The 57,671-nt window shown below is 42.6% G+C and carries 43 protein-coding genes (2 of these 43 running past the window's edge); 34 read left to right on the top strand and 9 right to left on the bottom strand.

Features of this window, described 5'->3' with window-relative positions; all coding sequences use genetic code 11:
* A protein-coding gene (locus tag RM556_RS02490) for an efflux RND transporter permease subunit (protein WP_311373752.1) crosses the window boundary here: on the top strand, window positions 1–2,260 show its 3' portion. Its footprint begins 917 nt before the window's first position; the window shows 2,260 of its 3,177 coding nt (coding positions 918–3,177); its start codon lies beyond the left edge, outside the window; the stop codon is at window positions 2,258–2,260.
* Window positions 2,261–2,373: 113 nt separating this feature from the next.
* Here RM556_RS02490 and RM556_RS02485 read toward each other — a convergent pair whose 3' ends face one another.
* Complete coding sequence (locus RM556_RS02485) at window positions 2,374–4,635, bottom strand: TonB-dependent receptor domain-containing protein (RefSeq protein WP_311360398.1); 2,262 nt, start codon at window positions 4,633–4,635, stop codon at window positions 2,374–2,376.
* A 361-nt stretch (window positions 4,636–4,996) separates the two neighbouring features.
* Here RM556_RS02485 and RM556_RS02480 point away from each other — a divergent pair, with 361 nt between their 5' ends.
* The 5 genes from RM556_RS02480 to RM556_RS02460 all read left to right on the top strand — a co-directional run bounded on the left by RM556_RS02480 (window position 4,997) and on the right by RM556_RS02460 (window position 9,867).
* Window positions 4,997–6,799, top strand: a complete 1,803-nt coding sequence (locus tag RM556_RS02480) for an acyl-CoA dehydrogenase (RefSeq protein ID WP_311373751.1) — start codon at window positions 4,997–4,999, stop codon at window positions 6,797–6,799.
* Window positions 6,800–6,815: 16 nt separating this feature from the next.
* Window positions 6,816–7,823: an NADP-dependent oxidoreductase gene (locus RM556_RS02475; RefSeq protein WP_311360720.1), complete on the top strand. Its 1,008-nt coding sequence runs from the start codon at window positions 6,816–6,818 to the stop codon at window positions 7,821–7,823.
* Window positions 7,820–8,587 (top strand): SDR family NAD(P)-dependent oxidoreductase, encoded by a 768-nt coding sequence (locus RM556_RS02470; RefSeq protein ID WP_311360396.1) that lies wholly within the window; start codon window positions 7,820–7,822, stop codon window positions 8,585–8,587. Before RM556_RS02475 ends, RM556_RS02470 begins: the two co-directional genes overlap by 4 nt.
* Before the next feature lie 72 nt (window positions 8,588–8,659).
* A complete protein-coding gene (locus tag RM556_RS02465) occupies window positions 8,660–9,421 on the top strand; it encodes an SDR family oxidoreductase (protein ID WP_311360395.1) in 762 nt (253 codons plus the stop codon).
* On the top strand, window positions 9,421–9,867 hold the full coding sequence (locus RM556_RS02460) for a YaiI/YqxD family protein (RefSeq protein ID WP_311360394.1): 447 nt from the start codon (window positions 9,421–9,423) through the stop codon (window positions 9,865–9,867). Before RM556_RS02465 ends, RM556_RS02460 begins: the two co-directional genes overlap by 1 nt.
* A gap of 76 nt (window positions 9,868–9,943) precedes the next feature.
* On the opposite strand, the gene RM556_RS02455 is transcribed toward RM556_RS02460, so the two are convergent.
* Together RM556_RS02455 and RM556_RS02450 are read right to left on the bottom strand one after the other, a co-directional pair.
* The gene (locus RM556_RS02455; RefSeq protein ID WP_311360393.1) at window positions 9,944–11,134 is read right to left on the bottom strand and encodes an amino acid aminotransferase; all 1,191 of its coding nucleotides are present in this window, start codon (window positions 11,132–11,134) and stop codon (window positions 9,944–9,946) included.
* A gap of 154 nt (window positions 11,135–11,288) precedes the next feature.
* A complete protein-coding gene (locus RM556_RS02450) occupies window positions 11,289–12,065 on the bottom strand; it encodes an NRDE family protein (RefSeq protein WP_311373750.1) in 777 nt (258 codons plus the stop codon).
* A 153-nt stretch (window positions 12,066–12,218) separates the two neighbouring features.
* On the opposite strand from RM556_RS02450, the gene RM556_RS02445 reads away from it, so the two are divergent.
* The gene (locus RM556_RS02445) at window positions 12,219–13,466 is read left to right on the top strand and encodes a cystathionine gamma-synthase family protein (RefSeq protein ID WP_311373749.1); all 1,248 of its coding nucleotides are present in this window, start codon (window positions 12,219–12,221) and stop codon (window positions 13,464–13,466) included.
* Window positions 13,467–13,553: 87 nt separating this feature from the next.
* The gene (locus tag RM556_RS02440; RefSeq protein WP_311373748.1) at window positions 13,554–14,165 is read left to right on the top strand and encodes an NAD(P)H-dependent oxidoreductase; all 612 of its coding nucleotides are present in this window, start codon (window positions 13,554–13,556) and stop codon (window positions 14,163–14,165) included.
* Window positions 14,166–14,320: 155 nt separating this feature from the next.
* On the opposite strand, the gene RM556_RS02435 is transcribed toward RM556_RS02440, so the two are convergent.
* Complete coding sequence (locus RM556_RS02435) at window positions 14,321–14,866, bottom strand: glutathione peroxidase (RefSeq protein ID WP_311373747.1); 546 nt, start codon at window positions 14,864–14,866, stop codon at window positions 14,321–14,323.
* A 194-nt stretch (window positions 14,867–15,060) separates the two neighbouring features.
* Here RM556_RS02435 and RM556_RS02430 point away from each other — a divergent pair, with 194 nt between their 5' ends.
* Entirely contained in the window at window positions 15,061–17,559 is a 2,499-nt protein-coding gene (locus RM556_RS02430; RefSeq protein WP_311373746.1) for a prolyl oligopeptidase family serine peptidase, read from the top strand.
* Between the two features lie 76 nt (window positions 17,560–17,635).
* On the opposite strand, the gene rrtA is transcribed toward RM556_RS02430, so the two are convergent.
* A complete protein-coding gene (rrtA, locus tag RM556_RS02425; RefSeq protein WP_311360719.1) occupies window positions 17,636–18,229 on the bottom strand; it encodes a rhombosortase in 594 nt (197 codons plus the stop codon).
* Window positions 18,230–18,354: 125 nt separating this feature from the next.
* On the opposite strand from rrtA, the gene RM556_RS02420 reads away from it, so the two are divergent.
* On the top strand, window positions 18,355–19,110 hold the full coding sequence (locus RM556_RS02420) for an enoyl-CoA hydratase-related protein (RefSeq protein ID WP_311360387.1): 756 nt from the start codon (window positions 18,355–18,357) through the stop codon (window positions 19,108–19,110).
* Between the two features lie 9 nt (window positions 19,111–19,119).
* Window positions 19,120–20,856 (top strand): gamma-glutamyltransferase, encoded by a 1,737-nt coding sequence (gene ggt / locus RM556_RS02415; protein WP_311373745.1) that lies wholly within the window; start codon window positions 19,120–19,122, stop codon window positions 20,854–20,856.
* 38 nt (window positions 20,857–20,894) lie between these two features.
* Here ggt and RM556_RS02410 read toward each other — a convergent pair whose 3' ends face one another.
* Both RM556_RS02410 and cysK read right to left on the bottom strand, forming a co-directional pair.
* Window positions 20,895–21,350 (bottom strand): hypothetical protein, encoded by a 456-nt coding sequence (locus RM556_RS02410; RefSeq protein ID WP_311360385.1) that lies wholly within the window; start codon window positions 21,348–21,350, stop codon window positions 20,895–20,897.
* A gap of 151 nt (window positions 21,351–21,501) precedes the next feature.
* Window positions 21,502–22,467 carry a cysteine synthase A gene (cysK, locus tag RM556_RS02405; protein ID WP_311360384.1) on the bottom strand — a complete coding sequence of 322 codons (966 nt, stop codon included), beginning with the start codon at window positions 22,465–22,467 and terminating at the stop codon, window positions 21,502–21,504.
* 238 nt (window positions 22,468–22,705) lie between these two features.
* Between cysK and RM556_RS02400 the strand changes: the two genes are divergently transcribed.
* From RM556_RS02400 to RM556_RS02390, 3 genes are read left to right on the top strand one after another with little or no spacing between them, the layout of a single operon-like run.
* Complete coding sequence (locus tag RM556_RS02400; protein WP_311360383.1) at window positions 22,706–23,542, top strand: MoxR family ATPase; 837 nt, start codon at window positions 22,706–22,708, stop codon at window positions 23,540–23,542.
* Entirely contained in the window at window positions 23,542–24,723 is a 1,182-nt protein-coding gene (locus RM556_RS02395; protein WP_311373744.1) for a VWA domain-containing protein, read from the top strand. Before RM556_RS02400 ends, RM556_RS02395 begins: the two co-directional genes overlap by 1 nt.
* 32 nt (window positions 24,724–24,755) lie before the next feature.
* Entirely contained in the window at window positions 24,756–25,493 is a 738-nt protein-coding gene (locus RM556_RS02390; RefSeq protein WP_311360381.1) for a pseudouridine synthase, read from the top strand.
* A 57-nt stretch (window positions 25,494–25,550) separates the two neighbouring features.
* On the opposite strand, the gene RM556_RS02385 is transcribed toward RM556_RS02390, so the two are convergent.
* Window positions 25,551–26,894: an MATE family efflux transporter gene (locus RM556_RS02385; RefSeq protein ID WP_311360718.1), complete on the bottom strand. Its 1,344-nt coding sequence runs from the start codon at window positions 26,892–26,894 to the stop codon at window positions 25,551–25,553.
* Window positions 26,895–27,082: 188 nt separating this feature from the next.
* On the bottom strand, window positions 27,083–31,249 hold the full coding sequence (locus RM556_RS02380) for a S8 family serine peptidase (RefSeq protein ID WP_311360380.1): 4,167 nt from the start codon (window positions 31,247–31,249) through the stop codon (window positions 27,083–27,085).
* A 424-nt stretch (window positions 31,250–31,673) separates the two neighbouring features.
* Here RM556_RS02380 and RM556_RS02375 point away from each other — a divergent pair, with 424 nt between their 5' ends.
* From RM556_RS02375 to RM556_RS02285, 20 genes are all read left to right on the top strand, one after another.
* Window positions 31,674–32,861, top strand: coding sequence for a thiamine pyrophosphate-dependent dehydrogenase E1 component subunit alpha (locus RM556_RS02375; protein WP_311360379.1), 1,188 nt, complete (start codon window positions 31,674–31,676; stop codon window positions 32,859–32,861).
* Window positions 32,861–33,838 (top strand): transketolase C-terminal domain-containing protein, encoded by a 978-nt coding sequence (locus RM556_RS02370; RefSeq protein ID WP_311360378.1) that lies wholly within the window; start codon window positions 32,861–32,863, stop codon window positions 33,836–33,838. The genes RM556_RS02375 and RM556_RS02370 overlap by 1 nt, the downstream gene beginning before the upstream one ends.
* Window positions 33,839–33,847: 9 nt before the next feature.
* Window positions 33,848–35,455 carry a dihydrolipoyllysine-residue acetyltransferase gene (locus tag RM556_RS02365; protein ID WP_311360377.1) on the top strand — a complete coding sequence of 536 codons (1,608 nt, stop codon included), beginning with the start codon at window positions 33,848–33,850 and terminating at the stop codon, window positions 35,453–35,455.
* Window positions 35,456–35,553: 98 nt separating this feature from the next.
* Window positions 35,554–36,444 carry a 23S rRNA (adenine(2030)-N(6))-methyltransferase RlmJ gene (locus RM556_RS02360; RefSeq protein ID WP_311360376.1) on the top strand — a complete coding sequence of 297 codons (891 nt, stop codon included), beginning with the start codon at window positions 35,554–35,556 and terminating at the stop codon, window positions 36,442–36,444.
* 5 nt (window positions 36,445–36,449) lie between these two features.
* Window positions 36,450–38,291: a protein kinase domain-containing protein gene (locus RM556_RS02355; protein WP_311373743.1), complete on the top strand. Its 1,842-nt coding sequence runs from the start codon at window positions 36,450–36,452 to the stop codon at window positions 38,289–38,291.
* 1 nt (window position 38,292) lies between these two features.
* The gene (locus tag RM556_RS02350; RefSeq protein WP_311360374.1) at window positions 38,293–39,150 is read left to right on the top strand and encodes an acyl-CoA thioesterase II; all 858 of its coding nucleotides are present in this window, start codon (window positions 38,293–38,295) and stop codon (window positions 39,148–39,150) included.
* A gap of 10 nt (window positions 39,151–39,160) precedes the next feature.
* On the top strand, window positions 39,161–39,682 hold the full coding sequence (locus RM556_RS02345) for a gamma carbonic anhydrase family protein (protein WP_311360373.1): 522 nt from the start codon (window positions 39,161–39,163) through the stop codon (window positions 39,680–39,682).
* 518 nt (window positions 39,683–40,200) lie between these two features.
* Window positions 40,201–41,430 carry a nucleoside recognition domain-containing protein gene (locus RM556_RS02340; protein ID WP_311360372.1) on the top strand — a complete coding sequence of 410 codons (1,230 nt, stop codon included), beginning with the start codon at window positions 40,201–40,203 and terminating at the stop codon, window positions 41,428–41,430.
* 271 nt (window positions 41,431–41,701) lie between these two features.
* The gene (locus tag RM556_RS02335; protein ID WP_311373742.1) at window positions 41,702–42,181 is read left to right on the top strand and encodes a GAF domain-containing protein; all 480 of its coding nucleotides are present in this window, start codon (window positions 41,702–41,704) and stop codon (window positions 42,179–42,181) included.
* A gap of 2 nt (window positions 42,182–42,183) precedes the next feature.
* Window positions 42,184–42,465: a hypothetical protein gene (locus RM556_RS02330; protein ID WP_311360370.1), complete on the top strand. Its 282-nt coding sequence runs from the start codon at window positions 42,184–42,186 to the stop codon at window positions 42,463–42,465.
* Between the two features lie 25 nt (window positions 42,466–42,490).
* Window positions 42,491–43,135, top strand: coding sequence for an RNA chaperone ProQ (gene proQ / locus RM556_RS02325; protein WP_311360369.1), 645 nt, complete (start codon window positions 42,491–42,493; stop codon window positions 43,133–43,135).
* 28 nt (window positions 43,136–43,163) lie between these two features.
* Window positions 43,164–45,248: a carboxy terminal-processing peptidase gene (gene prc, locus RM556_RS02320; RefSeq protein ID WP_311360368.1), complete on the top strand. Its 2,085-nt coding sequence runs from the start codon at window positions 43,164–43,166 to the stop codon at window positions 45,246–45,248.
* 100 nt (window positions 45,249–45,348) lie between these two features.
* Complete coding sequence (locus RM556_RS02315) at window positions 45,349–46,689, top strand: sodium-dependent transporter (protein ID WP_311373741.1); 1,341 nt, start codon at window positions 45,349–45,351, stop codon at window positions 46,687–46,689.
* A gap of 9 nt (window positions 46,690–46,698) precedes the next feature.
* Window positions 46,699–48,171: a Na+/H+ antiporter NhaC gene (nhaC, locus tag RM556_RS02310; protein WP_311373740.1), complete on the top strand. Its 1,473-nt coding sequence runs from the start codon at window positions 46,699–46,701 to the stop codon at window positions 48,169–48,171.
* Between the two features lie 88 nt (window positions 48,172–48,259).
* Window positions 48,260–50,908: an aminopeptidase N gene (gene pepN / locus RM556_RS02305; RefSeq protein WP_311373739.1), complete on the top strand. Its 2,649-nt coding sequence runs from the start codon at window positions 48,260–48,262 to the stop codon at window positions 50,906–50,908.
* Window positions 50,909–50,930: 22 nt separating this feature from the next.
* Window positions 50,931–51,155 (top strand): DUF2835 family protein, encoded by a 225-nt coding sequence (locus tag RM556_RS17345; RefSeq protein WP_409220039.1) that lies wholly within the window; start codon window positions 50,931–50,933, stop codon window positions 51,153–51,155.
* Window positions 51,156–51,331: 176 nt separating this feature from the next.
* Window positions 51,332–53,407 (top strand): DUF1302 domain-containing protein, encoded by a 2,076-nt coding sequence (locus RM556_RS02300; protein WP_311360364.1) that lies wholly within the window; start codon window positions 51,332–51,334, stop codon window positions 53,405–53,407.
* Between the two features lie 10 nt (window positions 53,408–53,417).
* Window positions 53,418–54,782, top strand: a complete 1,365-nt coding sequence (locus tag RM556_RS02295; protein WP_311360363.1) for a DUF1329 domain-containing protein — start codon at window positions 53,418–53,420, stop codon at window positions 54,780–54,782.
* A gap of 54 nt (window positions 54,783–54,836) precedes the next feature.
* The gene (locus RM556_RS02290) at window positions 54,837–55,916 is read left to right on the top strand and encodes a YCF48-related protein (protein WP_311360362.1); all 1,080 of its coding nucleotides are present in this window, start codon (window positions 54,837–54,839) and stop codon (window positions 55,914–55,916) included.
* Window positions 55,917–55,921: 5 nt separating this feature from the next.
* A protein-coding gene (locus tag RM556_RS02285; RefSeq protein WP_311360361.1) for an MMPL family transporter crosses the window boundary here: on the top strand, window positions 55,922–57,671 show its 5' portion. Its footprint extends 572 nt past the window's final position; the window shows 1,750 of its 2,322 coding nt (coding positions 1–1,750); its start codon is at window positions 55,922–55,924; the stop codon falls past the right edge of the window.

Genomic DNA, 57,671 nt, shown 5'->3' with positions numbered 1-57,671 from the left:
ATCAGTCAACGAATACCTTGATAAAAAACGTGAAGAGATGCCAGCAAACATCAAGGCTGATACATGGGGCGACAGTTCCTTCTATTTAGCTGATCGTTTAAATATGATGATCAAGAATATGCTGGCCGGTGCCGCACTCGTATTTATCGTGTTATCCCTGTTTCTTAGAGTAAAGCTAGCTTTTTGGGTGATCGTGGGCCTTCCCGTTTGCTTTTTAGGCACACTGATGTTTATGCCAATATCACAAGTTGATGTCTCCATTAATATGCTCAGTTTATTTGGTTTTATTCTGGTACTGGGGATAGTGGTAGACGATGCAATCATTATGGGCGAATCGGCCTATTCAGAAATTGATAAAAAGGGTCATAGTACAGACGCCGTCATACGGGGTGTCAAGAAGGTGGCAATGCCAGCAACCTTCGGTGTATTAACCACTATTGCCGCTTTTTCACCCATGTTAATGGTGAGTGGGCCAACAAGCGTCATTTGGAAAACCATAGGTATGGTGGTTATCTTATGCTTAATCTTTTCCTTGATTGAGTCCAAGTTAATTCTTCCTGCCCACTTGGCACACATGAAACTGAAGCCTTACGACCCAAAGAAAGCTAATGCTTTTCAACGTTTTAGAGATATTTTTAGTATCGGTATCAAGACCTTCATAAAAGACAAGTATGTACCGTTTCTAGCAAAGGCAGTTCGCAACAGGTATACCACCTTAGCCGCTTTTATTGGCATGTTGATTGTCACCATTGGTTTATTCAGCAGTGGTTTGGTGCGCTGGCAATTTTTCCCCAATATTCCGTCTGATTTTATGCAAGCAAGCGTTGAACTTGAGCCTGGCTCATCGATCGCACAGAGAGACATCGCGATGAATGCAATGTTAGATGCGATGTACAAAATGGATGAAAAGGTAAAAGCAGAAACCGGCTCTAACGCAGTCAAGCATGCTATTGCTTTTGATAACGGCACTTTAGGTGGGACTGTGTTTGTTGAGTTGACAAAAGGCGAGACTCGCGAATTGACCGACGTCCAAATGCAAGACGAATGGCGCGCACTACTTCCAGAAATACCCGGTGTCAGAAACTTCAACATTGGTAATCCCGGCGGACCAGGTGGTGCCAATGGACTTGATTTTGAATTCAGATCCAATGATATTCAACAATTAGAAAATGTCGCCAAAGAGCTCCGCAGTTACTTGGGCGCCTACGCAGGTATCACTGAAGTGACGGATACCTTCAGTGGTGGTAGTGACGAAATCAAGCTTGATTTAAAACCTGAGGCCGAGTCTTTGGGATTAACGCTATCCTCATTAGCTCAGCAAGTGCGAAATGGGTTTTATGGTGCTGAAGCTCAAAGGATACAGCGTGATGATGAAGAGATTAAAGTCATGGTTCGATACCCTAAGGACGAGCGAAATTCTATTGGTAATCTGGAGAATATGCGAGTCCGAGCGCCAAATGGTGACGATATTCCGTTTCGCGAAGTAGCTGATATCGAATTGGGCAAAGGGTATGCGAACATAATAAGAGTGGATGGTTCACGTTCTGTTTCTGTGTCAGCCAAAGTAGATACGGACATTGTCGATACTCGCGACCTGACAGTTGAAGTGCAAATGAAGGTGATTCCCGAGATGCTGGAGCGGTATCCTGCTGTCGAATTTAGATTACAAGGTAATTCAAAAGACGAGCAAGATGCCGTCGTTTCGTTGGCGCAGGGTTTTTTGTTTGCTTTAATCGCTATTTACGCGCTGATGGCGATACCTCTTAAGTCATATTTGCAACCCTTGATCATAATGTCGGTTATTCCATTTGGCATGGTCGGTGCGATTGTCGGACATTTAATATTCGGGCAAGCGGTGAGTGTCCTATCAATCTGCGGCATTATTGCGTTAGCGGGAGTGGTAGTGAATGACTCATTGATTATGGTCGATTTTGTGAACAAGGCGAGGGCAGAAGGTCATAACTTGATGGACGCTGTCTTGAAATCGGGGAGCGAACGTTTTAGAGCAATTGTGTTAACTTCATTGACCACGTTTATGGGCTTGATGCCTATTGTTTTTGAGCGAAGCCTACAAGCTCAGGTAGTCATACCCATGGCTATTTCCTTAGCGTTTGGTATTTTGTTTGCCACCGTCATAACATTGCTTTTGATTCCTTCCCTTTATTTAATACTGGATGACTTCACAGGCTTGTTTAAACGAGACAAGGCGAAAAGCGGGCTACAACAGTCTACTTTGGAAAGTACTCAGACTCGAGGTTAGAAAAAAGGGGTCAGAGTTAATTAAAAAAGGGGTCAGAGTTAATTTAATTGCCGATGGCATATTAAATTAACTCTGACCCCTTTTTAGTTGCTTTTCTAAACGATTATAAACGCTTAAAAGAAGCTAATTTTACCTTCGATACCAATAACGCGCGGCTCATTTACAATCCCCGTCAGGTTATTGAAATCAATTGCACCTTTTACGTTATCTTCGTCTGTAATATTACGACTATAAAGCGCGATGCTATAGTTGTGCTCGAAGTTTTCATAGCCGATACGTAATCCACCTTCAACATTATCATCCGTTTGAAACTCAACAGAGTCATATAAGAACAGGTTGGTTTTGCCTTGGAATGCCCAGTCTGTATACGCAAATATCTCACCGTTTTCACCCGCCGGTATACTGTAGCGAGCAGTAAAGTTGAAGATAGTTTCAGGTGCTTGTGGGAATGGGTTTCCATCAATGAGTGCGCGATTATCATCTGTTCTTGGATTAAGCACTCTACAATTGCCACCGAAGTCGGCATTTGCACCACATGGGAAAACAGACAAACTGTCATCTTTTATTTCGGTGTTGTTGTAACTGTAACCACCAGTTAAAACTAAATTGTCGTTGACGATATACGTTGCATCGATTTCGAAACCAAACGCAGTTCCTTTATCAGCATTGATAAGAGCCGTATTGTTCGCTCCGCCACCAATGGCAGAGAATTGAATGTCATCTACAACATAATAAAACGCTGCCGCATTGAGTCGCAAACTGTCATCTAATAGATCAGATTTAAAGCCCACTTCAACGCTATTAATTGTTTCAGCTTCAGCGACTGACGGTGCGCCTTCGAAAGCAACATCACGGCCTTGAATACTCTGTGCTCTAAAACCATTAGCATAGCGAGCAAATAATGATGTGTTCTCGTCAAGCTTGTAGTTTGCGCTTAGTTCATAGCCTACTTGGCCGTCATCGACGTTAATCGGTGCATACTCTTGGATTTGAGCTGCGTCAATAACCAATGCGAAACCGTCTACATTTTGGTCGCCAACTCGGAGAGATTTCTCATCTTCTGTGTAGCGTAAGCCACCGGTTACAGTGAGTTTTTCGCTTACTTCGTAAGTACTCTGACCGAAGACTGCCCAAGTAGTATTTTCATGGAATACAGTCGTTGCACCAAAGAAACCGTCGATACTGGTTACATTGAAAGATGAGTCATAGTAAAACGCACCTACTTGCCAGCTCAATGCATCGTCACTGTTACTGGCTAAACGGAACTCTTGCGTAAATTGCTCTAGGTCATTTAATTTATCTTGAGTTACCGCAGTAAAAGGAATGAAGCCGGGTACAGAAGTATCACCTGAACCTGCGCCACCGTCTACATCACCTAGACTGAATCCTTCAGCTTCTTCATTTGCAGTAATTGAAGTAAACGTTGCCTCATCGAAATCGTAGTCAACCTTTACAGAAAATCCAAAGTTTTCATATTCCTGTGGGTTGTTATCAAAACCGTTACCTAAAAGGTTACCGTCATAATAAACAGTGTCGCGATCGTAGTTTTCATTTAGGTCGTTAGAACCACGAGTGAAGACGTTTGCTCTAAAGATAGACGCGGTGCCTTCTAAGTCTCTTCCATGCAGGTTAACGAGAACGTCTAATTCAGCAGTTGGTGTAAACAACAACTGCGCACGCCAAGCTAGCTCGTCATAGCCACCAATCACATCGTCTTCACCCGAAAATGCATTGTCGATATAGTCATCGCGTTGTTGCGATAAAAATGAAAAGCGACCCGCAATATTGTCAGCTAAGCCGCCACCAACAGCTCCTTCGACATTCACGGTTCCAAAAGAACCGAACGCCACTTTACCATATGCATCAAAGTCTTCACTTGGCTTAACGCTGTCAAACTTGATGATACCTGCAGTGGTGTTACGTCCAAAAAGAGTACCTTGTGGTCCACGAATAACTTCCACTTGTTCAATGTCAAATAGAGGGAAACTTTTGAGAACGACGTTTTCTTTGACCACATCGTCCATAATGATCGATACCGGTTGAGATGCTGCCAAGTCAAAATCGGTGTTGCCTAGGCCACGAATATAAAAACGCGGAGCAACTCGACCATTAGACGATTCGGCATACAAGCCCGGCACACGAACAGCGAGCGCCAAAATATCTTCGCCACCTGAGAAAATGCTTTCAAACTTCTCACCATTTAGCGTAGCGATAGAGATTGGAACATCTTGAATTGACTGCACTCGTTTTTGAGCTGTCACCGTGATTGTTTCCAACACCGCTTCGTTTTTTTCAACTTCTTGAGCGGATAGTGAGGTAGTTTGCAATGCTGCACTAATACAAATTGCCAGGCTGGCTAGCTTGTAGCTTTTCATTTATTGAACCTTTAGTAGAGTTTAAACATGAGTTTGTAAATCGCGCGCGAGTGTATCAGTTTCCACTTATATTTGCATTCAAGGCCAGCCTCACAAGGCTTACTGTCATAATAAATTCATAAAAGTGTCACATAAAAAGTCGTCTTTATGAAAAATGAGTTGCTGTTATTCAGCAACTTTGTATTTGTCTATTCATATGTTTAATTGGCATAGGAAATCGCTTGTATGGTGTTATACGTATCATGTGTATTGTTTAGTATGTTACGGCTTGATACCAAATCGATTAAAAATATCGACAGAATGTCTATTGACAATTTTCGACCAAACTTCAGCCAAGCAGTTTATTAAAAAAGGAACCCTTATGTCAGAGAAGCTCATACCCGATTTAGAAATGCAATTTCAATTGTATGATGTGCTCGAAGCGGACAAGTTATGCCAGTTTGAAAAGTTTGAAGAGCATAGCAAAGATACTTTTTCTGCGATGTTAGGAACAGCTGAAAAGATAGCGACCGATCTGTTTTTACCGCACAACCATATCGCGGATAAAGATGAGCCTACTTTCGACGGTCAAAAGGTCAGTATGATACCTGAAGTGAAAATGGCCTATGATGCATTTTGCGAGGCGGGTTTTATTGCAGGACGCTATAGCTTTGAAGATGGCGGGATGCAACTGCCTGAGGTGCTAATGACAGCAGCATCTGCCTATTTTATGGCAGCAAATCCTTCGTCTACGGCTTACCCATTCTTAACTGCAGCAGCAGCCAACGTGATTAACCATTTCGCCTCTAGTGAATTAAAAGAAACCTTTATGCCTCGTATGTTGAGCGGTGAGTTTACCGGTACGATGGCGCTAACCGAACCGCACGCTGGTTCGTCTCTAGCTGACATCACGACAACCGCGACGAAGCATGAAGACGGAAAATACCGCTTGAAAGGGAGTAAACTGTATATCTCGGGTGGCGAGCACGAACTGTCGAGCAATATTGTGCACCTTGTGTTAGCAAAAATCCCTGGTGGTCCAGCTGGCGTAAAGGGAATTTCATTGTTTGTCGTACCAAAGTTCCGCTTGGATGACAAAGGCGAGATTTTGAATCGAAATGATGTTCAGTTAGCGGGCCTTATACACAAGCTTGGCTATCGTGGCACAACCTCAACAGCCTTAACCTTTGGTGAAAATGATGATTGTCATGGTTATCTCGTGGGTGAGGAACATCATGGTTTGCGCTACATGTTTATGATGATGAATGAAGCGAGAATCGGTGTCGGTTTTGGCGCAGCAATGATTGGTTATCGCGGGTATCAATATTCTTTAGCTTATGCCAAAGAGCGAACTCAAGGCAGAAGCGCAGAGCACAGCGACCCCTCAAAGCCATCTCCTATCGTATTGCATGGCGATGTGAAAAGAATGCTTCTAGCGCAGAAAGCCTATACAGAGGGCGGCATGGCGCTTTGTTTATACGGTTCTCACCTTATTGATCGCATTAATGTGTGTGAAGACAAAGAAGAAAAAGAATCACTGCAAGAGCTTCTTGATTTACTCACGCCTGTATTCAAAGCTTGGCCCTCAGAATTTGGTCCGAAAGCGAATGATTTGGGAATTCAGGTGTTAGGTGGCTCAGGGTATACCAGAGAATATTACGCAGAGCAGTTTTGGCGTGATAATCGCCTAAACCCAATTCATGAGGGGACAAATGGAATACAAGCTTTAGATTTGTCTTTCCGCAAGTTGTGGCAAAAAAATGGACTTGGGCTCAAGATCTTGCAACGTGAAATAGAAAAAGACTTGGCCACTATGTCTGGACCGAAAACAGGGAAATTAGTGAAAGAATTCCTGCCATATCTACAAAAGCTTCATGACATCCTAACGCATGTAGCAGGAACATTGCAAAACGACAAGCAAGCGACTTTGTTGGCGAATGCGCAAGCTTTAATGAGTGTTTTCTCGCAAATCGTAGTGACTTGGATATGGCTTCGTCAATCACATGTGGCGGAGCAAAAGCTGGCTGGTGACAATGTAACAGAACAAGAAACTGCTTTTTACGAAGGCAAATTAAAAGCTGCGGCCTATTTCGTTAGCTGGGAACTACCCACTATTGAACGAGATATCAAAATATTAAAACAAGACAACGACGTTTGTTCAACAATGCAAGCAGACTGGTTCTAAGGAGAAGACGATGACGATAACAAACAAACAATGGCAACTGGCACAGCGCCCAATAGGCGCACCTGATGAAAGTACTTGGAAAATGGTTGAGTCTGACCTTCCTGAACTTAAAGAAGGGCAGTTATTAATAAAAGTGTTATACGTTTCACTAGATCCTGCCATGCGTGGTTGGTTAAACGATGCAAAATCATACATTGAGCCGGTTCAAATTGGCGCCGTTATGCGAGCAGGTACCGTTGGTAAAGTGATATCCAGTAAGCATGATAAATTCCAAGAAGGTGACTTTGTGTGTGGCTATCAGGGAGTGCAAGAGTATGCAGTATCTGATGGCAGTATGTTGCACAAGGTTGATGCTAATCTCGCACCATTGTCTTACTATCTAGGTGTGCTGGGTATGCCTGGCATGACAGGTTATTTTGGTTTGCTAAAAACGGGAGAACCCAAAGAAGGCGAAACCGTCGTTGTAAGCGGAGCTGCAGGTGCTGTTGGTGGTCTAGTGGGTCAAATAGCAAGAATCAAAGGTTGTCGCGTAGTTGGCATTGCTGGCGGTAAAGAAAAGTGCGATTTCCTTGTTAATGAGCTTGGCTTTGATGCCGCAGTTGATTATAAATCTGAAAACGTGAAAAAGGCACTCAAAGTGGCCTGTCCAAAAGGCGTGGATGTATTCTTCGACAATGTCGGTGGCGACATTCTTGACGATGTTCTGACTCAAATAAACATGAAAGCAAGGATCGTTATTTGTGGTGCTATAAGTCAATATAATAATACCACCCCAGTAAAAGGCCCTTCTAATTATCTCTCTTTACTTGTTAACCGAGCAAGAATGGAAGGCATTGTTGTTTTCGATAACGTCAGTGAATATCCAAGTGCGATGAAAGATATTGCGGGGTGGATTCAATCAGGTGAGATGAAGGTAAAAGACCATATCATTGAAGGGATAGAAACATTCCCGAACACCTTGATGATGTTATTTAAAGGCGAAAACTTCGGGAAGTTAGTCCTTAAAGTAGGAGATGCAGAATGAATCCAGCAGCAAACGTAGAAAATAAACGCATTCTAATCACAGGTGGTGCATCAGGCATTGGCGCTGAGCTTGCATTATTGCTTGCACAGAGAGGTGCTAAAGTCATGATTGCTGACTTGTCTGCAGAGAACTCTGAAAAAACTAAAAAACAAGCGTCAAACCATGGCACATCGCTATTGACCCACGCAGTAGATGTGTCTGATGCGAAGTCGGTAAAAAACCTGTTTGCTGCTGCCATGCAACAACTGGGTGGCATTGATGTCGTTATTAATAATGCGGGTATTGACCACGATCCAGCGCCGATGCATGAGTTAAGCGATGATGATTTTGATCGAAACATAGCCGTGAATCTTAAAGGTGTGTGGCATTGTATGCGTGCTGCGATTGCGTGTATGGCTCCGAATGGTGGTGGACATGTAATTAATGTGGCATCGGTTGCAGGCTTGCGCTCTTCGCCAATGATTTCTGCCTATTCCGCTGCTAAACATGGTGTCGTGGGGCTAACTAAATCTGCCGCTGTTGAATATGCCAGAGCGAATATTCGTTTTAATGCGGTTTGTCCAAGTTTTGTGGACACACCTATGGTACAAAATACAATGGCGAAACTTGATGAAAGGGGACGTAAGGCATTAGTCAAAGCGAACCCAATGAAGCGACTAGGCAAGCCAGATGAAATTGCAGGTGCAATGGCTTGGATGTGTAGTGATGAAAGTAGCTTTATGACAGGACAAACCATGGTGCTAGATGGTGGAATGCTAGCTTAAAAAGTAGGTGTTTTAGCGCCAAGAGAAGCGTAAACTCACTAAAGTATATAATTCAGTTTGAAAGGAGTTAACATGAAAGATTTGTTTGATCTAAGCGGCAAGATTGCCATCGTTACTGGGGCTAGTAGAGGCATTGGTGAGTCAATCGCACGTTTATTGGCTGCAAAGGGGGCTCACGTGCTTGTTTCGAGTCGTAAAATCGAAGCTTGCGAAGAAGTTGCACAAAGCATTCGAGATGATGGTGGGAAAGCCACTGCATTCGCTTGTCATGTAGGTGAAATGGCGCAAATAACGGCGCTATTTGATTTCGTAAAATCAGAGTTCGGTAAAGTCGACATCCTAGTGAATAATGCTGCTGCCAATCCGTATTTTGGACATATTCTAGATACTGATCTGGGAGCATATCAGAAAACCGTCGATGTAAACGTGCGTGGATACTTCTTCATGTCAATCGAGGCGGGTAAATTGATGAGAGAGCAGGGATCAGGCGTCATTCTGAATACGGCGTCAGTAAACGGTGTCTCGCCTGGTGATATGCAAGGTATTTATTCAATTACGAAAGCCGCTGTGATCAGTATGACAAAGTCATTTGCAAAGGAATGTGGCAAGTTAAATATTCGAGTAAATGCGTTGCTACCTGGTTTAACTGATACTAAGTTTGCATCGGCGTTGACGACTAATGACTCTATTTTGAAACACGCGCTTAAAGTCATCCCACTGGGTCGTGTCGCTGATCCTGATGAAATGGCTGGTACAGTGCTATATTTAGTGTCTGATGCCTCAAGCTACACTACCGGTGCATGCATAAATGTTGACGGCGGAATGTTAGCCTAATGCATATATGGGTAGATGCAGATGCATGTCCTGGCGTTATCCGAGAGGTGCTTGTAAAAGCATCTCAACGCACTTCAATTCCACTGACGTTTGTGGCGAATCAACATATACCGGTGCCTCCAAACGCGCATATCACCTCCTTACGAGTGAGCTCTGGTTTCGACGTAGCAGACGATGAGATTGTATTGCGTTGCGAGCCAAATGACTTGGTCATTACCGGAGATATTCCGCTAGCTGCTGAGGTCTTGGAGAAAGGTGGGCAAGCCGTCAATTTCCGCGGTGAGGCTTATGATAACGCGACTATCAAGGCAACCTTAACGATGCGTGATTTTATGGACACCATACGGGCTAGTGGCGAGAGAACTGGTGGGCCTAAAGCGTTTTCGCCAAAAGACAAAATGAATTTTGCAAATCAATTGGACAGAATTATCGCGAGTTCAAAATAAAAAACGCAGTGGTATTTCTACACACTGCGTTTTTTGTTTTTTCAAAGTGCTCATGCTCAACTTATCGGGGGACTTTCTACAGTACTCCGGCGATCGCGGCGGCTAAAGTCTCAACATTTTTGGTATTGATACCGGCGATATTGACGCGGCTAGAATCTACAAAGTAAACACTGCTCTCAGCGCGCAACTTCTGCACTTGTTCTGGTTTAATACACAAGAAAGAAAACATGCCTTTTTGTTGGTTAATAAACCCAAAATCTTTACTCGCACCTTGTTTAGCTAAGTTATCTACTAATAGTGCTCGCAATTGAATCATGCGCTCTCTCATTTCTGTGACTTCGTCCTGCCATAGAGAGTTTAAGTCGTCATTCGCAAGGATAATATCAACTAGCGCACCACCGTAAGACGGAGGCATAGAGTAGATGCCTCTAGCAACATACTGAATTTGTGACTGAACAATGTTGCGAGTAGCGGAGTCATTACAAATGAGTGCTGCAAGACCGACACGTTCACGATAAAGACCAAAATTCTTGCTGCAAGATGCTGCAATGATGACCTCTGGCACTGACTCAACCATCAGTCTTATACCGTATGCATCTTCTTCTAAACCAACACCAAAGCCTTGATAAGCTACGTCAATGAAAGGCAAAAACCCAACTTTATTAGCTAATTCAGCAACAGCGCGCCATTGCTCATTTGTCAGGTCAGCCCCGGTTGGGTTATGACAACAGCCGTGCAACAGCACCACATCGCCTTTTTTAACTTGGGCCAAACATTCCATCATTTCATCGAATTTAATGCTAGCAGAGCTTTTATCAAAGTAAGGGTAAGTAGCTAGCTCTAGCCCCGCATTTCCGATAAGCGGAATATGGTTAGCCCAAGTAGGGTCACTGACCCAAACTTTAGTGTCCGGGTTACAACGTTTGAGCAGTTCGGCCAAAATCCGAAGTGCGCCGCAACCCCCAGGTGCTTGAACAGCCGCGACACGGTTTTCCAATATTACTGGGCTTGCTTTACCTAAAATCAAACCTAGCATGCCATCAATAAACCCTTGAACCCCTTGAGGCGTGATATAGACCTTTGATGTTTCAGTTTCCTGCAAAATAGCCTGTGCCTTTGCTACCGCTTTTAATATCGGTGTGTTTCCATCTTCATCTTTGTATACGCCTACACCAAGGTCAATCTTGGCAGGGTTCGTATCTTGTTTAAATGCAGCGGATAGACCCAAAATTGGATCTGGAGCGAGAGCGGGAAGAGTTTCAAACACGAGTGTTCCTTAATAATATTTGGTTATTTACTTAGTTGTGTTTTCTGTGTTGGTAGTTTAATTCAAAGCGTTTTTATCGTTCTATTTCACACCTTATTGTGAGTATTTATTATGACAAGGTGTTTGTGCTTTGTTTGTGTCGCTATTATGGCATTTATGAGGACTTAATGTCGAACTCAAAATGCTGGACAGACTCTTGTTCAGCCTGCGGGTTAAAGGTTCTTTCTTCCCATGTAACATGTTTGTCATGGTCAACGAGTAAAACAGTTGACGAACGTGTTCCATAATCATCGCTTTGAATGAAGATAGACGACAGTTTGCGTTCCCACTCGATAGGCACACCGGTTTTAGGCAAAGCTGCATCATCAGCAGGCGCGTTGTTCTTTAGGAGTTCAAACAAGTGCTCGGTGTCCAAAACATTTGCATGCTGACAATAGCGAGCGAGAGCATCTCTACCCGTGGCTATTTTGGGCCAAGGACTGTTGAGTGATGCATTTGATAGCCCGTAAACACCATCCTCTAAAGGCACTAAAGAATCATCAAAATTATTATAAACATAGAGTTTATTCAGATCACCGAACAATAGATTATAACCATTGTAATTGTGCCTTGATTCACTGAGCACTTCTGCGTATTTTTTTCGTTGTTTGGTTTTACCGTTCAGGTAATTCATCACTAACTCACCGCGCGTTATCGCATTTTCAACTTCGCGACCTGGCGCTCTGATATTAGTTAGGGCCGAAATGCTTCCGTCTCGGTTTATTCCCATCCATGTGCCACCCGCGAGCTCATCCTTTCCTGCTAGAATAGCAGGCTGGTCTTCCCAGTATCGAGAGTTAGTAGTGGGTCTTTGGTGAAATTCATCGCGGTTAGCAGCAATAATAAGTGGGAATTTTGGGTGTTGATTAACCGCAATAAACAAAATACACATGCGTAAAACTGAACCTATTAAATAGAAAATAAACGCTTAGCGATAATCCGCAATTAGCATAAAAAAAGTGAATTTGTTCTAAGGGAGCTACCTAGAACAGGCGCACAACTATGTTATTATCCGAGTCACAAGTCAATACGAGAAACACCATCAGTGAAAAAATTAGCTTTTGAAACCCAATTGGTTCATGCCGACCGACTATTAAACAAGCCACAGTTTGGTGCTGTGCACGAAGCAACGAACAACAGTGTGCTTTTCGAGTTTGAAGATGTGCAAGGTTTGGTTGATGTCTTTCAAGGTAAACAAGCTGGGCATGTGTATTCTCGTAGTTCGAGTTCTTCGGCCGTTTCACTTCAAAATATGCTGAACGCTTTGGATGATGGCGTTGGAGCAGTGGTTTTTGCCACAGGCATGGCTGCAATTAGTGCGTGTTTCTTATCTTTACTAAAAGCGGGTGACCATGTTGTCGTTAGTCAGTATTTGTTCGGCAATACGCGAAGTTTTATGGACAGTATTGAAAACTTTGGTATTGAAGTGAGTTATGCGGACGTGACAGATATTACTGACCTAAAGTCACACATTAAAAAGAATACCCAATTGGTATTTTGTGAAACGATTGCAAACCCGGTGACACAAGTTGCAGATCTCCAAGCCATTGGTGAATTTTGTGATGCCCGCAGCATTCTATTTGCAGTTGATAACACCATGACGCCAAATGTCTTATTTGATGCGAAAGCTGTAGGGGCTTCGCTATTACTCACGTCATTGACCAAGTACATAGGTGGTCATGGGAATGTGTTGGGCGGAGTGTTAGTCGATACTGGCTTATATGATTGGACTCAGTTTCGCAATATCGCTGATAAATATAAAGTGAGTGATAAAAAACAATGGGGGTTAACCCAGATTAAGAAGAAAGGTCTTCGAGACATGGGCGCGACATTGGCGCCTCAGTCGGCTCATCAAATCTCTATCGGATTAGAAACGCTGACGATGAGAATGCGTAAAACATGTGCAAATGCACAAGGTCTAGCGAAGTATTTAGATTCTCATAGGGGGGTTAATGCGGTCCATTATCCAGGTTTAGAAAATCATCCCCAGCACGAAAGAGCTAAGGCATTGTTCAATCGAGGTTTCGGCGGCATATTATCAATGGAGCTCAATGCAGATATAGATCCACATGTTTTCCTTAACCATTTATCGTTAGTGATCAGTGCTACTCATTTGGGAGATACTCGAACATTAGCACTTCCCGTAGCATCCACTATTTTCTACGAAAATGGCGAAGCCGAGAGAATGAAGATGGGGATCAGCGATAATTTAATTCGTATATCTGTCGGTATAGAGGAGCTAGACGATATTCTTGCCGATTTTGACCAGGCATTTGAAAAAACTGTTCGATAAAATAGGAGTTAAGCTCCTATTTAACGCGATTTTAATTCGTTTATATGGGTATATAATTTGTTTATCTTAGAAGATTGGTAAACAAAAATGAAGAAATTGCTCGTTATTAACTCTAGCCTACAAGGCTCAGAAGGAAACTCATCAAAACTAAGTGCGTCGTTTGTTGATTCACTTGCACAGGTGACATCCATTGATGTCACACACCTAGATTTGAACGCTGAAAACTTGCCGCATTTAACTGCTAATGAAATGGCAGCGTGGCAGACGGCAGAAGCAGAGCGTACGCCACAACAAATCGAACTGGCTAGTTACTCAGAGCGTTACATAAAGCTACTAAGAGAAGCTGATTACATTGTGATGGGCGTGCCCATGTACAACTTTGATAGTCCATCAGTGCTAAAAGCTTTTTTTGATCGTATCGCCAGAGCGGGTATTACATTCTCTTATACTGAAAATGGTCCTGTTGGTTTGATGAAAGACAAAAAAGTATTTGTGTTAGCTGCTCGCGGCGGCAAATATGAGGGGACTGCTATGGACACACAAAGCGCATACTTGCGTAACTTTCTTGCATTTTTGGGCATGGAGAATGTTGAGATTGCTTATGCTGAAGGTTTAGCAATGGGTGAAGAGTCTGTATCTCAAAGTTTTTCATTATTTAATGAAAAAATATCTGAACTAATTAAAAATTTGGAAGACTAATTAATTACTGATAGCTGAAACGTAGCAAAGCTCGTAGTCAAAGCTTGTAGTCGTAAATTGACGTTTAAGTTAAAAGTGTGTTCCTAGTTGAGTGTGTTTTAGCCCCGCCATAATAGCGGGGCTTTTTTATGTTTGTAATATTTAACGCGTCAGAATTACATAGCTAATGCAGCTTTGATATCACCCACTAGCTTTTCGTCATCAGGTTTAGTGAATGAGCCATACGAATCTTTCACCTCTCCATTTTTGTCTACCAAATACTTGTAGAAATTCCACTTTGGTGCTGTGCCTGCTTTCTCAGCTAATTTCGCGTAAAGTGGATCCGCATCATCGCCGCGTACAGACATTGTTTCGAACATAGGAAAATTGACGCCATACGTTAGTTCGCATAGAGCTGCGGTCTCTTTCTCATCGCTGAATTCTTGATTAAAGTCGTTCGAAGGAAAGCCTAATACTACAAAACCCTCATCCTTGTATTCGTTATATAGCGCCTCTAAACCTTCAAATTGTGGGGTATGGCCACATTTGCTCGCCGTATTAACGAAAAGAATAGTTTTGCCTTTATACGCATTACACATGTTGACAACTTCTTGCGAATTTAATTTGCGTTTTGCGTGTTTCAGTAAGTCTGGGCATTGCTCAGCTGACATTGCAACCTGACTAAATGCTAGGGCAAAAATGAGTGTTATCGCTTTTTTCATTTGAACGTTCCTTTAATGTTATTCAAGATGATTAGATTGCTTTTATCAAGGGCACTTAGCGCTTGAAATTTAACCGCTGTAAATAAATGTTACCTGAATTGTTGCCAATCAGGTTCAGCCTCTACGTAATTTGCAGTAAGATGTTAAGCTCAAGTTAAATATAACGTGATAACCACCTTTAAAGAACACTAATAATGACAAAATATTCAAAAATACTTTATTCGAGTGTAGGTATAGCTTTACTAAGTGCCTGTTCAGCGACATCAACAACGCAATCTGCACCAGCATTACAGACAAATGAATTTCCAACAGAAACAATGTCTCAGGCGGCAGTTATAGCTGATGGACAACAACAAATTGAGTTAACGTTGAAGCAAATCATGTCTGATCCAGACTGGTTAGGCCGAGAACCTGAAAATGCTTTTTGGTCATCTGACGGTAAGACGTTGGGCTATTACCGGAAGCAAGAGGGAAACCCTATCCGCGACCTTTGGCTAATTGACGATGGAAGCGTGGGAAATGGTCAAAAGGCAGATTTGTCAACTATTCACCAATATGAGTACGATGAATTTATTCAAGATGAGGATTTTCCTTTTGTTGCTTGGATATTTGAAGGTAATATTTTTGTTCAAGACATTAATACAAGCGTAATTAAGCAACTGACGCTCAGTACCGACGGTGCAAGAAACCTGCAGTTCCTAAATGACAACGCTCTTTCTTTTCAAAGAGGGAACAGTTTTTACTCAGTAGAGGTAAATAGTGGACTGCAGGAGCAAGTGCTCAGTTGGCATTTTGCAAAAGAGCAAAAAGCTGTAGAGGCTCCAGAAGATTACATTGCACAAGAGCAAATAAAGCTAATCGATTACGTTCAATTGCAAAGAAGAAATCGACAACTTAGAGCTGATAATGATGCTGCTTTAAAAGCCACGAATAATACTATTATGGCATCTTCATATTACTTTGATCCTGCACATCGCACTGTACTGGCAAGCTTAGCACCGAATGGTAAATGGGCAGTTGTGGTCACGACTGAAAATAAAGCGCAACGTTCAGATAGCGATATCATGCCAGATTACATTGAAGAGAATGGTCGAATAAAAGCGCAAAACGTTAGGCAACGAGTGGCCGATGCAAAACCGATTGTCCACGATGTTTGGCTCATCGATTTAAGTTCAGGCGATAAAACATTACTCGATTATAAAGCGCTACCTGGCTATAACGAAGACGTGTTAGCCGAGGTAAAGCGAGAAAATGCAATAGCAAAGGGAGAAGAGTATCAAGAAAACCGTTTACCTAGAGATATAGGTCTGTTGTTTGATTGGTATGCAACTGAGCCTCCTGTGAAATGGCATGATGACAGTGATAAAGTGGCTATCATGTTAGAGGCATGGGATAACAAAGACCGCTGGATAACAACGGTAGATGTGGATGAAAAAACGCTAGTCACACAGCATAGAATGCACGATGAAGCTTGGGTAAACTATCGATTTAATGAGTTTGGTTGGTTTGATAATCAAGAAACGTTGTATCTTTTGTCAGAAGAATCTGGTTACTCACAGCTTTATGCCAAACCTTTAGAGGGGAACCTCAGAGCCTTGACCCAAGGCAACTTCGTTGTAGATAACGTTACCTTAACGAAGGATGATAAGTACTTTTACTTTAAAGCAAACAAAAAGCATCCAGGAATTTATGAAATATATCGAGTAGGTGCAGATGCTCAAGGCACTGATTCAATTGAGCAATTGACTGATTTGAATGGCATGACAGACTATGTGTTGTCACCAAATGAAAACAAACTATTGCTTACTCATTCAAAATTAGTATCGCCACCTGAACTATACGCTATGGATATTAAAGCCTCGGCTGAACCGGTGAAGCTAACTAGCACAGTGAGCGAAGCATTTAGAAGTATCTCTTGGACCTCACCATCTATTGTCGCTGTACCATCATCACATAGTGACCAGCCGATATACTCCAGAGTATATGCACCGCAGGGCCCACAAGACGATAAAAGTCGAGCGGTTGTGTTTAACCACGGTGCGGGTTACTTACAAAATTCACACCTTGGGTGGTCTGGGTACTTTCGAGAGTTTATGTTCCACAGCTTCCTTGTATCTCAAGGTTATGTTGTCCTAGATATGGATTACAGAGCATCAGCAGGTTACGGTAGAGATTGGCGAACCGCTATTTATCGTCAAATGGGGACGCCAGAAACTCAAGATTTAAAAGATGGTGTTGATTGGTTGGTTGAAAATGCGAATGTTGATCGTTCACGGATAGGCACTTATGGCGGGTCTTATGGTGGATTCATGACCTTTATGGCGCTATTTACAGAACCTGATTTATTCCAAGCGGGTGCTGCCTTGCGACCAGTGTCAGACTGGGCTCATTACAATGACCCTTATACCTCAAATATTCTCAATAGACCTGATGTTGATCCGATTGCATACGAACGTAGCTCACCGATCTACTTTGCTGATGGCTTAACTAAGCCACTGCTGATAAATGCACCAATGGTAGACAACAATGTATTTTTTGTAGATGTCGTTAGGCTGGTACAAATCTTAATTGAGAAAGAAAAGGAAGATTTTGAAACCGCGATTTACCCAGTGGAACCTCATGGTTTTGTTCAACCAAGCTCTTGGTTAGATGAATACCGTCGAATATTTAAATTATTCGAAGAGCATTTATAAAGCCAGCCAAGCTCTTGCTTCCTAGAGCTTAAACCAAAGAAGAAGGACCCTGTTATTGCAATGTAATGTCAGGGTCTTATTTTTTTGATTGGCGATAGATAGCAACAAGGTAGGTCATAACACCGATAACAATGCCAATTCCGGCCCCATATAAGTGACTATCGATAGCAACGTTAGCTTCTATTAAATCGGGCATCAAACTACCAGCGCCATTGATTTGTTCATTACCTACCTTAATGACCAAACCGATGACTAAGAGCCAGCCACTGATCAAACCTTTACTGATGTCTTTAATACAGCCCCATGCAAATACGCCGTGAATGGCACCTGATAGTCCAACATACCAGCTAATTTCTGGCGAAAATAACAAGATTAAAATGGATATTCCGACACACGTTAATAGGAACTTGATAAGGTAATAATATGCGTCGTAATCATCACCATGTAACATCCATAGTAAGAATACACCAAGTAAATTAAACGCTAAATGAACGTAGTTAGTATGCAAGAAATGACCGCTGATTGCTTGATAATAGTTGCCTTGCTCCCACCAAGTGCTTTCTAGTGCAAGGTGCGCCGATGAGTAGGGTTCACATAAAAAAGCGAGGATACTGAGTGCCGCGAGTAACAAGGGGCCAAGATATTGATTAGGCTGAACAGGGAAGGTCATTTTCACTGGTGATAGGTCTATTTTGTAAACACATATTGATGAGATGAATGATAGCTTATCATTACAAAACAACAAAATAAGGATTATTTCTGGTAAATTAAACAGTCACGATTTTAGGATGCCTTATGATCAAAATATCAAGACAAAATAGAATACTCGTCATTCAAATTCATCGACCAGAGAAGAAGAATGCGCTCGTTCCAGACATGTATCGGGATATGGCAAGTGCGCTTGAATCTGTTACAGATAATAATGATAAAGCAGTACTGATAAAAGGTGCGACTAATTGCTTTACCGCGGGTAATGATATTTCGGACTTTGCATCTAATGCAAAACCAGAGGATGTAACTGTTTCTCATCGCTTCATGCTGGCATTGCTGCGTTGTCAGGTACCTGTTGTTGCTCAGGTGCAAGGAATGGCAATTGGCATTGGCACCACTTTATTATTACATTGCGATTTTGTGTATTGCGATGAAAGTGCGAAGTTTGCTATGCCATTTATCAACCTTGGTTTGGTGCCTGAATATGCGTCCTCTTATATCTTGCCACGCATATCAGGGAACCTAGCAGCAGCAGAGCTTCTTATGTTAGGGGAGGCTTTTGGCGCTGAAAAAGCACTCAAATGTGGTATCATCACAGAATGTGTACCTTCTGATGATATCGATGCTCACGTCGAACGCGTGCTCTCAAAGTTAGTTTCTCTGCCAAGTCACGCGATGCAACAAACCAAAGCGTTATTGAGAAATCAAGAAGTGGCGATTACGCAACACATAGAAACCGAGTTAAAAGTCTTCGCTGAAGCGATGGTAAGCGCTCCTGCAAAAGAAGCATTCGCCGCGTTTTTAGAAAAGCGACCAATCAATACTGACATTTACAAATAGGCCTGTTTAATGCGTAAACCCCTCATTTTAGTAACATCTTTTTTCTTTATTTCGTTTATAGCCTCAGCTCAAGTGAGAGAAGACAGAGAGCCTGAAGCGGATACGGGCAAAGCCCAAAAAGCGGCTTTTGAAAGTCAAGAATATATGGTAGTGGCCGCCAATCCGTATGCTTCCTGGGCCGGAAAGAATATTTTAGAAAAGGGCGGCAATGCGATCGACGCAGCTATCGCTGTGCAAGCTATGTTGACCTTAGTTGAGCCACAATCGTCTGGTATTGGCGGTGGCGCTTTCATTCTCTATTGGGATAATGAAAACAAAAAACTTCATACATTCGATGGTCGAGAAACGGCACCTCAGCAAGCTAGCCCCTATATTTTCATAGATGAAGGCAAACCTATGCGTTGGTTAGATGCTGTGGTTGGTGGTAAAGCGGTTGGTGTGCCTGGCGTTTTAAAAGCACTGGATATGGCCCACAAAGAATTTGGTGAGCTAGAGTGGCGTGTATTGTTTGATGATGCCATCACAACAGCTCGTCAAGGATTCACTGTATCGCCTCGCCTTGAAAGGCTTCTATCCTTAGATATTCACCCAGGGTTAAACAACTTTGTTACCACTCAAAATTACTTTAAGCCTAACGGCAATATTATTACCGCAGGCAAGAATAAAAAGAACACCTTATTAGCGAATACCTTGCTGCAAATAGCAGGGAAGGGTGTCGACTACTTTTATTCAGGTGAGTTAGCAGAAAAAATTGCCGAAGCAACTAGAGTTGCGACGATTAACCCAGGTTTTATGACAGCAACGGATTTGGGTAACTATGAAGCGAAAAAGCGTGAGCCGATTTGCGGAACATATCGCAATAAAAAAATCTGTGGCATGGCACCGCCAAGTTCTGGCGGTATTACGGTGTATCAGATACTTAAAGCGCTTGAAAAGTATGAATTAGAAAAGTTTGGGCCGCAAAGTACTGAATTTGCCCATCTATTCTCGCAGTCTAGTGCACTTGCCTTCGCTGATAGAAATCAATATATCGCAGACACAGATTTTACTAACTTACCCGCGGTTTCACTGATTAACAGCGCGTATTTGAATCAACGAGCAGAAGGTGTCGATCTAAAACTTCCGTTTTCTAAAGCTGAACCGGGTAAACCTTATATGAATGCCCAAATAGGAAAAGACCATACGGCAGAATTACCAAGTACCAGTCACTTTTCAATTGTCGATAAAAAAGGAAACGCGGTATCGATGACAACCAGCATAGAGTTCATGTTCGGTTCAGGCATTATGGTAGAAGGGTTTCTACTAAATAATCAACTAACCGATTTTTCTCTTGCACCATCAAAAGACGGTAGGCAAGCGCTTAATCGAGTTGAACCCAATAAACGTCCACGCAGTTCGATGTCCCCAACGATGGTATTCGACGAAGATGGAAAGCTCGAACTCATTATTGGTTCACCTGGTGGTAGTCGTATTATTAACTATGTCGCACAAACTATTATCAACGTAGTGGATTTCGATATGGATATCCAAACTGCGATATCCTCGCCGAGGATCACGAATCGTAACGATTATACAGCATTGGAGAAGGGCACCAATTTAGTTGAGCTAGAAGAGTCACTGAAGGAAAAAGGTCACAATGTGCGTATTTTGGACCTGAATAGTGGTCTGCATGGTATTCATATAATCGATGGAAAGCTAGTTGGAGGTGCTGATCCTCGCCGCGAAGGTGTGGCTGTAGGGCGGTAGAGCGAACTACTAGGGAAGTGGGTCCCGTGGGGAAGATACTAAATCGTATCTTCCACGCCAGAAATCTTCCAATCGCCACTTTCTCTAACCATATAGACAGTTTTAAGCTCGATAATACGTTTGTTGTTGTAGGAGCCGCTAATCTTCACATCAACAGTGGCTTCTTTTTTGAAATCCGTAATGCCTTGAAAACCGCCTGAAACTGGCTCAACAGTCATTTCTGACAAGCGTAGATTAAGTACGTGGCGCTGAACACCGCTATTTGTATGGTAAGAGCGTAGTAGACGCGCAAATTTGTCGGTAGATATTTTAACTGCTTCATCTAAGGTCTTTTCTTCATATATAGCCATAATGAAAACGAGTGCTGCATATTGCGGCGTTTCATCACTCATCATACCGTAACGGCCAGCTTTGATTTCTTTTGCTGGTTTACTGCATGCGCTAATTGAGATGGCGATGATGCATATAAAGACTACTCTTAAAACACTTTTCATATAAACGTTATCTTCTTTTGAATATTACACAGTTATAACGGCAAAAAATAAAGGGGCTTTAGAGCCCCTTTATTAAATAACATATTTTATACTCAATAGCATACTTTTCGACTATTTGAAGTTAAATTAAGTTTGGCAGTGAGTGCCAGATTTATTGTACTTCTTCGAGTTCTGAAAACTGACCAGCGAACAATGGGCTACTTAAGTAACGTTCTGTTCCACTCGCTAACAGGACAACGACAATTTTGTCCTTATTTTCTGGACGTTCTGCAAAGCGCTTCGCCGCGACAACTGCAGCACCTGAAGAAATACCGGCTAAGATACCTTCTTCTTTCATCAGTTTCTGTACCATTTCCATGCAGTCATCATTGGATACTTGCTCTACTTCGTCTACCAGATCGATATCTAAGTTGCCAGGAATAAATCCTGCGCCAATCCCTTGTATCTTATGAGGACCCGGCGTTAATTCTTGACCCGCTTTTGCTTGCGTAATTACCGGGCTGTCAGTTGGTTCAACTGCTACAGTGGTAATCGCCTTGCCCTTTGTCGTTTTGAGATAACGACTCACACCAGTGATCGTGCCGCCTGTACCCACACCAGCAACGAAAGCATCAACTGTGCCTTCGGTATCATCCCAAATTTCAGGACCTGTTGTTTTCTCATGAATTTCAGGGTTAGCTGGATTATCGAATTGATTTAGAGGAACATAACGTCCTGGTTCAGCATCCATTAACTCTTGCACTTTGGCAACAGCACCTTTCATGCCTTTGGGTGCTTCTGTCAGTATCAATTTTGCACCAAGGGCTTTAAGTAGTTTGCGTCGCTCTAAGCTCATGCTGCTTGGCATTGTCAAAGTGATTTTGTATCCACGCGATGCAGCCACAAATGCCAAAGCAATACCCGTATTACCACTGGTTGCTTCAATAAGCTCTTTACCTTCAGTTAGTAAACCTTTTTTCTCTGCATCCCAGATCATGTTTGCGCCGATACGGCACTTTACGCTGAAGCTAGGATTTCTTGATTCGATTTTCGCGTAGACATTGCCACCGGTCACTCGGTTTAATTTAACCAGTGGTGTACGACCAATGGCGAGTGAATTATCATCAAATGCTTTCATTTCTTTTCCTTATACAGCATGAGTGGATGATGTTGGTGAGATACTGTAAGCATACAAGGTATTATGCGTGCTACTATCACCAAGATTTACCCATCGCTATTATTAATCTTTACTGTTCTGTTCGTCGTAAAACTTTTACAGTTATAAGAGTATGCACAATTTTGAAAAAACAAAGTTTTTTTTTGCTATAAGATATTTTGTTTTTACATTTTTCACACAATTTGAATTGAGGATCCTCATGGGTTTTACGGGAACTAAAAACTACATTGCTAGTAAAGAGCTACAACTTGCGGTTAACGCCGCGATCACTCTGGAGAAACCGCTACTAATAAAGGGTGAACCAGGGACTGGGAAAACGATGTTAGCAGAGGAGTTAGCCAGTGCCTTAGATACCGATTTACTGCAATGGCATATAAAATCGACAACAAAAGCGCAACAAGGCTTGTATGAGTATGATGCAGTATCGCGTCTTCGAGACTCTCAACTAGGTGACGATCGTGTACACGATATCAGTAATTACATTGTTAAGGGCAAGCTTTGGCAGGCCTTCACTGCAGGTAAACGTCCTGTTTTATTGATTGATGAAATAGACAAAGCGGACATCGAGTTTCCAAATGACCTATTACTTGAATTAGATAAGATGGAATTTTTTGTATACGAAACGCAAGAGCGTGTAGTTGCCAAGCAGCGTCCAATTGTCATTATTACGTCGAACAATGAAAAAGAATTGCCAGATGCGTTTCTACGACGCTGCTTTTTCCACTATATCCAATTTCCTGAAGCTGAAGAAATGCGTCAGATTGTAGATGTTCATTTCCCTAATATTAAAAAGGACCTCTTGGACAAAGCCTTAAGTTCGTTCTTTCAAATTCGTGACGTGAACGGCATTAAAAAGAAGCCGTCAACCTCTGAGCTGATTGATTGGCTGAAGCTATTAGTAGCCGATGATATTCCCGCGGATGTGTTGCAGGATAACGATGCGAAAAACGCCTTGCCGCCGTTATATGGCGCGTTGCTTAAAAATGAACAAGATATACATTTATTCGAAAAATTGATGTTTATGGCTAGAAGATAATGTTAATCGATTTTTTCTTTAAATTAAGAGAATACAAGCTTAAAACCAGCATCACAGAATGGTTAGATCTTATCGCCTGCTTGGATAAAGAGGTGGTCTTTGCTGATGCTGAGGAGTTTTATTACTTGTCTCGCGCGGTGATGGTCAAAGATGAAAATCAGTATGATAAATTTGACCGTGCTTTTGCTGACTACTTTAAAGGGGTTCAATCGATAAACTTGTTTGATAAGGAGATCCCTGAAGATTGGTTGCGCTCAGAGATGGAAAAGTATCTGAGTGACGAAGAAAAAAAGAAAATTGAAGCAATGGGTGGCCTAGACAAACTCATGGAAACGCTTCAGGATCGTCTCAAAGAACAAGAAAAACGTCATCAGGGTGGCAATAAATGGATTGGCACGGGAGGCACTTCACCGTTTGGTGCAAATGGTTATAACCCCGAAGGTGTCAGAATTGGTCAGGATAAGAATCGCAACTTCTCTGCTGTGAAAGTGTGGGACAAACGGCAGTTTAAAAATTTATCAAGCGATGTAGAAATTGGGACTCGGAACATTAAAGTTGCCTTAAGGCGCTTGCGAAAGTTCGCTAGAACCGGTGCTAGTGAAGAGTTGGATGTAAATGACACGATTAGTTCTACTGCAAAAAATGCAGGGTATCTGGATCTAAAAATGGCACCTGAACGCCATAATGCTATCAAGTTACTTTTGTTTTTCGACGTCGGTGGTTCGATGGATGCACACATCAAGCAATGCGAAGAATTGTTTTCTGCGGTGCACACAGAATTTAAACACATTGAGTTTTTCTATTTTCATAACTGTATATATGAGGGGGTTTGGAAAGATAATCAGCGTCGTGGTCAACAAACCATCGATGTATATCAAATTATTCATAAATATGGGCCAGATTATAAGGCGATATTTGTCGGTGATGCTACAATGGGGCCTTACGAAATTACCTACCCAGGTGGTAGCGTAGAGCATTGGAATGAAGAGCCCGGCGCAGTTTGGATGGAACGATTACTCAATCATTTTGAACATGCTGTTTGGTTAAATCCACAACCAAAAGAGTACTGGCATTATCATGCGTCGTTGCAGATTATGTTAGATATTATGAAGCAAAAAATGTATCCGCTAACCGTAGACGGTTTGACAGAGTCGATTAAGGCATTGTTGAAAAAGAGTTAGTGGCTATTGCAGTTACATATTCTGGAGAAGCTATGTTAAAACGCCTAAATAAATATATCAGTGACTCAGGCTACTGCTCGCGCAGAGAGGCCGATGCCCTGATAGATAAGGGTGTTGTCATGGTGAATGGTAAGGTGCCAGAACTCGGTACAAAAATTGGTGACGGCGACCAAGTGACAGTGCATGGCAAAGAGATCAAGCCTGTTGCAGAAGACAAAACAGATAGAGTGTACATTGCTTACAACAAACCCGTTGGGATAACGTGTACCACAGAGCGAAAGGTAAAAGGGAACATCATCGATGCTATTGGCTACAAACAACGCATCTTTCCAATAGGACGTTTAGATAAGCCATCGGAAGGACTCATTTTATTGACCAGCGATGGTGACATAGTGAATAAAATACTGCGAGCTGAAAACGCTCATGAAAAGCACTACCGCGTGATTGTTAACAGACCTGTTAGTGATAGTTTCTTACACAGTATGGCCAAGGGTGTTCCCATTCTCGATACGGTTACCAAGCCATGTAAAATAAAGAGAGCGGGGAAGTTTGGTTTTGATATTATTCTCACTCAAGGCTTGAATAGGCAAATCCGCAGAATGTGTGAATACCTTGGTTATGACGTGACGCGTTTAACTCGCAAACGTATTATGCATATTGATTTAGCTGGCATTAAGCCAGGCACTTATCGCCATTTAAGCGATTCAGAGATGCAGGAAATGAATCGGGCATTAGCGGGGTCAAGTAAAACGTATCAGGCTGCAGACTAAATCTAAAACGTCAACTAAGCCCCTTATTTTAAAAGCTTGAGCTGCCACCATTTTAGTCTAAGCGAAAGCCGATACATCAGCAGCAACGCGTTTTTGTATCACTTTCACTCGCCAAAACATCAATACCGCTGCACAGCTTAATCCCGAAATAAAACCTATCCAAAACCCTTGCGCTTTCATGACGGGGAATATCCAGTCTGTTAAACCTAATACAACACCAACCGTTAAACCAATTAGCCAATAAGAGACGAAACTAATGAGGAACATAGCAAGGGTGTCTTTGTAGCCTCTTAAGGCATTGGCTGAGACTACTTGAATGCCATCACTAAACTGGAACAGGGCGGCAAAGAACAAGAGACTAGAAGCAAGATAAATGACCTCTTGGTTTTCAGTATACAAACTTGCTATTTGAGTGCTCAATATCACTGTCATTGTGGCTGTGAAAAGTGCAATTACTATCGAACAGAATAGCCCACAATAGACCGCTATTTTTGCGTTAAGCGCATCTTCTTTACCGATTGAGTATCCGATTCTAATTGCCACAGCAATACCTATGCTCATTGGTAGCATAAACATCAATGATGAAAAATTTAAGGCTATTTGATGGGCTGCAACGACAGAAGCACCAAATCGCGCGAGCAACAGGGCGACCACACCGAATAAGGTTACTTCGAACACGATAGTGAACGCGATCGGTAAGCCAATCTTTAGTTGGTTCAATTGCAAAGCCAGTCGAGGGCGATGAAATTGAGAGAATAAATTGTAATCTTTCAGCTTCCGAGCACTTAAGGTATAAATGAGAGTGCTTAACGCCATGACATATATGACGATCATCGTTGCGATACCACAACCAACACCACCAAGCTCAGGTAGCCCGAATAAACCGTTTATCAGAATATAGTTTGCAGGGATATTTACCAGTAGGCCTGCAAACATGATAACCATGGTTGGTCGGGTACTAGATAGGCCTTCACAACAGTTCCTCAAGCTTTGATAAAGCGCAAAACCAGGGGCTGATAAAAGTATGAATATTGTATATTCGATGGTGATAGTTCTGAGTGCTTGCTCCATTTCCATTAAAGCAAAAAAATCATCAACTAGAGGGATTAAGCATACACAGATAAGACTGATTATTAGCGATAAGCAAATAGACTGATGCAAGGCACTCGCGACTTTGTCGGTTTGGTTGCTTCCTTGTAAACGAGAAATAATGGGAGAAAGTGCCAGTGTAATACCTTGAATAAACATCAAAATTGGCATCGTAATACTGAAACCAATGGCAACTGCAGCCATATCTGTGTAGCTATAACGGCCGGCCATAATAGTGTCTGAAACGCCCATGAGAGTTTGGGTAACTTGGGCAATAAGCAGTGGCCATGCCAAGGTGAGAAGAACTTTCATTTCTTTTAGAAAGAGTGCTTTAGTAACTTTGTTTGACACGATATTGGACTGCCTAGGGTAATTCGGGAGAACATTTTGAAGATGTGATAAATGGTATCACAAACTACTCTATATCCTATGTAAAACAGCGTTGTAGGCATAAAAAAAGAGCCAATATAGGCTCTTTTTATTTCCATTTACCAGGTCGTTTAGCTCCGGCGTTCGCTAGACTGGCGCCTACGCCAAGCAATAAACGGGATCAGGAGTAAACTAATCCATGAGTGGCTACCACCGCCGCCGCTGCTTCCACCGGTACTTCCTCCGCCAGTGCTTGGAGCAGCTGTCACGGTTATACTGACTGTTTCAGTAACGTCATTGATACCATCGCTCGCAACAACTTCAAGGTTCAATGTGCCCGCACTATTGGGTGCTGTGCGCGTCAGACTAGTCCCCGAAACACCATCAATGGTAACACTCACGTTATCACCCTCTGGATCACTTGTACTGACACTTACCGTATAGCTTGTTCCGCCGACAACTGAGCTTGGTGCCGTAATTGTAAGGGTGGGTGCCTCATTATTATTGACTGTTACCGTTGCACTTGCGGTTGCGGTGTTCCCTTGTGGGTCACTGACGGTTGCTTGCAGTACAATCACTTCTTGCTGGTTTACTTGAGGTGCTATTAGACCAAGTGTCGCTTCATTTGGGCTACTCAAAACGGCATCAGGACCGCTGATTTGTTCCCAATTAACCGTTAGCTGGTCTCCATTCGGATCACTGACGTCTGCTGTGATTGATAAGGACAATGTTTCAAATACACTGAAGTTAGCGTCTTGTGCCCCGTCAATACTAATCACAGGTGGTCTATCAATCTGCAAGGCAGTACGTAATATCGACTCTTCTGATTGGGCAACTTGAATGTTAGTGACATCAGATCGTATAGCGAAGCTCAGGTCATTGTCACTAATATCTGCTGAGGGTATTAACTCAAAGCTAAGCGTTTCGGCTTCAGCTTCATCGGCACGTTTCGTTACATTCCAAGTAACCTCTTCGCCAGATATTGCGCCGCCTTGTTGAACAGAGCTCGGAACAAGCGTAAACCCATTCGGAATCGGTAAGGTAACATCGTAGTTTCTGTTTTCGGGTGAGCTGGTACCAAGAATATCGATCGTAAACTCGGTGGCTTGTCCAATGTTTATGCTCGGGTTTGTGGTATCAAGCTGAACATCGTTCTCACCTCTAAGCACGTTCACTGCCGTTCTTGAAACTGCACTTTGGTTACCGTTTGTGCCAAAGCCAATGACGCCAAAATAATTATCGCCAGCATCACTGGCCCCAAGGTCCCAATTTAATCGGACATCATATGGAACACCACTACCTACAGAGGAAGGCACGTCGGCACTTAAAGAAATTGTGCTGTCCTCTTGATCGACTACAGCGTACATTAGCCCATAAGTATCACTTTCACCATCAGTAGAGGCGGTGAAATTTTGAACCACAATCCAATGTCTACCTGCACTCAGATCGTCTAAATCAACGTCTATACTCTCGATTGCGCCAGAACTAAGACTGCTTGCAACCACTTCAGATTCCTCAGGTATGTCATTGTCATTGGCATCAAATACCAAGAACAAGTCTATATCTTGTGCTGAGCTCTCTGTGACTCTTGCAACGACTCTTTGTGTTTCAGACGTTGCAGTAAACTCATATAAATCAATGCCCACGGCCGTATCATCAAATGGTTCTCCCGGGCTTGGGTCTTGAGCCAGTTGGCCATCAAGGTTCGTTGCTTTCGTAAAGCCAAATGTTGTTGCTCTGAAGTTAGTTTGCGCTAATGTTTCGACATTTTTGATCAACAAGGAATCTGCGTCGCGTCCTGCCGTAGTGCTAATGAGTTCAGGTATTGAACCATTAGCGGGGATCACAGAAACAGGTAAATGCAAATCAGGCTGTCCGTTCGCCGTTAAATTGATTGCCCCAAAGCGCCATGTAGAACTTGTCGCTGCAGTCACATCAATTGTCGTCGTGACTGTCTGACTTTCGCCAACAGACAGTGAAAAAGTGCTTGGAGAGACTGAGATAGAAATATCATTAGATATTTCCTCTGCGCTGACTGTCCAGCTACCAGATTTAGTGGCAGTAAACGTGCGTGTCCATGAACAAGTGCGCACACAATCGTTATCAGTAATCGAAGGAATATTAAGCGTTCTAGGATCACCACCAGTATTTGGGTTTGCATTCAAATAATTAGCCGCACTTTCTTCCATGACTAAACCGGCCTCAACGGCCAAGTCGACTTGAACACGACCAGAGCCTGAATCAAACCAATCAGCGGCAGTGACACCGTTTTCCTTTTTAACGGTACGTGAGGCTGTCATAGCAAGTGCCGAGCGAATGTTGTCTGGCGTCCATTCAGGGTTCACAGCCTTAAGTAGGGCTGCGGCACCAGCAATATGTGGACTCGACATAGAGGTGCCGGACAAGTAATTATAATCGCCAGCTGAGGGCTCATGACCATCATGGCCAAACTGTTGATCGGCGTAGGCAGCGTAAATTTGTACGCCCGGCCCGCCAATGGTCGGAGATAATGTGCTGATACTGCTGTTCGGTCCTTTAGACGAAAAGCTAGCTAATACATCCTGTCTTGCTTCGTTTACCACTAACTGGCCTGAGGACGCGGTAATAGTTGCAGCATGATTAGTGCCTGCGGCTAACCAATTGCGTAGCGCTGTGCCTTGAGAACTACCAATGTGAATGCCCGGTACAACATATTGGTCAGCAACGATGTTGGTTGCTCCTCCTACAACATTGGCAAGGACATAGCCGCCAGCGCCACCGTCTCTGACATTGACCGCTTTTTGAACACGCGCAATTTCACCACGGTCACAGACAACAATCTGTCCACTGAATGTGCCGGCAGGAAAGGGTTGTAGACACTGCGCGCTGTCATTACCTGGATCATTTGGATTTTCAAAATCGCCTGCATAAACAATGGGGGCTGTAATACCATCACTGTTACTCACGCCGGTGAGCGTTTGTAAGCCGGTATTCCCACCTGTAAAGTTACCTATTTGTTTCGCATAAGAAATACTTCGGCCATGCTCTGCAGCAGCAACTGCCGTGTACCAAGGTGCATGCTTTCTTGTACTTCCAGCATCTGGCCCACTATTTCCAGCCGATGTCGCCACAAAAATACCAGCATTGCGTGCAGACAAAAACGCCATTTCCGTTGAACTATTCCAAGGTTGGCCACCGCCACTTATTGAATAATTGATCACATCAACTTCGTCCTCAATGGCATCTTCAATTGCCTGGTTTATTGCTGCACCGGTACAATCGCCATAGGTATCTCCCGCGTCACTGCGTCCACCCCAACATACTTGATAAGAAATCACATTAGCTCGTGGTGCAACGCCAGATATCCGAGGAAACACAAATCCAGTTGCAATGCCGTCACTTTCTTCAGCATCAAACTCAGGTAAAGACTCGGGCACATCTAGCAATGTATTACCAATAGCTGTGCCTGCAACATGGGTCCCGTGGCCACCATAATCTTCCCCGTTTTGCGCTAGCCCAACTGGGAAAACGTCTGTATCGGTATATGTATCTGTAATGACTGAATAGCTGTAAACCCCTATCAGCTTGTCGTTACACAAATTGGCGAATTCGCCAGCACAATCACCTAGATAATTATTTGCTCCTAAGGGATTGGTATGGTCGTAGCCATCATCAGCAACGTCTGCAAAAGAAGGATGGTCGGTATTGATACCCGAGTCGATAATACCGACAACAACACCCTCACCATAGTTTCCGACACCACTATCAAGGGCGACGCCAGACCAAACGCGTGGCGCACCAATGAGCTCTGGGCCGGTATCGGTATCTAGTGCATACGTTCTGTCTTTTACGACTTTCAATACATAGGGTAATTTTGCTAATTGAGCCGCTTGGTTTTGAGTAACACGTATGGCCATGCCATTAAATGCGTATTTGTAGGTGAAAATAGGTTTGAAGTTTTTTATCGTCGCGGAGGCAGCTTTCAAAAATTGCTGATGTTGTTCGTTTAGATAAGTAGTGTAGCTGCGAACTTCAGGTGATTTCAACTGGAGCTTACTGTCGCTTTGTTTTGTTGCTAATAAGCCGGGAATACCGCCGTTATAGAGTGCAATGGGAGCGTCGTTAAAATGAACAATGTACACATGCTGGCCTTGAGCATCTTCCATGTTGCTTATGAAACTTTCAGCTTGTAGATAAGCTGGTTTAGCCATGGTTTTTGCTGGTCCGGCAGTGTCCTTTTGTGGCACGGCAACAGGGGCAGAAAACGATGGGTTTGTAGCGAAAGCAATTAACATTGCCAGTGACGTTTGTTTAAACAAATCAACCTCCAAACGAAATTAAAAAGCCGCACAGCGGGCTTAGCAGCATAAATTGATACTGTATTTTTCAAAAATAAGCGAAATATTTCGCAAAGTCGAAAGGATTATCCTAGCAACTATTCTTTACAAGAAATGAATATCAATCAATGGGTCCTTACTATTGAGTGTATATCGGCAAGCGCATTAAAAAGGGTATGTAAATTACAGCAAGCTTGTGAGCTGTGATACTTACATCGCTATTTTTTTACATGCTCGACCGCTTTTATTATCAAATTTTTAACATATAGGATGAATACTCTAATACATGGGCTAAATTAGAACAAATATCATCGCTTGAGCAATATTTATAAAAAAATTAGCAAAACAGTAGGGTGAAAGCTTAACTACTATATACGCTTAAATAAAACTCTAATGGATGTTGATAATGCAAGACAGAAATCACCTTTCGAATGTGAAAACGACTCACGAGGTCGCACTTATCGAAAATGGCTTGTTAGAAATACCAATGATTCAATTGCTTGACCAAGAAGGCGGCGAGACAAACCCAGATGAAACACCACATTTAGATGAAACGACGGCTAAAAAAATAGCGTCCACAATGCAGTATATTCGTTTGCTAGATGAGCGTATGGTTGGTGCACAACGACAAGGTCGTATTAGTTTTTATCTATCATGTACAGGTGAGGAAGCCTCTACGGTTGGCAGTGCAGCGGCACTTTCCGAGCATGACATGATCATGTCACAGTACAGAGAACAAGGTGCTCTTGCATATCGCGGTTACACAACCGAACAATTTATGAACCAGATGTTTAGCAATAAGCTTGATCCGAATAAAGGCAGACAGATGCCAATTCATTATGGTGATAAAACGCTGAATTTCATGACTGTTTCTTCTCCACTCGGCACTCAAATACCACAGGCATCCGGTTATGCTTACGGTCAAAAAATGGCGGGTAACGATGCAATAACCATTTGTTATTTTGGAGAAGGCGCAGCCTCTGAAGGTGATTTTCACGCTGGTGTGAATATGGCGGCTGTTTTAAATTGTCCAGTGATATTCTTCTGCCGAAACAATGGCTATGCCATCTCAACGCCAGCTGAGGAACAGTTCAAAGGTGATGGTATTGCATCTAGGGGCATTGGATATGGCGTGAAAACGATCAGAGTAGATGGCAATGACGTCCTAGCTGTTTATGCTGCGACAAAGAAAGCGAGAGAGATTGCGCTTGCCGAGAATTGCCCTGTGCTTATTGAGGCTATGACCTACAGATTGGCAGCACACTCGACGAGTGATGATCCCACAGGTTACCGCTCGAAAGACGAAGAAGAAAAATGGCGTGCGAAGGATCCTATCGATCGCTTCACTCGCTGGCTAGATAAAAAAGGGTGGTTTGATAAGGAAGCGACAGAGCAGTTCCTAGATAAATCTCGCTCAGATATTCTTGCCGCTGTAAAAACAGCTGAAAAAGTCGACGTAGCGCCAATAGAAGATATTGTTGAGGATGTATACGATACGCCACCTTGGCACCTACAAGAACAACTTTCAAGCCTCAAAGAGCATATTAAACGTTATCCAGAACACTATCCGAAGACGGCAGGGAGAATTAAGTAATGGCAAAGATGAACTTACTCCAAGCGATTAACAACGCGCTGATCACTGCAATGACGGAAGACGAAAAAGTCATGGTGTTTGGTGAAGACGTAGGCCACTTCGGCGGTGTTTTTAGAGCCACAAGTAATTTACAAGAGAAATTTGGTAAAGGTCGTTGCTTCAACACTCCGTTAACAGAGCAAGGCATAATTGGTTTCGCCAATGGTTTGGCTTCTCAGGGCTCAGTGCCAATTGCTGAAATTCAGTTTGGTGATTATATTTTCCCCGCATTTGACCAAATCGTGAATGAAACCGCCAAATGGCGCTACCGTTCGGGCGGTCAATTTACCACGGGAACGTTGACCATTAGAACGCCGTATGGCGGCGGAATCGCTGGCGGTCACTATCATTCACAGTCGCCAGAGGCTTTCTTTGCGCACATTCCTGGAATGAAAATCGTTATTCCACGCAATCCTCGTCAAGCGAAAGGTCTATTATTATCGTCTATTCGTGATGACAACCCCGTGTTATTTATGGAGCCGAAAAAACTATATCGTGCCTCAGTAGGTGAAGTGCCAGAGGAAGACTACGAGTTACCTTTGGGCAAAGCCGACCTTGTCTCAAGCGGAAGTGATATCACCTTACTGGCTTGGGGAGCTCAAGTAGAAATCATTGAAAAAGCAGCCGCCATGGCCAGTGAGAAGGGAGTGTCTTGTGAAGTGATTGATTTGCAGAGTATTCTACCTTGGGATGTGGAAGCTGTTTGTGAATCGGTGTGCAAAACCGGTCGTCTATTGATTAATCATGAAGCTCCGTTAACAGGTGGATTTGCAAGTGAAATCGCTGCCACTGTACAAGAAAGATGCTTTCTGCATTTAGAATCACCCATTGCGAGAGTGTGTGGTCTTGATACGCCTTATCCTTTGGCACATGAAAAAGAGTATATGCCAGACCACCTGAAAACATTCGAAGCTATCATGCGCACGATGAACTATTAAGGAAGTACCATGAACGAATTTATTCTACCCGATATTGGCGAGGGTATTGTTGAATGTGAACTTCTTGAGTGGTTAGTCAATGAAGGCGACCAAATAGAAGAGGATCAGCCGGTTGCCGAAGTCATGACCGATAAAGCAACTGTCCAGATACCAGCAATGCACAAAGGCGTTGTGCGCAAGCTACACTATAAAACAGGCGATATTGCAAAGGTCCATGAGCCATTGTTCGCAATGGATATTGAGGGTGAAGCGAGCACAGAAAGCGTTTCTGAAAATGTCACTGAATCGACCAATAACGTAATCGAAGAAAGTGTTGAAAAGCTAGCGTCTCATGAAATAAATCAACAAGGAAGCCAGCAAGAGGCGTTCATTCTGCCAGATATTGGTGAAGGTATTGTTGAGTGTGAGATTGTGAAGTGGTGCATTCAAGAAGGCGATTTGGTTGAGGAAGACCAAGTGGTTGTCGAAGTCATGACCGATAAGGCTGTAGTAGAAATTCCAGCGAAGCATCAAGGTGTTGTGACTAAGTTGCATTATGCACAGGGCGATATTGCACAGGTGCACACGCCATTGTTCGACCAAACAATCGCTGGTTCAGCAACTATCGCTAGTGGCGAGCCGGAGCGTGTAATTCAAACGACTGAAGAACAGCAAACAGTGCAGGAGGCGTCTGCCAGTCAGGTATCAAATACCAAAAATGGCAAAGCGCTAGCGAGCCCAGCGGTGAGACGTGTCGCCAGAGAGAAAAATGTCGACTTAAGTATGGTTGCTGGCAGCGGTAAGAAAGGCCGAGTCCTAAAAGAGGATATTGAGCACTTTTTGTCGAACAATGCTCAGAAAGGACCGTCAAGCCAAAACAAGTCACAAAGTAGCTCGCATTCTACTTTGGTTAATACAAGTGAAAGTTCAGACATACTTGAAACGATTCCGATGCGCGGTATTAAGGCTGCTATGGCAAAACAAATGCTTGCCAGTGTTACGACGATACCGCATTTTACGGTCTCAGATGAATTGGTGATGGATGAACTCATCGCTTTAAGGCAAGCACTTAAGCCACAGTTCGAAAAGGAAGGGGTAAAGCTTAGCTTTATGCCTTTTTTCATAAAAGCACTGTCATTGGCTTTACATGAGTTCCCGGTAGTAAATTCTCGATTGAATAAAGATGAGACAGAGCTACACTACTTGCGTTCTCATAATATAGGCATGGCAGTCGACTCAAAGATCGGATTATTAGTCCCGAACATCAAAAATGTACAAAACCTATCGTTATTTGAAGTTGCTAAAGAATGCGACCGCATTATTGCTTCTGCGAGAGAGGGCAAGCTATCTAACGCAGACCTATCAAATGGTACCATCAGCATTTCCAATATTGGCGCGATTGGCGGTATGACAGCAACACCTGTGATCAATAAGCCGGAAGTTGCAATAGTAGCTTTGGGTAAAACGCAAAAGCTCCCTCGATTTGACGAAACCGGTGAGGTATTTGCGCAAAGTATCATGATGCTCAATTGGTCTGGTGATCATCGGGTGATAGACGGTGCAACCATGGTGCGTTTTAACAACTTGTGGATGAGTTATCTACAATCACCTCAACTTATGTTGATGCATTTAAAGTAAGGACTGCTATTTCTGGAACTTAGATGTAATATTAGGATACTCGTATCGAATCAGGACCCGCGCGAAGCGGGTCTTTTTTTATGAAGGATGCTTAATCTTTGCTTAGCTACCAACACGTATATCACGCAGGTAATCACGCAGATGTGCTTAAACACATCACTTTGATGTCCATGCTCAAAAAGCTTACTGTCAAATCGAAACCGATGTTCTACCTTGATACCCACGCGGGCTCTGGTGTGTATCACTTGAATTCTGAGCAGGCTCTTAAGAATTCGGAAGCCAATACAGGTATTAAAAACTTGAATGACAGCGCTAATCATCTTGAAGGCTTGATTGCCGATTACTTAACAGTGGTTGCGCCGTATCAACAATCTTCTCAGTATCCAGGCTCTCCTATGATTGCAGATGAGCTTTTGAGAGACCACGATACTGCGTTTGCTTGTGAGTTGCATCCTCAAGCGTTTAATGAACTACAGAGCAACAGTAAACATTCGATAATAAAAGCGCAAAATAGAAATGGGTTTGAAGCATTAAAGGCGATGTTACCGCCTTCGCCTAACCGCGGTATGGTACTCATCGATCCTCCTTACGAAAATGCTGAGGAATACACTCAAGTTCTTGAACAGATGAAGGTCGCTGTAAAACGATGGCCGATAGGCAGTTACGCAATATGGTACCCACTATTGTCCCCACAACGTGTTGACTATAAAAGTGGAGAGATCGTTGCAAACCCCAAAGCAAAACTGAGCAAATTAATGTTAGCGTCCTTAGCTGAATTGCCAGTAAAGTCGGTGTTAAACGTGTATTTTAGTCCGTCATCGCCAAGTCCAAATACAGGTATGTATGGTTCTGGTATGTGTATACTCAATCCACCGTGGCAGCTAGCTGAAGAGTTAGAAGAACTGATTCAGCAACTATGTTCATGCTTATCCGGTGATGCGAACGAATACTGCGGCGTATCTTGGTTGAAAACTGAAGCACAGAAGTAATTATCATGCCGGATCAATCTAAGTCAGCTCCCATCAAGCATTTCTACATTCCAGACGACCAATCGATCTATTTGCTATCCCATAAAGATGCCAAAAAGCTAAAGAATTGGGTCAATCTGTGTATGTCGCAATTGGAAAAGCTTGGGTATATTGATATTGAAATGATTGGTAAGGGAGCCTTTGGTTTTGCCTTCTCTGGCACGGCTAAAAATGGAGAGCAATTGGTCTTTAAGTTTTCCCGTATTACGCTCCCGCAACACATTCAAGATCGCTTAGAAGAAGAAGCGTTCATGCAAGCCTTAGTGATTCACCCAAACGTGCCAAAGTTGTTAGAGTTTCAACAAATTAAAAAGCAATCAATTTTGGTAATGGAGCGAGCAAAGGGGATTGATTTTGAAAAATACTCACTTCAATTCGGACCTTTGCCTCCTCGCTTAATTATAAAAATTGCGATACAGCTATGTGAAATTTTGGCGTTTTTAAGAGCGTTTACTCAAGGCGGCGCGCTCAGACCCATCGTACATGGCGATATTAAGCCTTCAAATTTAGTTTGGGATAGTGAAAACGAAGCGGTAAGCCTCATTGACTGGGGGTCATGTGTGTTTGCCCAGATTGATACAAACGGTCAAACTATTACAAGCAATGTGATGGATTTGATGTCTTCTGACCTTCAAGAAACCAATGCTCGGCTTGGCGACGTATATTTTATCGGCGATGACCAATTAAATGGAAAACTATCCAGCCCGCGATTTGATGAACAAGGTTTAGCGAGTACGCTTTATGCCTTAGCCTCTGGTCAAAGTTCTCGCTATGGTCGTTTAGCAATTCCACCCAGCGCATTGGGCTTACCGAAAGAATTCGCTAAGGTATTACAACATCTGATGAGTGACGAGCGAAAAGAGCGAGAGCAAGCAGGAGATTACTTGCTTGTGAACTACCCAAGGTTTCGTCATTTAGTATTCGCTGATGACCAGGTTAATGAAAAACCTTGCATGGTTCCTACCTGGATCCACCAAGAAGTGAAAGATATTGAAACGGTGGTTTACAGTTCAAGGAAATCTTATCTACGCCAACAAGACGGCATTAATCTTGATGATCTCAATTACGTAGATGATGCCCAATTTGAACGTTATTACAAAAATTATTTACAAGGGATGGGTGAAACAGAAAAAGGATTTATTGCTGCCGTGAGTCGCCTCGGTAAATATCCAGTTGTGGGTGGTTTGGCAATTCGTTGGGAAGAAGAGGGCATCTTCGTTGATTCAAGCTTAAATCTTTTTGATCCAAGCCTTAAATTATCGTTCGACAGAAGCGTTGACAATGTCATCAATCTAGCGCGAGCGATCACTCGAAGTGGTGTTTTTAAAAGTTGTATGTTCAATGCAAAAAACACGCTGCATGTAGAGCGCCGAAGTGATAAAGCGGCCTTTAAACCCCATGCTCAATTAGAGATTCCATATGAATTGAGTAAAGTATCATTATCAGAAGATGAGAGCAGAATGCACTCGTATTTCGAAGATGGCGAAGATCCGGATGAACTACTAAAACTGCCAGAAGCATTAATGGCAAAAATTAAGAGTTTGAACGCAATTCATCACACCGGTTGTATTATTTTTGAAGCATTACCAAAACATCTTAAAATTCATAACTATTATACCTTGCTAGATCACAATATGGAGCTAGAATTCAGGAGTCTATTGAAGGAAATTATCGACCTTATTCCACAAATAGATGGCCTTGGTATTTCGGGATTTATGAAACTGCCTTACAAAGATACGCGTTTCTTCGAACATCAAGAAGTAGCGAAAGAACACTATTACCCTAAAGATCCAAAACGGAGAAAGTAAGTTGTCAGAAGCAAGACTTGAACACCTATTCGATTTAGAAAAGATTGAAGATGGATTATTTCGTGGCCAAAGCTGGGACCTCGGGTTTCGCGCCTTATTTGGCGGACAAGTATTGGGGCAGTCTATTGCTGCCGCCTATCATACGGTCGATCCAGATCATGTCATCCACAGTTTGCACTCCTATTTTCTTTTACCGGGTGACGCGCAAAAACCGGTGCTTTACGATATTGAAAACGTCAGAGATGGACGTAGTTTTTCATCTCGAAGAGTGAAAGCGATTCAGAATGGCCGGACAATTTTTGACATGACGTGTTCCTTCCAGCGACCGGAAGAGGGCTTATCACATCAGTTTGCTAACATGCCGCAGGTGCCAGAACCTGATGATGTTGCCCAAGATATAAAATTTTACGAAGACAATTACGAACGCCTTTCCGAGCGCATGAAAGAATCATTAAGCTACCATCGCCCAGTAGATATTCGAACAGTCGATTCGGCAAATTCATATACTGCCGAAAAGCGAGATCCTAAGCGTTGTATTTGGCTGAAAGGCAGAGACAAAATGGATTGTCCTCTGAGCGTGCATCAAGCGTCCTTAGCTTATGCATCGGATTACCATTTTCTGAGTACGTCTCTACAACCTCATGGCTTAGCGGTGCATGACAAATCACTCCGGCTCGCCACGATTGACCACGCTGTTTGGTTTCACAAGCCCTTTTCTTTTGATGACTGGTTGTTGTACGAAATGGAAAGTCCTTTTAGTGGCACTGGTAGAGGAATTGTTCAAGGAAAAGTGTTTGATAAATCCGGTGTGTTGGTTGCGACAACGATGCAAGAAGGGTTAATGAGACAAATTAAGTAGGAGTAAAAACATGATTTATCAACTAGGCAATGAAAAAGTCAGATTGGGCAATAACACCTACGTTGCACCTAGCGCACAAGTGATGGGAAAAGTCATTTTACAAGACAATGCTAGCGTCTGGTTTAATGCGGTGATAAGAGGTGACTGTGATCTCATCGAGGTAGGCGAAGGATCCAACGTTCAAGACGGTTCTGTGCTGCACACCGATTATGGCTACCCGATGCAAATAGGCAAAGGTGTAACAATAGGTCATAAAGTCATGCTTCATGGTTGTACTATTGGTGACTATTCTCTTATCGGTATCAATGCGGTGGTATTGAACGGCGCTAAAATTGGACATCATTGTGTTATTGGCGCCAATGCACTGGTCACAGAGGGAATGGAAATTCCTGACTATTCAGTAGTGATGGGATCGCCAGCCAAAATTGTAAAGCAGGTAAATGAAGCTCAAGCGGTAATGCTGGAAAAGTCTTCGGAACACTACCAAGAGAATGCTAAGCGTTTCGAAGCCGACCTGACTGTTCAAGAATAGTCACATTTATGAATCGCAATGCTTAGAACACAAGCCCAGAAATAAAAAGGCCCGGAACAAACGTTCCAGGCTTAGGGGAATGGCCCATTACTGAGCCGTGCGCTAACTTTTACTACTAATACACTTGGTTAATTACAATTAGTAAACAACTGTCTTTCAAACCAATCATGCTTAACCGATACTACGTATTTGAGTACAACGTCCATATCAGGGAGAAGCGTGTTACAAAATTAATCGGACAGATATAATAGACTAAAACTGAGTAAAATATAAACAGGTTTTTGCAATTAATTTATGAAACTTCAATAACATAAACATAGCATACAATATTTGTGAAATCTAAACCTTTTAAAGTCAGTAGCTTAGCTAATTATTTGTGAACAGTTTACACATAGGAAATAAACAATTTATCCACAGATTTTTCCACAATCATATGGATTTTGTTCTACCAAATTACCTTCGTTCACATATACTAATGCACCGAGACCCAATAATAACGAAAATAAACAAGGGACTAAATGTTACATAAAATCTGGCTATTCTTTATTGTAAGTGCGTTTATTGCCACGTGCGCAAAAGTGGCGATTACAGGTGACTTAGGCGGGTTTGAAGAAGTCATGAATGCGATTGTGTCCATGGCAAAAACGAGTGTTGATATCGCGATAGGTTTGATCGGTTTGCTTGCATTTTGGTTAGGCATATTTAAAGTTGCTGAACATTCAGGCCTAATCGCTAAATTCTCAAGAGTTCTCGAACCTTTACTATGCCGCATTATGCCTGATATTCCGAAAGGGCACCCAGCCTTGGGAAGCATCACAATGAATATGTCAGCTAATGTGCTTGGGCTAGATAATGCTGCCACGCCATTCGGTATTAAAGCGATGCAAGATATGCAAAGCCTCGCGCCAGTGAAAGACACCTTAACTAATTCTCAAATTTTGTTTCTAGTACTAAATACATCATCAGTGACTTTGTTTCCAATTGCCGTCTTCCTTTATAGAGCAGAACAGGGAGCCGCGCAGCCTACAGATGTTTTTATCCCAATTCTTCTCGCCACAAGCGCTTCTACCTTAGCTGGTTTGTTCATCACTTGTGCGGTACAGAAAGTAAATCTGTTTAATCGAGTTGTGCTCGGGTATTTAGTCGGCGTCTTTAGTCTATTGGCTGCGATTATTTTGTATTTTTCAAATTTAGCGGCAGAGCAATTGGCCTCACAGTCATCCTTGGTCGCTAACTTTTTATTACTGCTATTTATCGTTCTAGTGTTGGTCCTAGGCTGGCGCAAGAAGAAAAACACCTATGAATTATTTGTCGACGGCGCTAAGCAGGGTTTTGAAGTCGCGATTACTATCATTCCATTCTTGCTCGCAATGCTGTTTGCCATTGGTATGCTGCGAGCAAGCGGCCTGCTCGATATGGTTATGCAAGGCATTGCCTATATGGTGTCTGCTGTTGGTCTTGATACGCGATTTGTTGACGCGGTTCCTAATGCATTGATGAAGCCCTTGAGCGGCAGTGGTGCAAGAGCGTTGATGATAGAAACGATGCAACATCATGGTGCCGACTCTTTTGCTGGGCGACTTGCATCTGTGATGCAAGGCTCAACTGAAACCACATTTTATGTGCTCGCGGTTTATCTTGGGGCGGTCGGCATCAAACATAGTCGATATGCTGTTGGTTGCTGTCTAGCTGCTGATGGTGCAGGTATTTTTACGGCCATCATGGTGAGTTACTGGTTCTTCGGTTAAGGAGTTATGTGACGGGCTCGTGTTAAGCGCTGGTATAAAGGTGTATAAATAAACGGCGTAAAACTGTCATAAAAAAGACGATTTGCTTGAAACATGAACGTTGACACAAATAGATACAATTAAAAATAATAAGTCCTTTAAAAGGCTTCTATAAGATTTAGAGCGAGTGCTACTATACTCCGCTGTAACCTAAACGCAGAGGCCTTACTTGGCACATAAATAGTATTTTATGTCGCTTTCGTAGTATCTCCACAGCTATATATAAGAATGAATGAACGATAAACAAAAACACTATCAGTTAATTAATGCTCAAGTTGCTGCTTTAATTGATTCGGAGCCGGATCGCATTGCGAATATGGCGAATATTTCAGCGGTTCTCTACAATCAACTAGCTCAGGTAAACTGGGCCGGTTTCTACTTGTTCAAAGAAGAGCAATTAGTATTAGGTCCATTCCAAGGTCAACCAGCATGTATACGTATTCCAATGGGAAAGGGCGTCTGTGGCACATCCGCAGCAACACAAAGTACCTTACTAGTAGACGATGTACATCAATTTGACGGCCATATTGCCTGCGATGCTGCTTCTAATTCTGAGATTGTAATCCCCATTATTTCGGCTTCCGGCAAGCTATATGGTGTCCTAGATATTGATAGTCCTGTACACAATAGATTTGACCAAGATGACAAAGCTGGATTAGAAGCGCTTGTTGCACAATTTGTGTCAACCTTCGATGAGAGTATAAGCGAGTAAACATGAAACATTTTGTTGATATACACACGCTTTTGAGTACGCCAGATGACATGGAAGACATCCATGATGATGCATATGATGCCTCAGAAAAACTGAATACTATTTTGCATATGGTCTACGACGCTATTGATGAAGACGAAGATGCCGATAGAATTAACAGAATAATGGAAAAAACGTGGGAACATTGGCACCAAGATCGCTATTTATTAGAGATTGAGGTTGACGACTTGGTTGATTGGGTGGATCATCTACTATCAACTTGGGATGATTCCGAAGAATCTTAAAGACGACAGAACACGAAGTAATTTAATGGAAGAACAACAAAAATTAGCAAACAGCAAAGAAGTATTAGCTTTTCTTGCTGCAGAATACCCTAAATGCTTTTCACTGGATGCAGATGCAAAGCCACTTAAAATTGGGATTTTCCACGACCTAGCCTTACGTTTAGAGGGTGACCCTCGAGTAAGTAAACGCTTGTTGAGAATGTCACTTCGACACTACACCAGTAGTTGGAAGTATTTGGCGTCAATCAAAGAAGGTGTACATCGCGTAGATCTCGATGGTAAAAACGGTGACTTAGTCGAAGGCGAACATGCTGAACACGCTGCGCAACAGTTACAAGAAAGCAAAGCGAAAGCAGCCGAAAAGCGTCAAGAGCAAAAGAAACAAGCGAATGACAAAAAAAGCTATAAGAATAGAGCCAAGATTCCAGGTAAGGGCGCTGCTGGTGATAAAAAGCCAAGTGATAAGCGATCTAAACCAGCACCAGCGAAAGTAAAAGTAAGAGAACTTAACGATGATGACCTAAAAGTGGGTGTTCAGGTTTCTGTCAAGGTAGGCAGTACACCAATGGCAGCTACCATCACGGACATTGCAAAAGATGGCATTCAAGTGCAACTTAATTCCGGCATGACGGTCAAAGTGCAACGAGCCCAGTTGAGGCTTACAGTTTAAGGTCGGGCAAATTAGTAAGGTAGATTAAATGCAGAGTAATGTAGTAAAGACTTTTAAAAAACGATTTGTTTCAGTTGCAGTCACCACGTGTTTAGTTGGTGGGATCTCTTTTTTCAGTTACAGCCTACCCGGGCCCAGCACAGAAACTACAGGTGTGATTCCTGAGCTTAAGCAAGAGTCGCAACATGGTAAATCGGCAAAACGAATTACTGACCACTTTACTCGATCTCACTACAAGAAAATTGATATTGACAATGCTTTGTCTCAAAAAGTCTTTGACCGCTACCTGCGTTCACTTGATTTAAACAAAAGCTTTTTTTACGCCAAAGATATTGCGAAATTTGAAAAGTTAAAAAACGACTTTGATGATGCCATTCGTAAAGGTGATCTCGACATTGCTTACGACATTTACGAAGTAAACTTAGAGCGTCGTGCTGAACGATTTAACTATGCATTGACGTTACTGGACCTTCCGTTCGATTTCGAAAGAAAAGACGATAAGTATTTTTATGATCGTGAAGAGTCGGCATGGGCAAGCACTGAGGACGAGTTAAATGAAGTGTGGCGTCAACGTGTGAAGTATGATGCTTTAAATTTAAAGATGGCTGATAAAACATGGGAAGAAACCCAAGACATCTTGAAAAAACGCTATGAGCGAGCGATTAAACGTTTGTCTCAAACTAAGAGTGAAGATGTTTTTCAGACTGTGATGAATTCATTTGCTCGTAGCATTGAGGCGCATACTTCGTATTTAAGTCCACGCAATACTGAACGTTTCCAGATGGAAATGAACTTATCCTTGGAAGGCATTGGCGCCGTACTGCGCAGTGAGGAAGATCACACTGTTATAGTTAGCTTAGTGCCAGGAGGCCCTGCTGATAAGTCTGAAAAGGTAAAACCAGAAGACAAAATCGTTGCTGTTGCACAAGACGGGGAAGAGTTCGTTGACGTTGTTGGTTGGCGTTTAGATGACGTGGTGCAGTTGATCAAAGGTCCAAAAGGCAGCGTTGTTACTTTGCAAGTATTGAAAGGACAAGGCGAGGGCAAGAAATTAGCTGAAGTTACAATCACACGTGACAAAGTGAAATTGGAAGACCGAGCTGCCAAGTCTGAAGTTTATATTCCTGAGTCTGGTCCAAATAAAGGGCAGAAATTAGGTGTAATCAATATCCCAAGCTTCTACCACAATCTTCATGTGGACGTTAAGAAAGAACTTGATAAGTTAAAAGAAGAAGAAGTGAAGGGCGTTATCGTTGATTTACGAGGTAACGGCGGTGGTTCACTACCTGAGTCTATTTATTTAAGTGGTTTGTTTATTGAAAAAGGCCCGGTTGTTCAGGTCAGATATGAAAATGGACGAATCAGTGTCGACCGTGATACCGACGGGGTGGTACATTATGCAGGCCCCTTAACGGTCATGGTTGATCGATATAGCGCCTCTGCAAGCGAGATTTTTGCAGCAGCCATGCAAGATTATGGTAGAGCCGTTATTGTTGGTGAGCAAACGTTTGGTAAAGGCACTGTTCAGCAACACCGTGGTTTAAGCAGAATCTATGACCTTGACGAAAATCCATTGGGTGCAGTGCAGTTTACTATTGCGAAGTTCTACCGTATTAGCGGTGGTAGTACCCAATATAAGGGGGTTACTCCTGATATTCTTTACCCTTCACCCATTGATCCTGCAGAGTGGGGCGAAAGCAAGGAAGAAAATGCGTTACCATATGACAGTATCCGTAAAGCAAACTACAGTCAGTTAGGTCGCTACGATGGTATGATAGATGTATTAGCTGCCAAACATTCAGCGCGCGCAATGAAGGATCCAGAATTTGGCTATATCTTTGAAGATATCGAAGAGTACAACAAAAACAAAGATAAAGACTATATTAGTCTTGTTGAGTCAGAGCGCTTAGAAACTCGCGCGGAAAACGATGACCAAGCCTTAACAAGATTGAATGAACGTTTAAAGCGCATGGGGCTTGAACCAGTAGGTTCCTTGGAAGACGATTTACCAGACGAGATTGATGAAATCGATCCATTCCTAGCTGAAGCAGCGAATATCACGTTCGATATGATCAGTACTGGTAGTTACGCATTAAACTTAAAAGAGTCGTAAAAAAATAAAATAAACAATAAGGCAGCGTTTTGGCTGCCTTTGTTGCTTTTGCAATACCAATATCAAAAAATAAAAACAATAATACAGTGATGGGGTAATTATGAGTGCACGCGGTGAGTTCTCCTCGCGAATAGGATTCGTGTTGGCGGCGGCAGGTTCGGCGGTTGGCCTTGGAAATATATGGGGCTTTCCTACGAAGGTTGCTGAGAATGGGGGAGCCGCGTTTGTGCTCATGTATTTGATAATGGCCTTTCTTTTGGCTTATCCCGTACTCATGGCCGAATTGATCATAGGTAGAGCTAAACGCGCCAATATGATCGATGCACTTAGAGACATCTCCAGCAACAAAGCGAGCAAAGTAGCTGGCGTTATGACCGGTTCTCTGGGCTTGTTGACGGTTGTTTTCATCCTTGCGTTTTACAGTATTGTTGCCGGATGGATGATCGCTTTTTTCATCGACGCTGCGACTAATATGTTCTCACTCAATATCCCTTGGTTAACTGAGTTCTCTATCCCTCGAAACCTAAGTTTCATGATTTTATTCCTATGCTTGACTGGCTACGTAGTCAGCGGTGGTATTAGTAATGGTATTGAGAAATGGTCAGTTCGTTTAATGCCCACTTTGTTTGCAATCATTATTATTCTAATTATTTACGTGAGTTTTCAGGACGGAGCTTTAGAGGGCTGGAAGGCTTATTTAGTGCCTGATTTTAATCGCGTGCTAGATCCAGACTTATTGATTGACGCAATGGGTCAAGCATTCTTCTCAATGTCCTTAGGTGTCGGGACTATGTTAGTTTACGGGTCTTACATACAACGTAATGAAAACTTACCAAAGCTGGGTGCATCTGTCGCCTTAGTTGACATCGGCGTTGCCGTATTTGCAGGGATGTTAATAATTCCTGCAATGTACGTAGCAGCGAATAACGGTGTACAAATATTTACTGAAACGGGTGCACTAATTTCAGAAGATAGCCTTATTTTTCAAGTGTTACCTGCTTTGTTTGCCACAATTGATTTAGTCGGCTTTGTCGTAGCGACCGCGTTTTTTGCGCTGATGGTCATAGCTGCACTTACGTCATCTATTTCAATGCTTGAAGTTCCTGTGGCATATTTGGTTGATAGCAAAGGCATTAGTCGTAAAAAGTCTTCAGTCTTACTGACATTCTGTGTGATGCTTGTGTCGGCGCTAATTGTATTTAACTTTGAAGCATTGTTTGTCTTGGTCATTACTTTAACAACTAAGTATAGCCAACCACTACTCGGTTTTGTGTTGTGTATTTTTGCTGGCTGGGTATGGCGCAGAAACGATATCCTCAACGATCTGAAGCATGGCAATGATAATATTGAGGGTAGTTGGTTCTGGCGAATTTGGCCTTGGTACGTGCGTTTTGTGTGTCCAGCTGTTATCGCCTTCATGTTTTATCGTTCATTAGCGTAAGGAAATCTAATGTCATCCACTCAATTAAAAGAGCCGTCACTTGTAGACGCTTTGATCCCTATTGTATTACTAGTGTTTTTTATGGGAAGTGCGGTATTTTTATATCGCGAAGACTCTTCTTATGGACCCAATCAGATAGCACTATTGCTCGCGATGGGTGTTGCTGCGCTAATCGGTATTAAAAACGGGCATAACTGGAAGTCGATAGAAGCAGGTTTAGTGAAAGGCATTTCAATGTCTTTAGGTGCCTGCATGATATTATTTGTGGTTGGCTCGCTAATCGGCACATGGATGTTATCTGGCACAGTACCTACATTAATATACTATGGACTGAGTTTGTTAAACCCCACTTTCTTTTATGCTGCTGCTTCGCTCATCTGTGCCGTAGTGGCTATGAGTATTGGTAGTTCATGGACAACCGCGGCAACCGTTGGTGTAGCGCTGATTGGCGTCGCTACAGGTATGGAAATGTCACTCGCAATTACGGCGGGGGCGGTTGTTTCTGGTGCTTATTTTGGTGACAAATTATCACCTCTATCAGAGACCACAAACTTAGCCCCTGCGATTGCCGGTACTGATTTATTCGAGCACATAAAATACATGCTTTGGACCACGATCCCGAGCTTTGCTATCACCCTCATTATTTTTGTTGTGATTGGTTTTACCGAAGATACCAGCGAGGTTTCCGACAGTATTGAAAAAATGCAAAGCACATTGCGCGAACAATTTGTCCTTGGGTGGTATCTATTGGTGCCCCTTGTTGTGTTATTAACGCTTGCCATTAGAAAAGTACCAGCCTTTCCTGCAATCGCCATCGGCGCCTTGTTGGGTGGTGTTTGGGCCTTAATCTTTCAAGGCGACCTGGTCGATTCAATGCTCAGTAATGAACGTGCTCCATTTATACAGAATCTGATGGTTGTATGGAGTGCATTGTTTGAAGGCGTATCTTTCGAAACAGGTGACGAAAGTTTAGATAAGTTACTCAGCAGGGGTGGTATGGCTAGTATGCTTAACACCGTATGGTTGATTATTTGCGCCATGAGTTTTGGTGCTGTCTTAGAAAAAGTAGGGCTGTTAAAAGCCGTCGTTGCCACCTTTTTGAAAGGCGCGAAGAGTGCTGGTGATATGATTACGCGTACTATCCTAACGTGTATTGGCACCAATATTATTACTGCAGATCAGTATATCAGTATCGTAATGCCAGGTCGTATGTACAAAGAAGAGTTTGAAAAACGTGGGCTGGATCAATTGAATTTATCTCGTAGTTTGGAAGATGGCGGTACCTTAACGTCACCTTTGATTCCTTGGAATACATGTGGTGCTTACATGTCAGGTGTTTTAGGGGTATCGGTTTACGACTATTTTGTTTACGCATTCTTTAACTTAATAAACCCTGTGTTAGCTGTTATCTACGCATTCTTGGGCATTAAAATTTTACGCTTGACGCCCCCGAAAGTAGAAATTGTAGACGGTAAAGCATAAAGTAGGCTGCAGTTGCAGAGGCTAAGTAATTGAACTAGGCCCAATATGGGCTTAGTTTGTATATTCATTTTATTTAAGCTAGGACTTTATGACTCAGAGCATTAGCAAAAAGCGCAGTGATTATCGTGCGCCAGAATACCTTATCGACACCATCAATCTTTTCGTTCGCTTACACCCTACTGAAACTAGCGTTGTATCGGAACTTAACATCCGCTTGAACACTTCCGTAGAGCGCCATGACGCGGATTTGTGTTTAGATGGCCAAGACTTACAGCTTAAGGCTGTGTTATTAAATGGTGAACGTGTAGATTCCTATGTTCAAAACCAAAATCAGTTGATCATTCCTTACGAATCTATTAAAGATTTAAAAGAATTCACCTTGAGTATATCAAATACGATAAACCCTCAGGATAACGGTTCTTTAGAAGGCTTATATCTTTCAAACAATGCCTACTGCACCCAGTGTGAAGCGGAAGGCTTTCGAAAGATCACTTACTTCTTGGATCGTCCAGACGTTTTGTCAGTCTACACGGTCAAAATTGAGGCTGATAAACAACAATTTCCTCATGTCCTTAGTAACGGTAACTTAATTGAAGATACTACGAATGAAAGGGGCCTTCGCTGTGTTACTTGGCATGACCCTTTTCCAAAGCCGTGTTATCTCTTTGCGTTAGTTGCTGGTGACTTTGACAAATTAAGTGATTCTTTTACTACGAGCTCTGGTAGAGAAGTGGCACTCGAATTATTCGTTGATAAAGGAAAACGTGAACAAGGTCATCATGCTTTATCCTCATTAAAGAAAGCGATGAAGTGGGACGAAGAGGCCTTCGGCCTAGAATATGACCTAGATATTTATATGGTTGTGGCAGTCGACTTTTTCAATATGGGGGCAATGGAAAACAAAGGACTAAACGTTTTCAACAGCAAATACGTGCTAGCCGATGCGAACACAGCCACCGACGACGACTTCTTTAACATTGAATCTATTATCGGTCATGAATATTTCCATAACTGGACAGGAAATAGAGTGACTTGCCGAGATTGGTTTCAATTGAGTCTTAAAGAGGGCTTAACCGTATTTCGTGATCAAAAATTCTCTGCTGACATGTTTAGTGAGCTCGCTACAAGAATCAATCAAGTGAAAGTAATGCGAGAGCATCAATTTGCTGAAGATGCAGGCCCTATGAGCCACCCAATCCGTCCTGACGAAGTAATTGAAATGAATAACTTCTATACGGTAACGGTTTACGACAAGGGTGCAGAGGTTATTCGTATGCTGCACACTCTGCTAGGTGAATCAGGATTCAGGGCTGGTATGGATTTGTATTTTGAGCGGCATGACGGACAAGCCGTCACTTGCGATGATTTCGTTAATGCGATGCAAGATGCCAATGATGCCGATTTAAATCATTTTAAATTGTGGTATTCCCAATCTGGAACGCCGGAGGTGACGGTAGAGAAAATACCGAAAACTGAACATGAACCAATGCGCTTACAATTTTCACAAACGACCTCACCGACAAGTGACCAAGTTAACAAACAGGCCTTGTATCTACCGATTAAGCTTGAATGTATTGAGTATAATGGGTCCAGTGTGGCATTGGACCTACAACAAGGCACGTTCGTTTTAGATACAGAAACCGCAAGCTTGGATGTACATGCCAATGATTGTGTGCCCGTTTTACTCAGTGACTTTTCTGCTCCAGTCAAAGTGCATTACGACTATTCATTAGAAGAGCTCTTACTTATTTTACAGCATGCGCAAAGCGACTACTCTCGTTGGGACGCCTCTCAGTCTATATATCAACGCTTGATCACGCAGCATTACGAATCGATGACATCTCAAAAGAATAAAGACGTTGTTCAAGCGAGCAGAATCGATAATGATGTGATAGAAATCTTGCAAAAGGTCTTTGTTGAATTAGAACATGAGCCAGAGTTACTTAGCGAGTTGTTAACTGTTCCCAGCACTGAGTCTTTAATGCAAGGTCTCAGTGATGTCGATCCTTTATTACTGGTGGCCGCTAAAAAGAACGTTATTGGTGAGCTCTCAAGAGCGCTGAGTTCCTATTTAATTACTCGTTATCAGGCCTTAACTAAATTAGACAAAGACTATGTTTACAACAAAGAGTCAGCTAACCATCGCCGATTGAGTAATGCCATGTTGTATTTACTGGCGAGTAATGACACAGAAGAAGTGCAGGCCATGATACAAGATCGGTATCGGCGAGCGGATAATATGACCGATTTGCTTGGGGCACTCAAGGCAGCGCAGCAGTCATCACTTTCTTTGTTTGAAGACTTGATGCAAAAATTTGAAGAAAGCTACCAAGATAACGCTGTTGTGATGGACAAATGGTTCTCTTTGCACGCAACAACGAGTTATTCAGATATTCTGGAGCGCTTGACCTTATTGGCAAGCCATCGTCAGTTTAATATGAAAAACCCAAATAAGGTTCGTTCTTTAGTAGGTAGCTTCGCTTTTTACAATACGGCTGGGTTTCATGCCAAAGACGGTTCTGGCTATCGGTTCCTTGCCGACTACCTCATTAATTTAGATGCGATTAATCCGCAAGTAGCCGCACGACTGGTGACGCCATTAATTCAGCGCAATGGCTATAATCAACATTGTAATGATTTAATGAAGAAGCAGTTGGAAAGAATAATGGCAAATAAGACCTTAAGTAACGATTTATTTGAAAAGGTCAGTAAAAGCTTGTTATCAGACGCTGACTAATAAAACACGCAAGATTGCATGAATGAAACAGTATATCTTTAATATTAAATTGAGTTATCGAGAATGTGAAAATTTATACGAGAGCTCAATTCAATCAATAGTGGTCACCGCAATCACAGGCGAAAGGGTTCAAATCCCAAGCACGAGACTGCGCCGCTTTGTTGAACCAACTGGCATAAGCGGGAAATTCTGCTTAATGGTGAATAAAGAGAATAAAATTCACTCCTTTGAAAGGGCAATTGATTGAAAAAAAGCCATTTGTCGGCCTTTTTTAGTCCCAGTTCCGCTTTATTACATGAATATTGCTGAACTGGTACGATTTGTTCTTGCGATTGATGTAAAATGATGTAATCATTTTGTTAATAGTTTACGTATTACTAGAAAAATATCGTTAACAACGATAGTTCGGGAGAAAGTAGGAACATGACAAATAAGCCTCGCGCATTCAAAAAGTCTACATTAGCAGCAGGTATCGCTGCGTTGTTGGCGGCGTCTTCACAAAGCGCATTAGCAGCTGATTGGGATTTCGGTGACGTTTCCGTTACCTTTGACTCAAACTTCACACTAGCAACAAGCATTCGAACTGAAGATCGTGATTTCGGTCTTATTGGGCACAGTAATCAACCCGGTTTGGATTGGACTGGCTACAACGCTGCCACTAACGTAATTTATCCATCTGCTGACGTTTGGGCGTTAACAGACGGTGCATATTCGGCAAACGGCGATTTGGGTAACCTTAACTACGACAAGGGTGATGCCTTTTCAACCCAGTTCGTTGGTTTACACGAACTAGAAATAGCTTATGGCGACTTCGGTTTCTTTGCTCGTGGATTCTATTTCTACGACTTTGAAAACTCGGACAACGACCGTGCTTATGCTAATCCAATTAATGGCGATGTTTATGACGTGTGTCGTGACGATAGAGCGTCTGAAGAGCTATGTAGCGATTTCCGTCTATTGGATGCTTTCGTTTATGCCGATTTTTATGTGGGTGACATGCCTGTTTCTTTGCGTCTAGGTGACCAAGTCGTCAGCTGGGGTGAAAGCACCTTTATCCAACACGGTATCAATACAACCAATCCAGTTGACGTTACTCGTGCTCGCGCACCAGGTGCAGAATTGAAAGAAGTATTCATTCCAGTAGGAATGCTATTTGGTTCTGTGGGTCTAACAGATACGATTAGCTTATCAGCTTATTATCAATATGAGTGGGAACGCTCAAGATTGCCTGTGGCAGGTTCGTACTTTGCTGGTAACGATTTTGCAGGCGAGGGTGGTTCGTATAACAATATTCAACTTGGTTTTACTGGAAACCCTGATATTGATTCGGCAACCTTGATTACGCAATTAAATGGCCTTGGTGCAGCGCTAGCTGCTGGTGCTGATCCAGCGACGATTGGCCAAGCTTATCTAGCTTACCCAACAAAGGTTGCAGTAAGAGCACAAAGTGATGAAGCACATAATGACGCCGATGACCAAGGTCAGTATGGTATTAAGCTGTCATGGTACGCTCAAGAGTTGAACGAAACTGAATTTAGTTTCTACCATATTAATTACCACAGCCAGCGTCCATTAGTAGCAGGTATTACTTCAGACTTTAGTCCAGAAGCAATACAAGCTGATTTAGCGTTACTAGTGCAAGGCGTTAATCGCGACAATTTAGCTGATTTGCGTGCGTTCACGAAGTCAGAGTTTGATTACCCTGAAGACATTAAATTATACGGATTTAGTTTTAACACTAATATCGGTGAAACAGCGTTTGCTGGTGAGTTTGCTTACCGTGTAGATGAACCATTACAAATAGACGATGTCGAATTGTTGTATACGGGGATGCCGGAGCAACTTGCTAACGCAGGTTTACGTCCAGATTTAGCGGGTATATCTCAACTAAACAACATTGGTCGTAACGTTGGTCCAGGTCAAACTGCAGAAGGTTTTCTGACATCGGATACATGGCAAGCACAGATGACAGCGTCACACGTGTTTGGTCCAAAGTTTGGTACAGATAACTTTATTTTATTGGGTGAAGCAGGTTACGTGAAAGTCACCGACTTCCCAGACCCTGAAGTGATTCGTTTGAATGCGCCTGGTACTGCAAGAACACCATCACTAGAGCCGGTTAGAGATTCTAGTGGCAACATCATCAGTGATAGAGCTGGTTTACATGTTGGCTTATCTGATGGTCCAGAAACAAACCCATTCGCGACATCGGGAGCGTGGGGTTACCGTTTATTGGCAGTTGCCGATTTCAATAACGTATTTGCAGGAATCAACTTGCGTACTAGAGCTACTTTTGCTCATGACGTAAATGGCACAACGCCGGATCCATTATTCTTATTCTTGGAAGACAGAAAGTCAGCTAATTTATCATTTACTTTCGATTACTTAAGCAAATGGTCAGCTACCGCTTCATACAACGCTTTTTGGGGTGGTATTGGAACCACAAACGCATTAGCTGATAGAGACTTTGTATCTTTCAATATTAAATACGCAATTTAAGGACGTAGTAATGATTAAAAAACTAGGTTTAATCGCAGCAGGGCTTTCAATTGCTTTGGCTGGACAAACTTTTGCTAAGGTTTCTGAAGCCGAGGCAGCTAAGTTGGGTAACGAATTGACACCACTTGGCGGAGAGAAAGCAGGTAATGCTGATGGTTCAATCCCAGCATGGACAGGCGGAATTACTGAATTACCAGCAGGTTACAAGCCAGGCGATTTCCACATCGACCCTTTTGCTGACGATAAAGTGTTATTTACCATTACAGCGAGTAACTACAAAGAGTACGCTGAGTTCTTGAGTGATGGTCAACAAAAAATGTTTGAAACATATCCGGACACCTACAAGATGCCGGTATATCAGACACGTCGCTCTGCATCAAATCCACAAAGTATATATGACGCAACTAAAGCCAACGCAACGCGCGCTGAGTTATTAGATGGCGGTAATGGTATTAAAGGCGCTGCAAAAGGGATTCCATTCCCAATTCCAGCAAATGGTTTAGAGGCTATTTGGAATCATACTTTACGTTTCCGTGGCGAAGCAGTACAACGTAATGGCGGCCAAGCTGCAGTAACAGCAAGCGGTGCGTTTAACGTTATCGGTTTTGATGAGCAACTAATGATTAAATACGCTGAGGACGATGCTACTCCTGAGTCTTTGGCTGCGGATAACATCTTATTTAAGTTTAAGCAAAGTGTTACCAGCCCAGCGCGTTTAGCAGGTACTGCACTTCTGGTTCACGAAACGGTTGACCAAGTGAAAGAGCCTCGTCAAGCGTGGACATATAATACCGGACAACGTCGTGTTCGTAGAGCACCAAACATTGCTTATGATGCTCCGGGAACGGCAGCTGATGGTCTTCGTACAACCGATGATTTCGATATGTATAACGGTTCACCTAACCGTTACGATTGGAAATTATTGGGTAAAAAAGAATTGTACGTTGCCTATAATAACTACGCTTTGCATAGCGACAAAGTAAGTTATGAGGACATTTTGAAGCCAAATCATGTTAACCCAGAACTAACACGTTTTGAGAAACACCGTGTTTGGGTTGTTGAAGCGACTCTGAAAGAAGAGTTCCGTCATGTTTATCAGAAGCGTGTTTTCTACATCGACGAAGATAGCTGGCAGATCCAAGTGGCAGATATGTACGATAATCGTGGCGAATTATATCGTGTCGCAATCGCACATGGTGTAAACTATTACGACGTTCCAACACAGTGGTCTACATTGGATGTATACCATGACCTAAACTCTCGTCGTTACTTGGCGATTGGTTTGGATAATGAAGAGCAAATGTATGACTTCACTATCGAGCCAGATGACCGAGAATTTACGCCTCAAGCGTTACGACGCGCAGGCAAGCGATAAGATAAAGATGAACGGTTGGCTGAGCCAGCCGTTTTTTTTAACTACGGTGTATAAATGACATTCAAACTTAATAAACTTTTCCTAACGGGTGCTTTTATCTTCGGTGCCAACGCACTTTTGAGTTCAGCCTACGCTGAAACAGCTTATCTCGCACCTCACGTTAAAGATTCCCTTTTGCTCGATATTGATGGTAGCAATCCAACTGTTATCGTCGGTGAAAGAGGCCATATTTTACTTGGCCAAAGTGCTGAGGGCGGTGCTTTAAATGATGCTGATTTTAAACAAGTTAGTGTGCCTACCAAAACAACCTTAACCGCTGTCACCCAGGTAAATGACAAAGTGTGGGCTGTTGGGCATGATGCGAGTATCCTGCACTCTTCCGATAAAGGTAACACATGGCTTGTTCAATTGAGTATGCCAGAACTTGATCGCCCATTCTTAGATCTTGTTTTTTTCAATGAGCAAGAAGGTATTGCTGTTGGCGCCTACGGTCTTTTTTATCGAACAGAAGATGGCGGTGTTACTTGGGAAAAGGAACTGCATGCATCCGTATTACCACAAGACGACATTGATTACTTAGAAAGTATTAAGGATGATCAGCAATTCTACGAAGAAGAATTGTCATTTATTCTGCCTCATTTCAATCGACTTTCTGTCAAGGGTGGCCTAGTTTATATGGCTGGTGAGGCTGGTATGCTGGCTGTCAGCGAAGACAAGGGACGTTCTTGGAAACGATTTGATATTGACTATATGGGCTCCTTCTTTGATGTGTCTAGTTTAGGTAATGGACACATTTTGGCTGTTGGTCTACGTGGTAATGCCTTTGTAAAGCAAGTTGAGTCTGAACAGTGGGAACGTCTAGAGACGTGTGTTACCACATCTCTCAACTCAATTATTTTGGGTAATGAACAATCAACATTTGTTACCGGTAATAATGGAGTCGTGCTAGCCATCGATAACCAAAAAGTCATGCTAGATGAGGTTCAGGCCGAAAATGAAGAAGGCTGTGCGATGCACACATCAATGAAGCGCATAAAGAATGAGTTAAATGACGCTATTCTTAATGGTCGTTTTATCAATGACGCTATATTAGCAGTTACCGCCTCTGGCATTAAGAAAGTAGAGATAAACTAAATACAATGACATATTTAATTAATCAGATTGAGAAGACTGTTTTTCGTCATCGAGCGATTGTCATCGCATTCTTTGCGGTCATTACTGCTTTTTTGTTGTACAACGCGTCACAACTTAAACTCGATGCAGGCTTCGAAAAAAACATTCCATTGAATCACGAGTACATGCAAACGTATATGAAGCATCGTCAGGACTTTGGTGGTGCGAATAACGTATTAGTATCGGTGTGTGACAAAAATGGAGAAATTTTTAATACGAATTTCTTCGACACATTAAAGAATGTTCATGACCAAGTATTTTTCATTAATGGTGTTAACCGTTCATTGGTGACCTCATTATTTTCACCCGCCACTCGTTTTACAGAAATTGTAGAAGGGGGATTCTCTGGCGGCCCCGTAATTCCTGCAGATTTTGATTCAACTAATCCTGCTGCACTAGAGCTGGTGAAAAAGAACATCGAAAAAGCGGGCATCGTTGGGCGTCAAGTGTCGAGCGATTTTACGTGTGCTATGGTGACGGCCCAGTTGCTAGATATCGATCCTGAGACAGGATTGGAACTAGATACCCTTGCCCTAGCAAAAGAGTTGGAAGACCAGTTACGTGGTCAATATGAAAACGAAAATACATCGATTCATATTATCGGCTTTGCCAAAATGATTGGTGACGTAGCTGAGGGCGCGAAAGACGTACTGATGTTTTTCGGTATTGCTATTGCCATCACAGCTATCATGGTTTTCTTCTTCTCAAAGTCAATTATGCTCACCGTTTTACCCTTGCTTTGTTCTATCATTGCGGTGGTTTGGCAACTAGGTTTACTGACGTTATTTGGCTTCGGTCTCGACCCAATGTCAATTTTGGTCCCATTCTTAGTCTTCGCTATTGGGGTTAGTCACGGCGTCCAAATGATTAATGCGGTCGGTAAGAAAGCATCAACTGGCATAGACGTTAAAGTTGCTTCTCAGCATGCTTTCCGTTCACTCCTTATTCCCGGTGGCGTAGCGCTTCTTTCCGATACTGTCGGCTTCATGACGCTGTTGGTTATTGATATCGGTATTATCAGAGAACTAGCGATTACAGCAAGTATGGGGGTTGCGGTAATCATCCTAACTAACTTGTTATTGTTGCCAGTATTGATGTCGTACGTGAAGTTGTCTGACAAATATAAGCAAAAATTTGCGAAGGCAAACGCAGCAAGCAGTGACGCGTGGGATCATGTTGCCAAATGTGCGAGCCCTAAAGTCGCTATTGGTATTGTGGTAGCGACAGCGATTCTGTTTACCCTAGGCTTTATGCAGGCTCAGCAATTGAAAATTGGTGATTTACATGCAGGTGCACCCGCACTGCACGAAGAGTCTCGTTACAATCAAGATACGTTTTTGATTACGGATAAATACGAGATTACCGTTGACTATATTTCGGTCATAGTCGAAACAAAAGCGGAGTCGTGCACAGAGTTCGACACCATGTCTGCGATGGACGAGTTCCAGTGGAAAATGGAAAACGTCCCTGGAGTTCAATCTGCAATATCGTTACCTTCAGTGGCCAAACGAGTCAATGCAGGTTACAACGAAGGAAATCCTAAATGGGAAGTCCTTCCGCGAAATCAATCAACAATGGTTCAAGCAATATCGCGCGTACCTACGTCGACAGGTTTATTGAATAGAAATTGTTCAGTCATGCCAATCATTTTGTTCATGGAAGATCACAAGGCAGAAACGATTGAAACTGTTGTACAGGCAGTTAAAGAAGTAGCAA

The organism is Alteromonas sp. W364, from assembly GCF_031846205.1.
GTDB lineage: Bacteria > Pseudomonadota > Gammaproteobacteria > Enterobacterales > Alteromonadaceae > Glaciecola > Glaciecola blandensis.
This window is presented reverse-complemented; position numbering and strand designations above follow the sequence as displayed.

Bases quoted from the DNA above. Each gene is read 5' to 3' on its own strand.
- RM556_RS02450 (WP_311373750.1), bottom strand. From the start codon at position 12,065: ATGTGTATTTTGTTTATTGCGGTTAATCAACACCCAAAATTCCCACTT.
- RM556_RS02400 (WP_311360383.1), top strand. From the start codon at position 22,706: ATGGGTTTTACGGGAACTAAAAACTACATTGCTAGTAAAGAGCTACAA.
- RM556_RS02385 (WP_311360718.1), bottom strand. From the start codon at position 26,894: ATGAAAGTTCTTCTCACCTTGGCATGGCCACTGCTTATTGCCCAAGTT.
- RM556_RS02290 (WP_311360362.1), top strand. From the start codon at position 54,837: ATGACATTCAAACTTAATAAACTTTTCCTAACGGGTGCTTTTATCTTC.
- nhaC (WP_311373740.1), top strand. From the start codon at position 46,699: ATGTCATCCACTCAATTAAAAGAGCCGTCACTTGTAGACGCTTTGATC.
- RM556_RS02375 (WP_311360379.1), top strand. From the start codon at position 31,674: ATGCAAGACAGAAATCACCTTTCGAATGTGAAAACGACTCACGAGGTC.
- RM556_RS02440 (WP_311373748.1), top strand. From the start codon at position 13,554: ATGAAGAAATTGCTCGTTATTAACTCTAGCCTACAAGGCTCAGAAGGA.
- RM556_RS02435 (WP_311373747.1), bottom strand. From the start codon at position 14,866: ATGAAAAAAGCGATAACACTCATTTTTGCCCTAGCATTTAGTCAGGTT.
- RM556_RS02345 (WP_311360373.1), top strand. From the start codon at position 39,161: ATGATTTATCAACTAGGCAATGAAAAAGTCAGATTGGGCAATAACACC.
- RM556_RS02365 (WP_311360377.1), top strand. From the start codon at position 33,848: ATGAACGAATTTATTCTACCCGATATTGGCGAGGGTATTGTTGAATGT.
- RM556_RS02295 (WP_311360363.1), top strand. From the start codon at position 53,418: ATGATTAAAAAACTAGGTTTAATCGCAGCAGGGCTTTCAATTGCTTTG.
- RM556_RS02335 (WP_311373742.1), top strand. From the start codon at position 41,702: ATGAACGATAAACAAAAACACTATCAGTTAATTAATGCTCAAGTTGCT.
- RM556_RS02315 (WP_311373741.1), top strand. From the start codon at position 45,349: ATGAGTGCACGCGGTGAGTTCTCCTCGCGAATAGGATTCGTGTTGGCG.
- ggt (WP_311373745.1), top strand. From the start codon at position 19,120: ATGCGTAAACCCCTCATTTTAGTAACATCTTTTTTCTTTATTTCGTTT.
- RM556_RS02460 (WP_311360394.1), top strand. From the start codon at position 9,421: ATGCATATATGGGTAGATGCAGATGCATGTCCTGGCGTTATCCGAGAG.
- rrtA (WP_311360719.1), bottom strand. From the start codon at position 18,229: ATGACCTTCCCTGTTCAGCCTAATCAATATCTTGGCCCCTTGTTACTC.
- RM556_RS02355 (WP_311373743.1), top strand. From the start codon at position 36,450: ATGCCGGATCAATCTAAGTCAGCTCCCATCAAGCATTTCTACATTCCA.
- cysK (WP_311360384.1), bottom strand. From the start codon at position 22,467: ATGAAAGCATTTGATGATAATTCACTCGCCATTGGTCGTACACCACTG.
- prc (WP_311360368.1), top strand. From the start codon at position 43,164: ATGCAGAGTAATGTAGTAAAGACTTTTAAAAAACGATTTGTTTCAGTT.
- RM556_RS02340 (WP_311360372.1), top strand. From the start codon at position 40,201: ATGTTACATAAAATCTGGCTATTCTTTATTGTAAGTGCGTTTATTGCC.
- RM556_RS02390 (WP_311360381.1), top strand. From the start codon at position 24,756: ATGTTAAAACGCCTAAATAAATATATCAGTGACTCAGGCTACTGCTCG.
- RM556_RS02485 (WP_311360398.1), bottom strand. From the start codon at position 4,635: ATGAAAAGCTACAAGCTAGCCAGCCTGGCAATTTGTATTAGTGCAGCA.
- pepN (WP_311373739.1), top strand. From the start codon at position 48,260: ATGACTCAGAGCATTAGCAAAAAGCGCAGTGATTATCGTGCGCCAGAA.
- RM556_RS17345 (WP_409220039.1), top strand. From the start codon at position 50,931: ATGAAACAGTATATCTTTAATATTAAATTGAGTTATCGAGAATGTGAA.
- RM556_RS02370 (WP_311360378.1), top strand. From the start codon at position 32,861: ATGGCAAAGATGAACTTACTCCAAGCGATTAACAACGCGCTGATCACT.
- RM556_RS02430 (WP_311373746.1), top strand. From the start codon at position 15,061: ATGACAAAATATTCAAAAATACTTTATTCGAGTGTAGGTATAGCTTTA.
- RM556_RS02410 (WP_311360385.1), bottom strand. From the start codon at position 21,350: ATGAAAAGTGTTTTAAGAGTAGTCTTTATATGCATCATCGCCATCTCA.
- RM556_RS02395 (WP_311373744.1), top strand. From the start codon at position 23,542: ATGTTAATCGATTTTTTCTTTAAATTAAGAGAATACAAGCTTAAAACC.
- RM556_RS02470 (WP_311360396.1), top strand. From the start codon at position 7,820: ATGAATCCAGCAGCAAACGTAGAAAATAAACGCATTCTAATCACAGGT.
- RM556_RS02300 (WP_311360364.1), top strand. From the start codon at position 51,332: ATGACAAATAAGCCTCGCGCATTCAAAAAGTCTACATTAGCAGCAGGT.
- RM556_RS02480 (WP_311373751.1), top strand. From the start codon at position 4,997: ATGTCAGAGAAGCTCATACCCGATTTAGAAATGCAATTTCAATTGTAT.
- proQ (WP_311360369.1), top strand. From the start codon at position 42,491: ATGGAAGAACAACAAAAATTAGCAAACAGCAAAGAAGTATTAGCTTTT.
- RM556_RS02330 (WP_311360370.1), top strand. From the start codon at position 42,184: ATGAAACATTTTGTTGATATACACACGCTTTTGAGTACGCCAGATGAC.
- RM556_RS02420 (WP_311360387.1), top strand. From the start codon at position 18,355: ATGATCAAAATATCAAGACAAAATAGAATACTCGTCATTCAAATTCAT.
- RM556_RS02465 (WP_311360395.1), top strand. From the start codon at position 8,660: ATGAAAGATTTGTTTGATCTAAGCGGCAAGATTGCCATCGTTACTGGG.